Source organism: Streptomyces sp. LN549 (assembly GCF_043203805.1).
Lineage (GTDB): Bacteria > Actinomycetota > Actinomycetes > Streptomycetales > Streptomycetaceae > Streptomyces.
On sequence record NZ_JAZHRI010000002.1, the window covers coordinates 8,357,142 to 8,414,812 of the forward strand.

The following is a 57,671-nucleotide window of genomic DNA, read 5'->3' on the forward strand; positions in this document are numbered from 1 at the left end:
GACCCCCCAGCGGACCGCCGACGTCCTGAGGCCCAAGGTGGACGCCGCCTGGCACCTGCACGAACTCACTCGCGACACGGGCCTGGCGGCCTTCGTCCTCTTCTCGTCCGCCGCCGCCACTCTCGGCGGTGCCGGCCAGGGCAACTACGCCGCAGCCAACGCCTTCCTCGACGCCCTCGCCCAGCACCGCCACACGGCAGGCCTGCCCGCACTCACCCTGTCCTGGGGCCTGTGGGGACAGGCCAGCGGCATCACCGCCCACCTCAGCGACGCCGACCATCAGCGGATGGCCCGGGCCGGTATGGCCGCACTCGGCGCCGACGAAGCCCTGGCCCTGTTCGACACGGCCCTCACCCTGCGTACCCCGTGGCTCCTGCCGATGCGGCTGGACATCAAGGCGCTGCGGCGGCAGGGAGACACCTTGCCCACCCTCTTCCACGGCCTCGTCCGCCGCACACCACGGCGCGGTACGGCGGGCGCCGACCCGGCCGCCACCGCCTCGTCACTGGTCCAGCGGCTCACCACCATGACCCCGGCGCAACAGGAGGCCGAGATCCTCGACCTCGTACGCACCCACGTCAGCACGGTCCTCGGCCACTCCGCCGGGCAGAAGGTCGACGCGGAACGCGCCTTCAAGGAACTCGGATTCGACTCCCTCACCGCGGTCGAGCTCCGCAACCGGCTCAACGCGTCGGTCGGACGACGCCTGCCCGCGACCCTCGTCTTCGACTACCCGACACCGCAGGCGCTGACCACGTACCTGCGCGATGAACTCGTCGGCTCCGGGCTGTCCGCCGACGACCTGGTCTTTCAGGAGATCGACAGGCTCGGCTCCGTCCTGCGGATAGCGGCCCTCGACACCATGGCCCGCGACCAGGCCAGGGCCCGGCTGAAGAGCCTGCTGGCGCTGCCGCTGTGGAACGAGGCGGCAGCGGGCGAGGGAATGACCGACGTGGTGGATGAGATCGACGGCTCCTCGGCCGAGGAGATCTTCGACTTCATCGACAAGGAATTCGGCCTGAACGCCAACTGATCGGCCGTCAATCAACCGAGCGGACTGAGTGGGGCATCAGCGATGGAGAACGACCAGAAGCTCGTTTCGTACCTGAAGAAAGTCACGGCCGACCTCTACCAGACGCGCCACCGTCTGCAGGAACTCGAACAGAACACCCGCGAGCCCATCGCGATCGTCGGCATGGCCTGCCGCTTCCCCGGCGGCGTCCAGTCCCCGGACGACCTGTGGCGGCTCGTCTCCGACGGCACCGACGCCATCACCGACTTCCCGACCGACCGTGGCTGGAACGAGGAGCTGTACGACCCCGACCCCGACCGTCAGGGCAAGAGCTACGTTCGCGAGGGCGGCTTCCTTCACGACGCGGCCGACTTCGACGCGGCCTTCTTCGGTATGAGCCCACGGGAGGCCCTGGCCGTGGACGTTCAGCAGCGGCTGCTGCTTGAGACCTCCTGGGAAGCCTTCGAACAGGCCGGCATCCGCCCCCAGTCGGTCAAGGACGCTCCGGTCGGGGTCTACGCCGGGGTGATGTACGGCGACTACGCCCAGCGCTTCCGCCACATCCCCGACGGCTTCGAGGGCTACCTGCTGCACGGCAGTGCGGGCAGCGTCGCGTCCGGCCGCGTCGCCTACAACCTGGGTCTGGTCGGCCCCGCGGTGACCGTCGACACCGCCTGCTCGTCCTCCTTGGTCGCCCTGCACCTGGCCGCCCAGTCCCTGCGCGCGGGCGAGTGCTCGCTCGCGCTCGCCGGTGGTGTCTCCGTGATGGCGACCCCTGGCCCCTTCGTCGAGTTCAGCCGCCAGCGCGGCTTGTCGCCGGAGGGCCGCTGCAAGTCCTTCGCCGCCGACGCCGACGGCGCCGGCTGGGGCGAAGGCGTCGGCATGCTGCTGGTCGAGCGGCTGTCGGACGCCCGCCGCAACGGCCACCGGGTACTGGCCGTGCTGAGCGGTTCGGCGATGAACCAGGACGGCGCGTCGAACGGCTTCACCGCACCCAATGGTCCCTCTCAACAGCGGGTTATCCGACAGGCGTTGGCGAGTGCGGGGCTGTCCGCGGGTGACGTGGACGTGGTCGAGGGCCACGGCACCGGTACGCCACTCGGTGATCCGATCGAGGCGCAGGCGCTGCTGGCCACGTACGGGAAGGAACGACCTGCGGGCCGGCCGCTGTGGTTGGGGTCGTTGAAGTCGAACATCGGTCACGCCCAGGCTGCCGCCGGGGTGGCGGGCGTGATCAAGATGGTCATGGCGTTGCAGCATCGCACTCTGCCGCAGACCCTGCACGTGGATGAGCCGACGCCACAGGTGGACTGGACCGCGGGCGCTGTGGAGCTGTTGACCGAGGCGCGGGCCTGGGAAGAGGTCGAGGGTCGCCCGCGGCGGGCGGGTGTGTCCTCCTTCGGAATCAGTGGGACGAATGCGCACGTGATTGTGGAGGAGGCTCCGGCGTTGCCGTCGTCGTCGGGCGAGGGCCCGGTGGTGGTGCCGGTTGCGGTGCCGTGGGTGGTGTCGGGGCGTTCGGTGGAGGGTTTGCGGGCGCAGGCCGGGCGGTTGCTGGCGCGGGTCGAGGGTGACCTGGGGTTGTCGGTGGTGGATGTGGGTGCGTCGTTGGTGGGGACGCGTTCGGTGTTCGAGCACCGTGCGGTTGTGGTGGGTGGTGGGCGTGAGGAGCTGCTGGGGGGCCTGGCGGGGCTGGCGGCCGGGGAGCCTTCGGCGTCGGTGATCACGGGGGCGGCTGCTGGGCCGGCCGGTGGTGTGGGTGTGTTGTTCACAGGTCAGGGTGCGCAGCGTGTGGGGATGGGGCGGGGGTTGTATGAGGCGTTCCCGGTGTTTGCTGATGTGTTGGATGAGGTGTGTGGGGCGTTTGATGAGTTGTTGGGTGGGTCGTTGCGTGAGGTGATGTTCGAGGGTCCTGCGGGGGTGTTGGACCGTACGGAGTGGGCGCAGCCTGCGTTGTTCGCGGTGGAGGTGGCGCTGTTCGCGCTGGCGGAGTCGTGGGGTGTGCGTCCGGAGCTTGTTGCGGGGCATTCGGTGGGCGAGCTCGCTGCTGCGTATGTGGCGGGTGTGTGGTCTTTGTCGGATGCGGTGCGGGTGGTTGCTGCTCGGGGCCGGCTGATGGGTGTGTTGCCGTCGGGTGGGGCGATGGTGGCTCTGCAGGCGTCGGAGGGTGAGGTGCTTGGGCTGCTGGACGGTTCGGTGGGTGTGGGTATTGCGGCTGTGAACGGGCCTGAGGCGGTGGTGGTTTCGGGTGTGGAGGCTGCGGTTGTTGCGGTGTCCGAGTCCGTGGCCGGGTGGGGTCGCAAGACGAAGCGGCTGGTGGTCAGCCATGCGTTCCACTCGCTTCTGATGGACCCGATGCTGGACGACTTCCGGGCCGTCCTGCGGCAGGTTGACTTCAACGAACCGCGTATCCCGGTGGTGTCCGCTCTCACTGGCCGCCTCGCCACCGCAGGTGAGCTGTGTGATCCCGAGTTCTGGGTGCGGCATGTCCGTGAGCCCGTCCGGTTCGCGGACGTCGCCGAGGCCATGAACGACGAGGGAATCACCGCTTTCACCGAACTGGGGCCGGATGGGGTGCTGTCGGCTCTCGTGCCCGGTTGCGTGCCCATGCTGCGGTCCGGCCGTGACGAGCCCCGTACCGCTGTGTCCGCTCTCGCGTCCCTCTTCGTGCAGGGACAGTCCGTCGACTGGTCCGCGCTCTTCACCGACACCGGCGCCAGGACCGTCGACCTCCCCACCTACGCCTTCCAACGCGAGCGTTTCTGGCTCGATGCGGGACCCGCTACAGCGGACGCGGGCCTGGTCACGCTGGGCCACCCATTCGTGGGTGCGGTTGTGGAGCTGGCCGAACCGGGCGGTGTGGTGGTGTCCGGGCGGCTGTCCCGGCGCTCGCACGCATGGCTGGCCGATCACGCGGTACTGGACACGGTGCTGGTGCCCGGGACGGCCTTCGTCGAGCTGGCCTCGTGGATAGGGGAGCGCTGGGGCGGCGGCGGTGTCGAGGAACTGACGCTGGCTGCTCCGCTCCTGCTGCCCGAGCGTGGTGACGTCCAGATCCAGGTGATAGTCGGATCCCCCGACGACACCGGTCGACGCGACATCAGCATCAGTTCGCGGCCCGGACCGGCGGCCACCGAGACGTTCGAGGAGCCGAAGGCGTGGACGCAGAACGCGACCGGTGTCCTACGGCAGAGCGGGGACGTGCTGCCGCGACCGGACGACCTGTTCACCCAGTGGCCCCCCGCGCACGCCGTCGTGGTCGACACCGAAAGGGCGTACGAGCGGCTGGCCGAGACCGGTCACGGCTATGGGCCGGCGTTCCAGGGCCTCCGGGCGGTATGGCGCACCGAGGACGACGTCTTCGCCGAGGTGGAGCTGCCCGGCGAACAGCACTCCGCGGCATCGGCCTTCGCCCTGCACCCGGCGCTGCTCGACGCGACCCTGCACGCGGTGGGGCTGAGCGACCTCTTCGGGGACGACGGCGCCCAGGCACGGCTGCCGTTCTCCTGGCAGGGCGCCGACATCCACGCCTGGGGAGCCTCCGCGCTACGGGTCCGGCTGACCAGGACCGGCCCCGACACGCTCTCCCTGGTCGCCGCCGACCCGACGGGCCAACCCGTCGCCACCATCGAAGCCCTCGTCCTGCGGCCCGTCTCCGCCGAACAGCTCGACGCGGCCCGCGACCGGGGCCCGGACTCCCTGTTCCGAACGGACTGGGTGGCCCTTCCGCTGCGGAAGCAGCCGACAGAGGCGGCGGGCCTGTGGGTCGTACTCGGCGAGGATGCCACCGGGACGGCCGCCGGACTCCGAGCGGCGAACTGCCGGACGGAGACGTACGACGACCTCGACGCCTTGGCCGCGGCGGCTGCCGCCGGGGCGACGGTCCCTGACGTGGTCGTCCACGCCTGCCGGCCCACGATCGGCGAAGAGCCGACAGCGGCGACGCGCGAGGTGCTGGAACTGGCCCAACGATTCCTGGAGTCGGCGCAGTTCGACGGCTCCCGGCTGGTGCTGCTGACCCGCGGGGCGGTCGCCGCACGCCCTGACGAGGACGTGCCCGACCTTGCCCTGGCCGCCGCGTGGGGACTGCTGCGCTCGGCGCAGACCGAGCAGCCGGGACGGTTTATCGTCGTCGACCGCACAGGAGACGCGCCGACGGCAGCTCACCTGCTGCCCGCTCTCCTGGCCGCGAACGAGCCTCAGGCCGCCTTCCGGGACGACGGCGTACTCGTCCCGCGGCTCGTCCGCGCCAAGGGCTCGGCACCCGCCGGTGAGCCGGGGCTCGACCCGACCGGCACCGTGCTGATCACCGGAGGAACCGGGACGCTCGGTGGCTTGGTCGCGCGCCACCTGGTACGAGAACACGGCGTCCGTAAGCTGCTGCTGACCAGCCGTCAGGGTATGGCGGCTCCGAGCGCCGCCGGGCTCGTGGCGGAGCTGGCCGAACTGGGAGCCGACGCGATGGTGGTGGCCTGTGACGCCGCCGACCGCGACGCACTCGCCGCCTCCCTGGCGACGATTCCCGCCGGGGCGCCGCTCACCGCCGTGGTCCATGCCGCCGGTGTACTGGACGACGGCGTGCTGGACTCGCTGACCCCCGACCGGCTCGACACAGTGTTCCGCCCCAAAGCGGACGCCGCGCTGAATCTGCACGAGCTGACGCGCGACACGGACCTCGCGGCCTTCGTGCTGTTCTCTTCCGCGGCAGCCGTCCTCGGTGGCGCCGGCCAGGCCGGATACGCGGCGGCGAACGCGTACCTCGACGCGCTGGCGCAGCACCGGCACGCGCACGGGCTGCCCGCGGTGTCCCTCGCCTGGGGCCTGTGGAGCGAGGCCAGCGCGCTCACCGGGCAGCTCACCGACACCGACCGCCGCCGAGCGGCACGTGGCGGCGTCATCGCGCTGTCCACCGAAGAAGGACTGGCTCTGTTCGACGCGGCGTTCGTCGCCCATGACCAGCCTCAACTGGTGCCTGTTCAAATGGACTTGGCGTCCGTACGGCAGAACGGCAACATCCCCGCGCTGCTCCGGCGCCTGGTACGTCCGGCGGCCCGCACGGTCGCCAAGCGCGGAACCGAGGGCACCCAAAGCCTGCGCCGCCGGCTCGTCGCGCTGCCCGCCGAAGACCGCGAACCCGCGGTGCTCGCCCTCGTGTGCGGGCACGTCGCGGACGTCCTCGGCCACAGCTCCGTCACCGCCGTGGACCCGGGCCGGGCCTTCCAGGAAGCCGGCTTCGACTCGCTGACCGCGGTCGAGCTGCGCAACCGGCTGACCGACGAGACCGGGCTCCGGCTTCCAGCCACACTCGTCTTCGACTATCCCACCCCCCAGGTGATGGCCCGCCGCATCCTCGCGGACGTGCTCGGCGAGGAAACTGCCGCACCCGCCGCCCAGGTCACGGCCCCGGTCCCGCTCGGCAACGACCCGGTCGCGATCATCGGCATGGCCTGCCGCTTCCCCGGCGGCGTCACGACCCCCGAGGAACTGTGGCAGATGCTGTCCGCGGGCGCCGACGGCATCTCCGGCTTCCCCGCGAACCGCGGCTGGGACCTCGCCGACCTCTACGACCCCGACCCCGAGCGGACCGGGAAGACCTACACCCGCGAAGGCGGCTTCCTCCACGACCTCGACCAGTTCGACCCCGCCTTCTTCGGGATTTCGCCCCGCGAGGCACTGGGCATGGACCCTCAGCAGCGGCTGCTCCTGGAGACTTCCTGGGAAGCCCTCGAACGCGCCGGGATCGACCCCGACACACTCCGCGGCAGCCGCACAGGCGTCTTCGTCGGCGCGAACGGCCAGGACTACGCGGCCCTGCTCGCCGAGTCCCCCCAGGACTACGAGGGCTACCTGCTGACCGGCGGCTCGGCCAGCGTCATCTCCGGTCGCCTCTCGTACGCGTACGGCTTCGAGGGCTCTGCCGTGACGGTCGACACGGCGTGCTCGTCCTCCCTGGTCGCCCTGCACCTGGCCGCCCAGGCCCTCCGCGGTGGCGAGTGCTCCATGGCGCTCGTCGGCGGAGCCGCGGTGATGTCCACCCCGACGCTGTTCGTGGAGTTCAGCCGCCAGCGCGGGTTGTCGGCAGACGGCCGGTGCAAGGCGTTCTCGGCGGACGCGGACGGTACGGGCTGGTCGGAAGGTGTCGGGGTGCTGCTGGTGGAGCGGCTGTCGGACGCCCGCCGCAACGGCCACCGGGTGCTCGCGGTCGTACGCGGCTCGGCGGTCAACCAGGACGGCGCGTCCAACGGCCTCACCGCGCCGAACGGCCCTTCGCAGCAACGGGTCATCCGGCAGGCCCTCGCCAGTGCGGGCCTCTCCGCTGACCAGGTCGACGTGGTGGAGGCGCACGGCACCGGGACCCGGCTGGGCGATCCGATCGAGGCCCAGGCCGTGCTGGCGACGTACGGGCAAGGCCGGCCGGCGGACCGGCCGTTGTGGCTGGGGTCGTTGAAGTCGAACATCGGGCACACGCAGGCCGCCGCCGGAGTGGGCGGCGTGATCAAGATGGTGATGGCGCTGCAACACGGCACCTTGCCGAAGACCCTGCACGTCACGGAACCGACACCACAGGTCGACTGGACCGAGGGCGCCGTGGAGTTGCTGACCGAGGCACGCCCGTGGGACACCGACGGCCGGCCGCGCCGGGCCGGGATCTCCTCCTTCGGGGTCAGCGGAACCAACGCCCACGTGTTGATCGAGCAGGCCCCGGAACCTGTGACGCATAGGGCCCTTGCGCTCACGGGCCCCGAACACGATGCGGAACAGCCCGACCTGACGGCCGTGCCTCTCCTGCTGTCGGCGAAGTCCGAGGCCGCGGTACGAGCCCAGGCGCGTCGGCTGCAGTCCGTGGTGGAGTCCGGCGTTCCCGTGGCGGACATCGCGCTGTCACTGATCACTCAGCGGTCCCTGCTCGATCACCGGGCGGTGGTCGTGGGGTCTGGCGCGGTCGATTTGGCGGCTGGTCTGGAGGCTCTGGCGGCTGGCGTTTCGGCGGTGGGGACGGTTCAGGGTTCATCTGGTCGGGTGGTGTTTGTTTTTCCTGGTCAGGGTGGGCAGTGGGTGGGGATGGCGGCGGGTTTGTTGGGGTCGTCGCCGGTGTTTGCTGCTCGGTTGGTGGAGTGTGCTGAGGTGTTGGATGCGTTGACGGGTTGGTCGTTGTTGGATGTGGTGCGGGGTGTGGAGGGTGCTCCGTTGTTGGAGCGGGTGGATGTGGTGCAGCCGGTGTTGTTTGCGGTGATGGTGTCGTTGTCGGCGTTGTGGGCTTCGGTGGGTGTGGTGCCGGCGGCTGTGGTGGGTCATTCGCAGGGTGAGATCGCGGCGGCGTGTGTGGCGGGTGCGTTGTCGTTGGAGGATGCGGCTCGGGTGGTGGTGTTGCGGAGCCGGGCGATTTTGGTGTTGTCGGGGCTTGGGGGTATGGCGTCGGTGGCTTTGCCGGCTGTGGAGGTCGGTGAGTTGTTGGGGCGGTGGGGGTCGGCGTTGTCCGTTGCGGTGGTGAACGGCCCGTCCTCGACGGTTGTTTCCGGTGATGGGCAGGCGCTCGATGAACTGCTGGCGGATTTGGCGGCCAGGGGTGTGCGGGCCAAGCGTCTGCCGGTGGATTACGCCTCCCATTCGGTACATGTGGAAGCCATCGAGGATGAGTTGTCGCGGGTGCTGGCGTCGGTCGTGCCGGTGTCGAGTGGTGTTGCGTTCTATTCGACGGTGACCGGCGAACCGGTCGACACGAGTTCGTTGGACGCGGCGTATTGGTATCGGAATCTGCGGCAGACGGTGCGGTTCGAGGACGCGACGCGCGCTCTGTTGGCTGATGGTTACACCGTCTTCGTGGAGGCGAGTCCGCATCCGGTGCTCGCGGTGGGTGTGCAGGAGAGCGCTGAGGCCGCGGGTGTCGATGTGGTGTTCACCGGTTCCCTGCGCCGGGACGAGGGCGGACTCGACCGCTTCCTCCTCTCGGCCGCCCAACTCCACGTCCACGGAACACGGATCGACTGGTCCTCGCTCTTCGAAGCCACCGGCGCCCGGACCATCGACCTTCCCACGTACCCCTTCCAGCGACAGCGCTACTGGCTCCAGCCGCCCGCGCACCGCCTCACCGGCGACCTCGCCGGAGCCGGGCTCGCCGACGCGAACCACCCCCTGCTCGGCGCCGAAGTCGGCCTCGCGGACGGGGCAGGCGCCGTGCTCACCGGGCGCATCTCGCTGGAGTCCCAGCCCTGGCTGGCCGATCACGCGGTCCTGGACACCGTGCTGCTGCCGGGCACCGGATTCGTGGAGCTGGCCGCCCGGGCCGCTCGCCAGATCGGCGCCGACCGTATCGAGGAACTCACCCTGCACGCACCGCTGGTGCTACCCGAACGCGGCGCCATCCAGGTGCAGGTGGTCGTCGGCCGGCAGGACGCGTCGGGGTATTCGGAGATCGCGGTCCACTCGCGGCCCGACACCCCCGGCCCGGACGGGGACCGCGCCTGGACACGGCACGCCATGGGATCCCTCGGCACCGCGAACAACCAGGAGGAGCCCACCTACGACGAGTTGATGACCTGGCCACCTGCCGACGCCGACGAACTGCCCGTGGCCGGCATGTACGAGCGCTTCACCGCGCTCGGGTACGGCTACGGCCCGGCCTTCCAGGGCCTGCGCAGGGCCTGGCAGCGCGGCGACGACGTCTTCGCCGAGGTCGCTCTGCCCGAGGACGTGAGCGCCACCGCGACCGCGTACGAGATCCACCCCGCCCTGCTGGACTCCGCGCTCCACGCCTCCGTCCTCGCCCTGCACGGCGAGGACAGCACCGCCGTACTGCCCTTCTCCTGGAACGGAGTGCGACTGCACACCGCCGGCCCCGCGGCGCTGCGCGTCCACTTCCACCGGACAGGCAAGGAGGAGGTGACCGTCGCCGTGACGGACGCCACCGGGCGGCCGGTCGCGTCGGTCGCGTCCCTGGTCGCCCGCCCGGTCGCCGCAGACCAACTGGCCCAGGCCCGGCAGGCGCTGGGCGACGAGTCGGCCGGGACGGACGCGTGGCGCTACCGGATCGACTGGGCACCTGTCGGCGACACCCCCGACGGCACGCTGTCCGGCACCTGGCTGCTGGCCATTCCGGCCGTGCACGCCAAGAACGCCTGGGTACGAGCCTCCGCGACCGCGCTGAGCGGGCGCGGCGCCACCGTCCGGCAGGTCCTCGTGGACGAGACCGATCTCGACCGCGCCGAGCTCGCCGCACGCCTCAAGGAGGCGGCGGACAACGTGCCCGTCACCGGCGTGCTCTCCTGGCTCGCCCTCGACGAGCGCAGGCATCCCGAGCACGGTGCCGTCCCGCTCGGCCTCGCCCACTCGGTCACCCTGATCCAGGCCCTCGACACCGCCGGGATTCAGGCACCCGTCTGGTGCGCCACCCAGGACGCAGCCGCGGCGACCTCGACCGACCGGCTCACCAACCCCGTACAGTCCGCTGTCTGGGGGCTCGGCCGGGTCGTCGCCCTGGAACAGCCCGAACAGTGGGGCGGCCTCGTCGACCTCCCCGCCGAACCGACCGAACGCGCCCTGGCCCGGCTCACCGACATCCTCAGCGCCGACCGCGACGAGGACCAGGTCGCCATCCGCGACTCCGGCGTATTCGTCCGCCGGCTTAACCGCGCCCCGGCCGGCGGACCGGCCACCGATCGTGCCTGGACACCCCACGGCACCGTGCTGGTCACAGGCGGCACCGGTGCCCTCGGCGGCCACGTCGCCCGCTGGCTCGCCACCAACGGTGCCACGCGGATCGTCCTCACCAGCCGAAGCGGCGAAGCAGCGCCCGGAGCGAGGGAACTCAAGGCCGAACTCGAGGCCTTCGGGGTGAACGCCACCTTCGCGGCCTGTGACATCGCCGACCGCACCCAACTGGCCGACCTGCTCGCCTCGCTGCCGGCCGACGAACCTCTCACCGCTGTCTTCCACGTCGCGGGCGTCTCCCGTGACGGCGTGGTGGACGCCCTCACGTACGACGACATGGACACCGTCCTGCGGCCGAAGATCGACGCCGCGTTCAACCTGCACGAACTCACGGAACACCTCGACCTGTCGGCCTTCGTGCTGTTCTCGTCCGTCTCCGGCGTCCTCGGCTCCGCCGGCCAGGCCAGCTACGCCGCAGGCAACACCTACCTCGACTCGCTGGTCCAGCAGCGCCGCGCCCGCGGCCTCGCCGGCACCGCGCTGGGCTGGGGCATGTGGGGCGGCGACGGCATGGCAACGCTGGGGACGAACGAGGAACGGATCAAGCGCCGCGGCATCCGCCCCATGGACCCGGAGGCCGCGATCGACGTCATGGCCCAGGCCCTCCGCGAGGACGAACCGTTCCTCACCATCATCGACGTCGACTGGCGGCGCTTTGTCGCCGAGGTGCACCGCGGCCGGGCCCGGCCCCTGATCGGTGACCTGCCCGAGGTGCGGGCCCTGCGCACCGCCACGGCCACCCGGGCCGCGGACCCCGCCGAGATTCCGGACAACCTGGCCGACCGCCTGACCGGACTGTCGCAGGCAGAGCAGGACCGCCTCCTTACCACGCTGGTACGGGCACAGGCCGCCACGGTCCTCGGCCATGTCTCACCCAACGGAGTCGCGGCAGAACGGGCCTTCAAGGAGCTGGGCTTCGACTCGCTGGCCTCCGTGGAACTACGCAACCGGCTCAACACTGCGACCGGCCTGAGGCTGCCCGCCACGCTCATCTTCGACTATCCGACCTCCGCCGCCCTGGCCGGCTATCTGCGGGGGCAACTCGTCCCGGACGAGACGCCGACGGTCGCCTCCGTCCTCGCGGAGTTCGACCGCCTCGAAGCCGTCCTCGACGCATTCGCCGCCGACCAGGAAGCCCAACCCCAACTCATGCTCCGCTCCCGGGAGATCATGGCGAAGATCGGCATCCCGGCGCCCGAGAACGGCCCCACGGCATCGACGCAGAAGCTCGATGCCGCGTCCGACGACGAGATCTTCGACTTCATCAACAAGGAACTCGGCAAGTCGAACCAATCGAACTAGCGCCTGCGCCGGGGCGGCCCGCTGCACGGGCCGCCCCGGAACGAGCCGAGTTCGCGACGGAATCCCGCCTGGTGGAGAGAGTGACGCACTGATGGAAAACGAAGAGAAGCTCCGCGAATACCTGAAGTGGGTCACCGCCGACCTGGTCCAGTCCCGCGAACGCGTTGCGGAACTGGAGTCCCAGGCCGCCGAACCGATCGCGATTTCCGGCATTGCCTGCCGCTTCCCGGCCGGCGTCCGCTCCCCTGAAGACCTCTGGCGTCTCGTCTCCACCGGCACCGACGCGGCGGCCCGGATCCCGACCGACCGTGGCTGGGACGTGGAAGACCTCTACGACCCGGAACTCACCCGGCCCGGCTCCATCGGCACCCGAGAGGGCTCCTTCCTGGAGGACCTCGGCGACTTCGACGCGGGCTTCTTCGGCATCTCGCCGCGTGAGGCGCTGGGCATGGACCCGCAGCAGCGGCTGCTGCTGGAGACGTCGTGGGAGGCGCTGGAGCGGGCGGGCATCGACCCGCACTCGCTGCGCAACAGCCGCACCGGCGTCTTCGTCGGCTCCAACACCTGGGACTACGCCCCACCTCTCACCCAGGCCCCCGACGAGGTCGCCGGCTACCTGATGACCGGCAACACCCCCAGCGTGATGTCCGGCCGGATCTCCTACACCCTTGGCCTCGAAGGCCCGGCGGTCACCCTGGACACCGCCTGCTCGTCCTCCCTCGTCGCCCTCCACCTGGCCGCTCGCTCCCTCCGCTCCGGCGACTGCTCGCTCGCCCTGGTCGGCGGGGTCGCCGTCATGGCGGCACCCGGCGTGCTCATGGAGTTCAGCCGCCAGCGAGGCCTTGCCCCCGACGGGCGCTCCAAGGCGTTCGCCGCCGGCGCGGACGGCGTCGGCTGGGGCGAAGGCGTCGGCGTGCTCGTGGTGGAGCGGCTGTCGGATGCCCGGCGGCACGGTCGCCGGGTGCTGGCGGTGGTGCGGGGTTCGGCGGTGAATCAGGACGGTGCGTCGAACGGGCTGACGGCGCCGAATGGTCCCTCTCAACAGCGGGTTATCCGGCAGGCGTTGGCGAGTGCGGGCTTGTCCGCGGCGGACGTGGATGCTGTGGAGGCGCATGGTACGGGGACGCGGCTCGGTGATCCGATCGAGGCGCAGGCGCTGCTGGCGACCTACGGTCAGGGGCGGTCGGCCGAGAAGCCCTTGTGGCTGGGTTCGTTGAAGTCGAACATCGGACACACGCAGGCTGCCGCCGGGGTGGCGGGCGTGATCAAGATGGTCATGGCGTTGCAGCATCGCACTCTGCCGCAGACCCTGCACGTGGATGAGCCGACGCCACAGGTGGACTGGACCGCGGGCGCTGTGGAGCTGTTGACCGAGGCGCGGGCCTGGGAAGAGGTCGAGGGTCGCCCGCGGCGGGCGGGTGTGTCCTCCTTCGGAATCAGTGGGACGAATGCGCACGTGATTGTGGAGGAGGCTCCGGCGTTGCCGTCGTCGTCGGGCGAGGGCCCGGTGGTGGTGCCGGTTGCGGTGCCGTGGGTGGTGTCGGGGCGTTCGGTGGAGGGTTTGCGGGCGCAGGCCGGGCGGTTGCTGGCGCGGGTCGAGGGTGACCTGGGGCTGTCGGTGGTGGATGTGGGTGCGTCGTTGGTGGGGACGCGTTCGGTGTTCGAGCACCGGGCGGTTGTGGTCGGTGGTGGGCGTGAGGAGCTGCTGGGGGGCCTGGCGGGGCTGGCGGCCGGGGAGCCTTCGGCGTCGGTGATAGCCGATGAAGGTGCTTCCGGGCCGGCCGGTGGTGTGGGTGTGTTGTTCACGGGTCAGGGTGCGCAGCGTGTGGGGATGGGGCGGGGGTTGTACGAGGCGTTCCCGGTGTTTGCTGATGTGTTGGATGAGGTGTGTGGGGCGTTTGATGAGTTGTCGGGTGGGTCGTTGCGTGAGGTGATGTTCGAGGGTCCTGCGGGGGTGTTGGACCGGACGGAGTGGGCGCAGCCTGCGTTGTTCGCGGTGGAGGTGGCGCTGTTCGCGCTGGCGGAGTCCTGGGGTGTGCGTCCGGAGCTTGTTGCGGGGCATTCGATCGGTGAGCTCGCTGCTGCGTATGTGGCGGGTGTGTGGTCCTTGTCGGATGCGGTGCGGGTGGTTGCTGCTCGGGGCCGGCTGATGGGTGCGTTGCCGTCGGGTGGGGCGATGGTGGCTCTGCAGGCGTCGGAGGGTGAGGTGCTTGGGCTGCTGGACGGTTCGGTGGGTGTGGGTATTGCGGCTGTGAACGGGCCTGAGGCGGTGGTGGTTTCGGGTGTGGAGGCTGCCGTTGTTGCGGTGTCCGAGTCGGTGGCGGGGTGGGGTCGTAAGACGAAGCGGCTGGTGGTCAGTCATGCGTTCCACTCGCTGTTGATGGACCCGATGCTGGACGACTTCCGGGCCGTCCTGGATACGGTTGAGTTCAATGAGCCCACGCTTCCGGTGATCTCCGCTCTCACTGGCCGCCTCGCCACCGCAGGTGAGCTGTGTGATCCCGAGTTCTGGGTGCGGCATGTCCGTGAGCCCGTCCGGTTCGCGGACGTTGCCGATGTGATGCGTGCTGAGGGCGTGACCGCTTTCACCGAACTGGGGCCGGATGGGGTGCTGTCGGCTCTGGTTCCCGGTTGCGTGCCCATGCTGCGGTCCGGCCGTGACGAGCCCCGTACCGCTGTGTCCGCTCTCGCGTCCCTCTTCGTGCAGGGACAGTCCGTCGACTGGTCCGCGCTCTTCACCGACACCGGCGCCAGGACCGTCGAACTCCCCACCTACGCCTTCCAGCGCACCCGCTACTGGCTCGAGGCGACATCCGGCGGCGCCTCGACGGGCCATCCGTTCGTGGGTGCCGTCGTCGAACTGGTCGGTGCGGGCGGTCTCGTCGTGTCGGGCCGGCTGTCCCGGCGGTCGCACGGATGGCTGGCCGATCACGCGGTACTGGACACGGTGCTGGTGCCCGGGACGGCCTTCGTCGAGCTGGCCTCATGGATAGGGGAGCGCTGGGGCGGCGGTGTCGAAGAGCTGACACTGCAGGCACCGCTCGTGCTGCCGGACCGCGATGACGTGCAGATCCAGGTGGTCGTCGGTGCCCCGGACGACAGCGGCCGTCGCGAGATATCCGTCTATTCTCGCGCCGACGCCGGGACCGATGACGAGTCCGCCGGCTGGGTTCAGCACGCGACCGGCACCCTCGCGGCCGACCGGCAGGACCCCGCAGAGGATCTGGACTGGACGGTATGGCCGCCAGCCGGTGCGGTGCCCGTGGAGACCGAAGGGGCCTACGAACGGCTGGCGGGCGCTGGTTTCGCCTACGGGCCCGCGTTCCAGGGACTGCGGATGGTCTGGAAGAACGGGGACGACGTCTTCGCCGAGGTGGAGTTGCCGGTCGAACAGCATTCGGCGGCCGCGTCGTTCGCCCTTCACCCCGCCCTACTGGACTCGGCCCTGCATGCCATCGGCGCGGGCGAACTGCTGGGCGACGACCCCACCGGCAGGCTGCCCTTCTCCTGGCGCGGCGCCACGGTCCACGCCTGGGGAGCCACAGCGCTACGGGTCCGGCTGACCAGGACCGGCCCCGACACGCTCTCCCTGGTCGCCGCCGACCCGGCCGGTCAACCGGTCGTCTCCATCGACGCGTTGGCCTTGCGTCCGATCACCGCCGACCAGTTCCGCACCGCGGGCACAGGAGTGCACGACGCGCTCTACCGCGTGGACTGGACCGAACGTGACCTGCCGGAATCCGCCGAGGCGGCCTCGTACGCCCTTCTCGGCGCCGGTGACGCCCTCACCCGCACCGCCGCCCGCACCGGCATTCCGGCCTACGCCGATCTTGATCGCCTGCGTGAGGCCGTCGACGCCGACACTCCGGTGCCGCCCTGCGTGGTCGTACCCCTCGCATCGAGCACCACGCCCGCCGGCTTCGCCGTCGCGGAAGCGCACCACAGTGTGCACGACGCGCTGGCAGTCGTGCAGGAGTGGCTGGCGGACGAACGCTTCGCCGCGGCCAGGCTCATGGTGCTGACCCGGCGGGCGGTCGCGGTCGGCCGGGACGAGGACGTGCTGGATCTCGAACGCGCCCCTGTCCGCGGTCTGGTGCGGTCCGCACTGCGGGAGAACCCGGACCGGTTCCTGCTGGCCGACGTCGACGAGCTGACGCCCGACGCGATACGGGTCGCGGTGGCGGCCTCGTCGGCCGGCGAAGCGGAGACCGCGATACGAGGCGGCCGCGTACTGGTGCCACGGCTGGCACGCGCAGTCGCGGACGTGAACCTCCCGCTGCCCGGGGCATCGGCATGGCGGCTCGAATCCCTCGGACGAGGCACGCTGGAGGACAACCTCGTCCTCACCCCGTACCCCGCCGCCGAGGCACCGCTCAAGGAGGGCGAGGTACGGGTCGGCGTCCGGGCCGGCGGACTCAACTTCCGTGACGTGATGATCGCGTTGGGCATGTACCCGGGCGAGGCGCGGATCGGTGCAGAAGGGGCCGGTGTCGTCCTCGGCGTCGGCCCCGGAGTGACCCGGCTCGCCCCCGGGGACCGGGTAATGGGTCTGTTCTACGGGACGATCGGACCGACCGTGGTGACGGACCACCGAGTACTGGCCCGCATCCCCGACGACTGGTCGTACACCGATGCCGCCGCCGTCCCGGTGGTCTTCCTGACCGCCTACTACGGTCTGGTGGACCTCGCGGGACTACGCCCGGGCGAGCGCGTGCTGATCCACTCAGCGGCCGGAGGCGTAGGCATGGCGGCTGCCCAACTGGCCGGCCACCTCGGGGCGGAGGTGTTCGGCACCGCGAGCCCGCACAAGTGGGACACAGTCCGTTCCCTCGGCGTTGCCGAGAACCGGATCGCGTCCTCGCGCAGCCTGGAGTTCGCCGATCGGTTTGCCGCCGAGGCCGGCGAGCGCGGGATGGACGTCGTACTGAACTCCCTCGCAGGGGAGTACGTCGACGCGTCGCTGCACCTGCTCGGCGACGGCGGCCGCTTCCTGGAGATGGGGAAGACCGACAAGCGGCACCCGGAGGAGGTCGCCGCCGCGCACCCCGGCGTGCACTACCTGGCCTTCGACATGCTGGAGGCCGGACCGGACCGGATCGGGCAGATGCTGGCGGAGATCGTCACCCTGTTCGGGGCGGGCGCCCTCCGACCGCTGCCCGTCCGCAGCTGGGACGTACGGCAGGCAGTGGCCGCCTTCCGCCACATCAGCCAGGCCAAGCACATCGGCAAGGTCGTCCTCACCCTGCCGCCGGCCGTCGCCGACGGCACCGTCCTGCTGACCGGAGCCACCGGGTCGCTCGGCGGCCTGATCGCCCGGCATCTCGTACGGGAACACGGTGTACGGCGGCTCGTACTCGTCAGCCGCAGCGGTCCGCAGGCACCTGGAGCCGCCGAACTTGCCCGGGAAATGGCCGACATGGGAGCGCAGGCCGAGCTCGTGGCCTGCGATCTGGCCGACCGGGACGAGGTCCGTCGGCTCATCGACACGATCACCGCGGACGGCCCGCTGACGGGCGTGGTCCAGGCCGCCGGCGTTCTGGACGACGGCGTCGTCGACGCGCTGACCCCCGAGCGGGTCGACGCAGTCCTCCGGCCGAAGCTCGACGCCGCCTGGCACCTGCACGAACTGACCCTGCACCAACCCCTGTCCGTCTTCGCGCTGTTCAGCTCAGCCGCGGCCACCTTCGGCGCCGCCGGGCAGGGCAGCTACGCGGCGGCCAACACCTTCCTCGACGCACTCGCCCAGCACCGCAGGGCTCAGGGCCTGCCGGCCGTCTCCATGGCCTGGGGCCTGTGGGCCCAGGCCGACGGCATGACCGCCGAACTGAGCCATGCCGACCGGCAGCGGATGAGCCGCGGCGGCCTGGTGCCCCTGTCCGAGGCCGAGGGTCTCGCGCTCTTCGACGCCTCGCTCGACCACGGTGACGCCGCCCTGGTTCCGGCCCGTCTCGACCTGGCGGCCCTCCGCCGCTCGGAAGGACCAGTGCCCGAGGTGCTGCGCAGCCTCGTCCGGGCCCCCGCCCGTCGGGCCGGTGCCGCAAGGTCTGGCGCCAAGGGCGCCGAAGCTCTAAGGCGCAAGCTCCTCGCGCTGCCGGCGGACGAACGGCTGGACCAGGTGCTCGCCACGGTGCGGGCTCAGGCGTCCGCGGTGCTGGGACACGGCGCCGCCGCAGCGGTTCAACCCGACCGTGCCTTCAAGGAAATGGGCTTCGACTCGCTGACCGCCGTGGAGTTGCGCAACCGGCTCAACACCGAGACCGGCGCGAGGCTCCCCGCGACTCTCGTGTTCGACCACCCGACGCCACAGGCACTGGCCGCCCGCATCCTGGCCGACGTCCTCGGCTCCGACGCGGAGCAGGAGCCGCAGCGCGCAGCCGCCGAGCCGGTCCATGGCTCGGCAGACCTCGGCGAACCGCTCGCCGTGGTCGGCATGGCCTGTCGATTCCCCGGCGGGGCGGAATCCCCGGAGCGCCTCTGGCAACTGGTCGCCTCCGGTGCCGACGCGATCTCCGGCTTCCCGGCCGACCGCGGCTGGGACACCGAGGCGCTCTACGACCCCGACCCCGACCAGCCCGGCACGACCTATGCCCGGGAAGGCGGCTTCCTGAACGACGCGGCAGGCTTCGACGCCGGCTTCTTCGGCATCTCCCCCCGCGAGGCCATTTCCATGGACCCGCAGCAGCGCCTGCTGCTGGAGGCCGCGTGGGAAGCGCTGGAGGACGCCGGGATCGACCCGGAGGGAATGCGCGGGACCGGAGCCGGCGTCTTCGTCGGCGCCAGCGGCCAGACCTACTCCTCGGTCCTGGCCCGCGCCGCCCAGGACTACGAGGGTTACCTGCTCACCGGCAGCACCGGCAGCGTCCTGTCCGGACGCCTCGCGTACTCCTTCGGCCTGGAGGGGCCGGCCGTGACCGTGGACACCGCGTGCTCGTCGTCGCTGGTCGCACTGCATCTGGCCGGGCAGGCGCTGCGCTCGGGAGAGTGCTCCATGGCGCTGGTCGGAGGCGTCGCGGTGCTGTCCACCCCTGACCTCTTCGTCGAGTTCAGCCGCCAGCGCGGCCTGTCGCCCGACGGCCGTTGCAAGGCGTTCGGCGCGGGCGCCGACGGCACCGCGTGGGCTGAAGGCGTCGGCATGCTGGTGGTCGAGCGGCTGTCCGACGCCCAGCGCAACGGACATCAGGTGCTCGCGGTCGTACGCGGCTCGGCGGTCAACCAGGACGGTGCGTCGAACGGCCTGACGGCACCCAACGGTCCTTCCCAGCAGCGGGTCATCCGGCAGGCGTTGGCGAACGCCGGGCTGTCCGCGGCCGAGGTCGACGTGGTGGAGGCGCACGGCACCGGGACCCGGCTGGGCGACCCGATCGAGGCGCAGGCCCTGATGGCCACGTACGGGCAGGAGAGGTCCGACGACCAGCCGTTGTGGCTGGGGTCGTTGAAGTCGAACATCGGGCACACGCAGGCCGCCGCCGGGGTCGCCGGCGTCATCAAGACCGTGCTGGCGCTGCGGCACGGCGTCCTGCCGAAGACCCTGCACGCCGACGAGGTGACTGCCGAGGTCGACTGGTCCTCGGGGGCGGTCCAGGTGCTCACACAGACGCGCGCCTGGCCGGAGACCGGTGCGCCGCGCCGCGCCGCGGTCTCGGCCTTCGGCGTCAGCGGCACCAACGCGCACGTCATCATCGAGCAGGCGCCCGACCCGGAGCCCGTCGCCCCGGCGGAACCGGTGACCGCACCTTCCGCAGTCGTGCCGTGGACACTGTCCGCCCGGTCCGAGCCCGCGCTGCGCGCCCAGGCGGCGCGGTTGCTCAACCGGGTGCAGGAGGGCGACGCGACCCCCGCCGACCTCGGACTGTCGCTGTTGTCCTCCCGGGCGGTCCTTGATCACCGGGCGGTGGTGGTGGGCGCCGGCACCGAGGCACTGATGGCTGGTCTGGAGGCTCTGGCGGCTGGCGTTTCGGCGGTGGGGACGGTTCAGGGTTCGCTTCAGGGTTCATCTGGTCGGGTGGTGTTTGTTTTTCCGGGTCAGGGTGGGCAGTGGGTGGGGATGGCGGCGGGTTTGTTGGGGTCGTCGCCGGTGTTTGCTGCTCGGTTGGTGGAGTGTGCTGAGGTGTTGGATGCGTTGACGGGTTGGTCGTTGTTGGATGTGGTGCGGGGTGTGGAGGGTGCTCCGTTGTTGGAGCGGGTGGATGTGGTGCAGCCGGTGTTGTTTGCGGTGATGGTGTCGTTGTCGGCGTTGTGGGCTTCGGTGGGTGTGGTGCCGGCGGCTGTGGTGGGTCATTCGCAGGGTGAGATCGCGGCGGCGTGTGTGGCGGGTGCGTTGTCGTTGGAGGATGCGGCTCGGGTGGTGGTGTTGCGGAGCCGGGCGATTTTGGTGTTGTCGGGGCTTGGGGGTATGGCGTCGGTGGCTTTGCCGGCTGTGGAGGTCGGTGAGTTGTTGGGGCGGTGGGGGTCGGCGTTGTCCGTTGCGGTGGTGAACGGCCCGTCCTCGACGGTTGTTTCCGGTGATGGGCAGGCGCTCGATGAACTGCTGGCGGATTTGGCGGACAGGGGTGTGCGGGCCAAGCGTCTCCCGGTGGATTACGCCTCCCATTCGGTACATGTGGAAGCCATCGAGGATGAGCTCCTGGATCTGTTGGCCCCTATCACGCCTCTGAGCAGTGATGTCGCCTTCTACTCCGCGGTGACGGGTGGGGTGGTCGACACGACCACACTCGACGCGGCGTACTGGTATCGGAATCTGCGGCAGACGGTGCGGTTCGAGGACGCGACGCGAGCTCTGCTCGCCGACGGCCATACCGTCTTCGTGGAGGCGAGTCCGCATCCGGTGCTGACCCTGGGCATCCAGGAGACCTGCGAGGACACCGGCACGCACGCGGTCAGCACCGGCACCCTGCGCCGGGACGAGGGCGGACTCGACCGCTTCCTCCTCTCGGCCGCCCAACTCCACGTCCACGGCGTCCCCGTCGACTGGAAACCCCTGTTCACCGGAACCGGCGCCCGAACCGTTGCGCTCCCCACCTACCCCTTCCAGCACCAGCACTACTGGCCCGAGGCCGCGCCCGCGGAGATCGCACAGGGCGGTGTCGACCCGGCGGAGTCGGAGTTCTGGCAGGCCGTCGAGGACGGTGACCTCGGCGCGCTCGCCGACACGCTCAAGGTGCCCGGCGACGGCGCGCTGAGCACCGTACTACCGGCTCTTTCGTCCTGGCGGCAGCAACGTCGGACCCACTCCGCCGTGGACGGTTGGCGCTACCGCGAGACCTGGCGGGCGCTGCCCGGTAACCGCGCCTCCAAGGCAACCGGCCGCTGGCTCGTGGTGGTCCCCGCTGACGCCGGAGGGGACGCGTGGGCTGCCGCAGTCCCGGAAGCGCTGAGCGTGGCCGGAGCGCAGATCCGTACGCTCGCTCTTCCCGAACACGGCGCAGACCGGACCGACCTCGCTCGGCGGGTGCGGGACGCGGCAGCCGGCGAACCCCTCGACGGGATCCTTTCGTTGGCCGCCCTGGACACCCGTGACCACCCGGACCTCCGGGCGACGCCGGTCGGCGCCGCGATCACCATGGCGCTGGTGCAGGCGCTCGGAGACATCGGCGAGACAGCCCCGCTGTGGTGCCTCACCCGCGGCGCGGTATCGGTCGGCTCCGGCGACCGGTCCACCGGCGCCGCCCAGGCCCTCACCTGGGGGCTCGGCCGGGTGGCGGCACTGGAACACGCCGGGCGCTGGGGCGGCCTCGTCGATCTGCCGCCGGCCCCGACACCTCGGGCCGTAGGGCTGCTGCTCGGGCTGCTGACCCGGACCTCTGTGCCACAGGACGGAGCCGAGGACCAGCTCGCGGTACGCGACTCCGGCGTCTTCGCCCGGCGCCTGGTCCGCAGCCCGCGCGGTGGACGGCCGCCCGCCTCCTGGACGCCCAAGGGCACGGTGCTCATCACCGGCGGTACGGGCGCGCTGGGCGCCCGGATGGCCCGGTGGGCGGCGGCCGGCGGCGCCGATCACGTGGTCCTGGCCAGTCGTAGCGGCGAAGAGGCGCCCGGGGCAACGGAGTTGGCGGCGGATATCGCCGCCACCGGCTGCCGGGTGACCGTCACCGCCTGCGACCTGACCGACCGTGAATCGGTCGCCGCCCTGGTCGACGGCCTGGCAGCCCAGGGTGACCCGGTGCGCACGGTCCTGCACACTGCGGGCGTCTCCGCGTACGGAGCGTTCGCGGAGTTGCCCCCGGCCGACTTCGCCGACGTGCTCGCCGCGAAGGTGCTCGGCGCCCGGCACCTCGACGAACTGCTGGGCGACTCGCTCGACGGCTTCGTCCTCTTCTCCTCCATCGCCGGCGTCTGGGGGAGTGGGGGCCAGGCACACTACTCGGCGGCCAACGCCTATCTCGACGCACTGGCCCGACGACGCCATGCCGCCGGTCGCCGTGCCACCTCCGTGGCCTGGGGCTCGTGGGGCGACGGCATGCTCAGCGACGAGCGGGCACGGCAGTTGCGACGCGGCGGCGTCCTCGCCATGGATCCGGACCTCGCTGTCACCGCGCTCGAACAGGCCCTCGCGGACGAGGAGACGGCGATCGTCGTCGCCGACGTCGCCTGGGACCGGTTCTTCCCCGCGTTCACCCTGCACCGGCCAAGTCCCCTCCTGAGCGATCTGCCGGAGGTCGTGGCGCTGCGGGCCGGCGACGGGACGGCCCCGGCCACCGCCGACGACGGCTCATGGCGGCAAACTCTCACCGGTCTGTCGCCCGACGCCCGGCCCAAGGCCGTACTCGAACTGGTACGCACCCAGGTCGCGGCCGTCCTCGGGTACGCATCCCCGGAAGCGGTCGACGCCGAACGCGCCTTCCGGGAGATCGGGTTCGATTCGCTGACCGCGGTCGAGCTCCGCAACCGGCTCAAGGCCGTCACGGGCCTCGCGCTGCCCGCCACCGTCGTCTTCGACCACCCGAGCCCCAGCACTTTGTCCGCCCACCTGCTTGGCGAGGTGGGTGGTGCGCCGACGGACGCCGGCGGACTCCAGGACGCGCTGGCAGGCATCGACCGGCTGGAATCCCTGGTCGCGACCGCCGTCGAGGACGGGGACCGTGCCCGGATCGCCGCCCGTCTGCAGTTCCTCCTGGCCCGTGTCGGCGCCACGGAAGCCGACGGTGTCGGCGGAGCCGAAGGAGGTGGCCTCGGCGGTGCGGAACCGGTCGTCACCGACGGCGAGGACTCGGCCGAACAGCTCCGGTCCGCCTCGGACGACGAGATCTTCGCATTCATCAACCGGGAACTCGGGAAAGACCAGTGACGATTCCGGACCGGAAGGGAGGGGTTCCGATGGAAGACACCGAGAACGAGCAGAAGTTGCGCGACTACCTGAAGTGGGTTACCGCCGATCTAGTCCAAACCCGCAAGCGAGTGACCGAGTTGGAGGCCCGACAGGCGGAACCCATAGCAGTCGTGGGCATGGCATGCCGCTATCCCGGGCACGCCGACACCCCCGAGGCGCTGTGGGACCTGCTGGTCGAAGGGGCCGACGTCATCGAGGCGTTCCCCGACGACCGCGGCTGGGACACCGAGGCGCTCTACGACCCGGACCCTGACCGCTGGGGCACCTGTTATGCCCGTGAGGGCGGCTTCCTCTCGGCTGTGGCCGACTTCGATCCGCGGTTCTTCCGCATCTCCCCGCGCGAGGCGCTGGCCATGGACCCGCAGCAGCGGCTCCTGCTGGAAACCTCCTGGGAGGCATTCGAACGCGCCGGCATCGTCCCGGCCACGCTCCGCTCCGCCCCCACCGGCGTCTTCCTGGGCTCCAGCATGCAGGACTACGGCGAACTGCTGACCCGCAACCCCCATGGCCTGGAGGGGTACTTCCTCACCGCCAACGTAGGCAGCGTCATCTCCGGCCGCCTCTCGTACACCTTCGGCCTCGAAGGCCCGGCGGTGACCGCGGACACGGCCTGCTCCTCCTCGCTCGTCGCCCTGCACATGGCCGCTCAGGCGTTGCGTGCGGGGGAGTGCTCGCTCGCCCTGGCAGGCGGCGCCACCGTGATGGCCACCCCAGGCATGCTCCAGGTCTTCAGCCGCCAGCGCGGCCTGTCACCGGACGGCCGCTGCCGCTCCTTCTCCGAGGACGCCGACGGCACCGGATTCTCCGAAGGTATCGGGGTGCTGGTACTTGAGCGGCTGTCGGATGCCCGGCGGCACGGTCGCCGGGTGCTGGCGGTGGTGCGGGGTTCGGCGGTGAATCAGGACGGTGCGTCGAACGGGCTGACGGCGCCGAATGGTCCCTCTCAACAGCGGGTTATCCGGCAGGCGTTGGCGAGTGCGGGCTTGTCCGCGGCGGACGTGGACGCCGTGGAGGCGCATGGTACGGGGACGCGGCTCGGTGATCCGATCGAGGCACAGGCGCTGCTGGCCACGTACGGGCAGGACCGCCCGGCCGAACACCCGTTGCTGGTCGGGTCGTTGAAGTCGAACATCGGACACACGCAGGCAGCCGCCGGGGTGGCGGGCGTGATCAAGATGGTGCTGGCGCTCCAGCACGGGATACTCCCCGCCACCCTGCACGTGGGGGAGCCGACGCCGGAGGTGGACTGGTCCGCGGGTGGCGTGGAGCTGTTGACCGAGGCGCGGCCCTGGGAGGCCCGGCCGGGCGGGGACGGCCTGCGGAGGGCCGGAGTCTCGGCGTTCGGGGCGAGTGGGACGAATGCGCACGTGATTGTGGAGGAGGCTCCGGCGTTGCCGTCGTCGTCGGGCGAGGGCCCGGTGGTGGTGCCGGTTGCGGTGCCGTGGGTGGTGTCGGGGCGTTCGGTGGAGGGTTTGCGGGCGCAGGCCGGGCGGTTGCTGGCGCGGGTCGAGGGTGACCTGGGGTTGTCGGTGGTGGATGTGGGTGCGTCGTTGGTGGGGACGCGTTCGGTGTTCGAGCATCGTGCGGTTGTGGTGGGTGACGGGCGGGATGGGCTGGTTGAGGGTCTGGCGGCGCTGGCTCGTGGTGAGGTGTCGTCTTCCGTCACCACGGGTGTGGCGGGTGTCGGTGGTGTGGCTGTGTTGTTCACGGGTCAGGGTGCGCAGCGTGTGGGGATGGGGCGGGGGTTGTACGAGGCGTTCCCGGTGTTTGCTGATGTGTTGGATGAGGTGTGTGGGGCGTTTGATGAGTTGTCGGGTGGGTCGTTGCGTGAGGTGATGTTCGAGGGTCCTGTGGGGGTGTTGGATCGTACGGAGTGGGCGCAGCCTGCGTTGTTCGCGGTGGAGGTGGCGCTGTTCGCGCTGGCGAAGTCGTGGGGTGTGGTGCCTGGCGCGGTGGCGGGGCACTCGGTGGGTGAGCTCGCTGCTGCGTATGTGGCGGGTGTGTGGTCTTTGTCGGATGCGGTGCGGGTGGTTGCTGCTCGGGGTCGGTTGATGGGTGTGTTGCCGTCGGGTGGGGCGATGGTGGCTCTGCAGGCGTCGGAGGGTGAGGTGCTTGGGCTGCTGGACGGTTCGGTGGGTGTGGGTATTGCGGCTGTGAACGGGCCTGAGGCGGTGGTGGTTTCGGGTGTGGAGGCTGCGGTTGTTGCGGTGTCCGAGTCGGTGGCGGGGTGGGGTCGTAAGACGAAGCGGCTGGGGGTCAGTCATGCGTTCCACTCGCTTCTGATGGACCCGATGCTGGACGACTTCCGGGCCGTCCTGCGGCAGGTTGACTTCAACGAACCGCGTATCCCGGTGGTCTCCGCTCTCACTGGCCGCCTCGCCACCGCAGGTGAGCTGTGTGATCCCGAGTTCTGGGTGCGGCATGTCCGTGAGCCCGTCCGGTTCGCGGACGTCGCCGAGGCCATGAACGACGAGGGAATCACCGCCTTCACCGAACTGGGGCCGGATGGGGTGCTGTCGGCTCTGGTTCCCGGTTGCGTGCCCATGCTGCGGTCCGGCCGTGACGAGCCCCGTACCGCTGTGTCCGCTCTCGCGTCCCTCTTCGTGCAGGGACAGTCCGTCGACTGGTCCGCACTCTTCACCGACACCGGCGCCAGGACCGTCGACCTCCCCACCTACGCCTTCCAACGCACCCGCTACTGGCTCGACGGCACCGCCTCACTTGCCGAATGGCAGCAGCCGGAGCCCGAGCGAGCGTCGAAGACCGAACGCTGTCCTCTGCGGCAGGAATTGATCGCGGCGGATCCTGCGGAGTGGGAGCACATTCTGCTGAACGGGGTACGGACACAGATCGCCCTGGTGCTGGACTACGCCGACGACGAGAACACGGACGCCGACCAGCCGTTGTCCGAGTTGGGCTTCGACTCACTGACGGCGGTGGAGCTTTGGCGGAAGCTCTGCGCGGTGACGGGCCTCGTACTGCCGCCGACCCTGGTGTTCGACCACGCGGCAGCCCGACCGCTCGCCAAGTACCTGCTGGCAGAGTTCTCGGCGCTGGACGACCTCAGCACCACCGACGCGCCCGACACCGGGGACGCCGTACCTGAGCAGCCGCAGCCTTCGGTGCCCGAGGAGACGCACGCTCTGCTGCCCCTGTTCCGAACCGCCTGCGCCACCGGCCGGATCGCCGCAGGATTCGATCTGCTCGCCGCTGCAGCCGAGTTGCGGCCGACGCGCGGCGGGACGACCCGACTCGAGCCGGTGGTCTTCGCCCGCGGCGGAACGGCTCCCGCGCTGGTGTGCCTTCCGTCCCTGGTCGCGCCCTCCAACGTCTTCCAGTTCGCCCGGATCGCGGCCGGTTTCAGGAAGGTTCGCGACGTGTCGGTGCTGCCGCACCCGGGGTTCGCCCCCGGTGAGCCCCTGCCCGCCACGACAGCCGAACTCGTCGCGGACCGGGCCGCGGCGGTCCTGCGTTGCGTGTCCGGCGGCAGCGGCTTCGTACTGGTCGGCTACTCCTCCGGAGGCTGGCTCGCGCACGCCGTGGCCGAACATCTGGAACGTACTGGAGACGGCCCGGCGGGTGTGGTCCTGCTCGACTCGCACCTGCCGGGAAGCACCGGCCTCGCGGGCATCCAGTCGGCCCTCCTGACGGCGATGTACGCGCCAGGGGAGGGCGAGCTACGGGTCGGGGACACCGAACTCACGGCCATGGCTCGCCACCTGCGACTGTTCGACGACTGGCGGCCCGGAGCCGTACAGGCACCGACTCTGTTCGTCGCAGCCGGGCACGGGCTCGCGGGCGACCCCGTGGGGGCCGGCCGCGCTCAGTGGCCGCTCGCGCACGACGCCGTGGAGGTCGCGGCGGACCACCTCTCCATGATTCAGGAAGCAGCACGTCCAACCGCCCAGTGTGTCGAGCACTGGCTGACCGGGAGGTGACGGTGATGACCGGCACACGGAGCAACGCGGACCTGCTCAGCGCGGAGTTCACCCAGGACCCGTACACGGTGTACGAAGAGATGAGGACCGACGGCGCAGCACACAAGGTGGTCGTGAAGACCCTCACCGTGGAACTGAACGCGTGGGTGGTGACCCGGTACGAGGAGGCACGACGGCTGCTGGCCGATCCGCGGCTCTCCAAGGACGCGGGCGGGCTGCCGGCCGTCGTGGAGCGCAACAAGGCCGGCACCGAACCGGTCGCGCTGGCGAACTTCCAGAGCATGCTGTTCAGTGATCCGCCGGACCATACGAGACTGCGCCGGATCATGGGCCGGGCGTTCACGATGCGCCGGGTGCAGCGGATGCGCCCGTGGATCGAGCGGGCCACCGACGAACTGCTGGACCGTATCGTCCCCGGCCGCGAGGTCGACCTGGTGGCGGCGCTGGCGCTGCCGCTGCCGATCTCCGTCATCGGGATGCTGCTCGGCATCCCGGGCGAGCACCACGAGGACTTTCGCGGCTGGAACGCGACGCTCACCAGTGTCACGGCCGACATGGGGGAGAAACAGGGCGCGGCCCTGGCCGCCACCGCCTATCTGCGGAAGTTCATCGAGGACAAGCGGACGGCGCCCGGCGACGACCTGGTGAGCGCGCTGCTGGAGCCGACCGAGGGCGATGCCGCCCTCAGCGACGACGAGTTGCTGTCCACCATCTTCCTGGTGATGAGCGCCGGCTACGAGACCACCGCGGGCATGCTCACCAACTCGGTGCACGCGCTGCTGACCGACACCGCCCAGCAGGAGCGCCTGCGCGCGGAGCCGGGGCTGATCCCGGCAGCCGTCGAGGAGTTCCTCCGCTTCGAGAGCCCACTGAACCTGGCGACCGTCCGGTACACGCTCGACGAGGTCCGGCTCGGCCCCGTCACCATCCCCGCCGGTGACATTGTCTTCGTCTCGCTGGCGGCGGCCAACCGGGACACCGCGCGCTTCGACCGGCCGGACGAACTCGACGTGGAGCGGCGCAACAACAGCCACCTCGCCTTCGGGCACGGCATCCACCACTGCCTCGGGGCGCCGCTGGCCAGGCTGGAAGGGGAGATCGCACTGAGCAAGCTGCTCGACCGCTTCCCACACTGGCGGCACGCCGGCCCACCGGAGGCCCTGCGCTGGCGCAACAGCCTTCAGTTCCGGACCTTGGAGCGCCTCCCAGTCATCCTCCGGTGATCCCGGCCGCGAGCCTGTACCGACCCACACCCACAACCAGGAGGTTTCCCGCATGAGTGACAACGTAGTGAGCCGCTTCTTCGAACTCGGCGCGAAGGAGGACATCGACGGATCGTGGGAGTGTTTCGCCGAGGACGGGGTGTGGATCACCTCGGACGGCCCGGAGCCGGGCAAGACGCTCCGCGGACAGGAAATCCGCGACCTCATCGTGCAGATGAACGAGCTGGAGCACCAGATCCGTGCTCAGGGCATGGAGGGAGTCTTCGAAAAGCCCGTCTTCCTGTCCAACGGCAACCAGGCCGTCGTGGAATGGTCCCTGCGCGCGGCGGACGGCACCATCGTCCAGCGCGGCATCGACCTCTTCACCCTGCGTGACGACAAGATCGTGGTCAAGGACGTCTTCCGCAAGGCCTGACTCCGCCGCACACGGGACAGGCGTGAAACCGGCCGGCCCTCACCGGGGCCGGCCGGCCCCCTGTAGTGCCCGGTAGCCGATGAGCTGGCCCATGACCTGTGTCAGTCCGGACCGGACCGAGCCTGCGAGGAGGACGACGACCGAACGTAGACGCGCTGGCGGCCGTAAAGTTCGCCGAACTTGTCCCAGATCGCCGTGGCCAGCAGATAGGCGGTCCACCCAGAAGATCGCAGCCGACAGCGCCTCCTCCCGGCAGAGCCCGGGACGGGTGCGGAACGTGTAGTCGTACAGCAGGAAGAGCGGACCATGATCACCGGCCCTGTCGCCCCCGCCAGACCGGATAGGGGGCGTCGGATGTGGTGATTCCCAGACCTCGGCACAGCTCCACCAGATGCCTGTCGTGCTCTGTGCCGCGCAATTGCAGCGGGTCGTCGCGCGGCGTCCACGCTCGTGGTTCTGTGTCGACCAGGTCGCTCGGGGTATCGAAGACGCCAACGATCCGTTCCAGGTGGCTCGGATGTGCGGAGCTCCACCGGGATTCGGGCAGCTCAGCGGTCTCTGTGCGTAATCGGATTCTCCGGGTCCTTCCTGGTCCACATCCAACGGGTCTGGCGACGAGTGCGTGACTGGCAGGTCGTGGCTGCTGCCCGAACGTGGCTGTGGGCATCCCATGATCTTCAGGATCTCGTTGACTGGACCCGTGGCTATACGACGTGGAGTGCACCGCATGCCGGGTAGACCGCCCGGAACTGCGACTTCACCCAGTGCAGGGGTGGCGAGCATGTTGCGGCGTACTCGCCGGGTGTGGTGCGGGACAGGCTCGACGGTCACCTGACGCTCGCTCCGATGGTGCGTCAGGTGCGGGGAACCCGCACTCCGGTGCGGATCGTGACGTCATGGCGAAGCCTTGGCGGCGATCGTTGGGCAGCAGGAGATTTTACGGGCCGCCCCGGCTCATCCGGCCGGAGCCGCCAGCAATCACGATGTACTGCGTCCGCGTAGGAAATTTGGACCGGGGAAGGCGAAGGCTTTTGGGGCTGCAAGCGCTGACCAGGGGCGTGCGGTGACTTCGTCGCCGCCCACTTCGGGTGTCACGGGGTGAGGAGGACCTTGGGGGCTTCGCGCTGGTCCATAGCGCGGTATCCGTCCGGGCTCCCTTCCAGGGTGAGGGTGCGGTCGAAGACCCGGCCAGGGTTGACGGTGCCGTCCAGGACGGCGGGCAACAGCTTCTCGATATAGGCGCGGACGGGGGTGGGCCGCCGGTGAGCGTGGCGTTCGGGCCTAGGACGTGTTTGAGATGTTGATCAAGATCGTTTCACGACCTTGATCAACATCTCAAACACGTCCTAGTAGGGCCTGCACCGCAGTGAGGGTAATGCCGTTGACACGCTCAAGCCCACATGGAGTACGGCTGATTGGCCCGCGAGTGGCCCCTCCCTCTACCGGGTCTACGTCAGTCCGGGGACGACACGTCGTCGGTGCAGGCGCATGGTCGTGCGGTGCGGCCACTGGACGACGCCGCGTTGGGGGCGGGCTCGGCTGAGCGACTCGAGATGCCAGCGCTGGGCTATGGAGGCCAGCGCGATGGTTGCCTCGGTCATCGCAAAGACGTCCCCGATGCATTTGCGGGGCCCGCCACCGAATGGAACGTAGGCAGAGCGGGAGCTGTCGGACCGCTCAGGGAGCCAGCGGTCCGGGTCGAAGCGTTCGGGATCGGGATAGTAGCTGGCTTGGTGGTGGTGCAGGTAGGGGCTGAAAAGAACCGTGTCACCAGGACGGAGGTCGTGGCCGGCCAGTGTGGTCGCGGTGGTGACCTCCCGGGTGGTGAACCAGCCTGGAGGGTGCAGCCGCAGGGTTTCGGTGAGGACCCGTCCGGTGAAACCAAGCGCGGGCAGGTCGTCATAGCTCGGAGGTCGACCGTCCAGGACTGTGTCGACCTCGGCAGCGACTCGCCGCTGGACTTCCGGATATGTGCCGAGCAGATAGAGCGCCCACGTCAAGGTGGCCGCGGTGGTTTCGATGCCGCCCATGAGGAAAGTGCTGATCTGATCGCACAGTTCGGATTCGTCCAGCCCGCTGCCGTCGGTATCGCGTGCCGCGATCAACGTCGAGAGCAGGTCTCCGTGGTCGATCCCCGCGCGCTGGTAACTGGCGACGACGTCTTGTACGGCCTGGTCGATGCGTTGGTGTGCCCGATGAAAGCGGCGGTTGAACAGGGGCAACTTGCGTATCGCCGCAGGCAGGAGCATCTCCAGCAGAAGGCCCCGCAACAGCGGTTCCATTTCGTCGCGGATGACCTCGGCGGGGTCGGTGACCACCACTGAGGTGAACAAGGTCGCGGCAACGGTCCTGCACGTGACGTCCAACATCGCCGCGCGTGTGTCGATGACGGCGCCGTCGCACCACTCATCGATCGCGGCAGCGGTTTGGTCGCCCATGATGGCGGCGTAGCCCGCCATGCGCTGGCGGTGGAAGGCAGGTTGGGTCATCCGCCGCTGTCTGGCGTGGGCGTGATAAGGACAGGTGCCAAGGCCGTCGGCTATCACCTCCCGCCCGCGCTCATAGAACGGGCCGCCCTTGTCGAACACATCTGCCCGGCGCAGTGCCTCACGAGTCAGTTCCGGGTGGCAGAGCACCAGAGCTGGCCTGGTCCCGAGTTTGATCTCAACCAGGTCGCCATAAGCGGGCAGCTCGGTAAGGAATTTCAGTGGCCGGACAAGCAGTTGGCCAATGTGCCCAAGCACCGGCAGTCCGCCGGGCGCGGTACCGAAGCGAAACGTCTGCTGGTCTATATCCATGGCTGGCCTATCCCCACCCAATCCGCGAGCGGTATCTCAGCGGTCGACGCCGGTGTCATGGCTCTGTGAATGTGATGTGCGGTCACCCCAAACGGGGGACAGGGACCCATCGTAGTTAGGACGGAACATCCCGATTGCGGAGTGCCGTAGTCAACTGTTGTGGAGATAGACCCAACTGTCAACCGCCGGCAACGAGTTCCAGCTTCGTGGTGGCGGTTGACCTCTTCCCGTCGCGTGCGGCCGCCTCTACGCTGGCCGGCGACGGAGAAAAGCCGAGATCGGGGATGCGATGGATGTCGACACCACACTTCCGCTCAGTCGTCACGTGCCAGACTTGAGCGAATTCTTTCCTACGCCGGACGACCTGACCTGGCTACGAAGCTCCGCTGCCATATCGGTGACTGCGGAGCAGTTTATGGACCGGTACCAGCTGGCACCCAACTCCACGTATCGGGCGAAGATAGTCAGCGCCCTGCCGCACGGCGGATTCCTGTCCTACGTGTATCCGGATGTCGATCAGGATGCCGCACAACTGGCGGTCGACCTGATCGGCTGGTTCATGGTGTTTGACGACCTTCATGTCGAAGCGGCCATGGGCAATCCTGGCACGGATGTGGTGCTCCGCATCTTCGGGCTACTTGGCGTACTCGATGAACAGGCCGTCGAGCCAGGCCCCGGTTTCGAGGCTGCCTTGTGTGACCTCCTGGAGCGCTGCACTCGGTTCACCGTGCAACAACAAAGGGCCATCCGCGCGGCGCTCTATGGAATCCTGATGGCATGGCTCTGGGAGTCGCAACTCGATACCCGCCAGGTCTGGCCCTCGCTTCAGACGTACGCCACCGTGCGCAGGCACACAGCCTTCGCCGCTATCTATCCTGCCTTGATCGAGCCGCTTGGTGACATCGCCATACCCGGCCTCGCGCGCCAGGATGCCAATCTCCGTCAACTTAAAGAGGCAATGATAAATCTGAACTCTTGGTTCAACGATGTCATGTCGTTTCGCAAAGAACAAAGGGAGCAAGGAGGTATTCCAATTAGTTTACCCGGCGTGCTCATGCGGGAGCGAGGCTGCAGCCTGGACGAATCCCTAACTCTTGCGAAACAGATGATCCACGACGAAGCGGAGAACGCGGTCGCCACTATCGCCGAGCTGACTCAATCTCCTGTCGACTCCCTTCGCTCTTATGCCGCATGTGCGGAGCGCACTTTCCGGGCGACCACCTTCTGGTATGCGAGTTTGGCAAAGGCCCGGTACAGCTAAGGGCTCGCAAGGAATCGACGTGTTGCTTCCCGTATCCGGGCTCGTTCGCCTGGTATGGGCATCCCTGACGCGACGCGTGATCAACTGGCTGTGAAGTGCGGGGTGTTGTTCCCGCATCTGGACGAGCGGCAGCGTCGGCTGCTGATGGGGGTCGACGCCCGGATCCTGGGGCACGGTGGTGTCCGGGTGATCGCGCAGGCGGCTCAGGTCAGCGGGACCACGGTTCGTAGGGGCGTGGACGAGTTGGAGGCGGGCGAGGGACCGCTGGGTCGGGTTCGCCGCCCCGGCGGCGGGCGCAAGAAGGCCGCCGAGGTGGACCCGGGGCTGCGGCCGGCCTTGCTCGCACTGGTCGAGCCGGACATGCCTGGGGTCCATGGCCTGCTCGCCCGGCTCTTCGGTGTGATCGGAAGCACTCTCACACGAGCCGGCCAGGAAGCACGCCCGCTCCTGGCCAAGCGCGATCACGCCATCCACCCTTCAACCGCCAGATTCCGCACCCCGACCGACGTGGCCGCCCACCTCGACCAGTGCGGAACCCACTCGCCGATGAAGATCAAACCCGCATGTTGATTCTCTGCGAGCCCTCAGCTTGACGTTTATGCAGCTCTGCTGCTTGCGGCGGCTCCCGTGAGGTTTGGTTGGTCCTGTTTCCCGACGGGGTGCTCGCGCGCGCGGTGCTTGTTCTTCGTCCCGATTGGCCTGCCGGGGCCCGCAGTGGTGGGTTTCGGTGCGCTGGCCGGCTGAGGCGCTTTCCTGTGGAGGCGGCGAAATCCTCGACGGACGCGCGCAGGTGTGAGGCGCCCTTGGCGGGCGGGCCGTTCCCAGGGATTGCGGAGGTCTTCTGCGAGGGGCCGGGCAAGGCGGAGTTGGGTGTGGGCTGCGATGACGAGCCATGTCCAGCGATCGGCGGCGGCTGGCTCGCGGAGTTTAGGAGCGGTCCACCCCAACGTCTGCTTGAGCATCCTGAAGGTGTGCTCAAGGTCGAATCTGCGCAGGAATGCCTGCCAGAGCCGGTCTACATCCCCAGCAGTGGCGGCGGTGGCCGACCACCACAGCCAGACCGGCCTGGGGCTGCGGTCTCCGCGGAGGTGGTCGACCTGAAGACGGATCACGGTGCCTTCGATGACCGGCAAATCTCCTTCGGGGTGGTCGGCCCAGGCCGAACGCCGGACCAGTAGCGGGTGCAGGCGGTCCCAGGCACTGGCAACGGCCTTCCCGTAGTGAGTGGTGTCGGACACCGTGGTGACCGTCGGGACCGGCTGAGTAGCCGCAACCTCGAACGCGAACTCCGCCCCGCGCTTGGGCTTGCGCCCACGTTTGCCCGCCGGCTGCGGTGTGGGCGGGAAGTACAGGACGCGGTCCGAACGCATCCGGCCCAGCAGTTCCACGGGCAGGTCCGCGAGCAGGTAAGCCAGACGGGTCACGTCATAGCCGGCATCGACGACGACCAGGACGGGCGGGTCACTGATCTGCCACTGGCCTGTCACGTACAGCCGCTGAAACACGTCCCGGACCTGGGCGGCGGTGACGGCGATCGCGTCGTCCCACGGACACAACCGGACCACGTCCAGCAGGGCAGTCCACGAGGTTCGCCCCGGTTCCAGAGCGGCCACGAAGGAATAGGGCCACCCGGGGATCATCTGGGCCGAGCCTCTGCCACGACCGTACGTGTGGCAGAACAGCCGATCCGGGCTGGTATTCGCGTCCGGCCTCAGCCAGTTGCTCACGTCGACCGCCAAGACCAGCTGGCCCGAAGCCGTGCGGGGAAGCGGCAGCCCTACCAGCGTTCTGCGCAGCCGTGCCACATCCAGATCCCCGCTGTTCAGCCCGCCGTACAAAGCGCCATGCCCGCGCCGATGCTCGGGCACCAACGACAGCTCGACCAGCGTCCTCACCGGACCATCCGCGCACAGCAGGGCATCACTCAGCTCGAACAGCGCATCGCGTCGGCCGGTCAGACAGGCATAGAGCTCCGTCCGGAAGCATGACAGTTCGGCAAACGCATCCCGCGGGACGCCGTGTTGCAGCAGACTCATAGTTACGGCCTTCGTGTTGATCCCATGTCTCTGTGACGGAGCACAGGATCAGGCGAAGGCCGCTATTACGTCCGGAACTTAGGCAAACCCATCAGCAAGTTCGAGGCCGTGTTCGACGGCAGACCATAAACGCCAAGCTCAGAGCTCGAAACATGATCTTGTTGAAACGGCCTGGTAGGCCGTGACCGGTGTGATGATTCGGCCGTTCGTGAGGTGTGGGTACTCGACCGTGGATCGTGGACGATGAGTTGTGGGCTCTGGTCAAACCGTTGCTGCCGCCGTGGCCGGAGCGGTCGCACGGGCCGCGGCCGGTGTCGGACCGGCTCTGCCTGCAGGGCATTCTGTTCGTGCTCTGCAACGACATAGCCTGGCAACTCCTGCCGATGGAGCTGAGGTTCGGCTCGGGACAGACGTGCTGGCGGCGTCTGGACCGGTGGCAGAAGGCAGGGGTCTTTGACCGGCTGCACCGAGTCCTGCTCGCGGAGCTGAACGCGGCCGGCGGATTCGACTGGTCACGTGCGTGCGTGGACGGCTCCCACATCCGCGCGAAGAAAGCAGTGTGCTCGCCTCGTCAAAGCACAGGGTGAAGTGCGGATCGAGCTGCATCAGGAAGTCGAAGCTCTCCCTGGCTTCCGCGGCCAGGGGGGTTCGAGGGTCGCCTCGGACGTCCAGTTGTCCCCGGCGGCACGGACCGCGACCTGAACACGGAGCCTGCCCAGACACGTCGATCGGTTGGCCCCCCGCTCAAGCGTCGCGGTGCCCTCGTAGCCGTCCATAGTTCAAGTATCGCGAGCGAGCAGGCAGCCGTGTGTCAGCGATTCAGAATCTGAGGTCACGAGATCGTGTTACGCACTCTTAGTGCGAGAGGATCGGTCAGTCCAGCCGACGCGACGTCACCGTATAAGCGGCGAGAATAGTCGCCTGAACGCAGGATTTCGGTAGATATAGGCACCTGCCCAGCCACATTTGAGCAAAATCGCTGTCGTCAAGAACCGAACCCAGGAACTGGTGCGCGCGGCGCAGCGCGTCGTTCGGAGGCGATCCGAAATGGGTAGCCAAGGCGTCCACGGCCAGCGTCGCGTGTGCCGTTTCCTCCGGTTTACTCGCCTGGTCACCCCATGAGCCGTCGGTATTCTGTGTCTCCAGCAGCCATTTCCAGGTGTCAGTGAGCGCATGGGGAGCCGTGTCAGCGAGGGCGAATACCGCCTGAGCCGTGGGATAATAACGGGAAAGATGCCATTTGTCGGTCCACCAGCCTCCCTCGTGGCGGGCGTCGATGAGGAATTTGGTGCAATTTTCTACCTGCCAGGAAAATCCGGTTTCATGCTGGGACAGAGCTTGGACGGCATGCGCGGTTACACTCACCGATGGGCGACGTTCATAAACGTAAGTGCAGAAGTGATCTTCTTTCTCGAATTCCATCAATGCGTTACACAGGATGTGGTCATGACGGCCTGAGGCCAGCAGAACGTGCGCGGTGACCGCGGTGTCGTCGCCATCGGGATGGTCGTATGCCTCCGTGGCGCCCAGACCATGGGGAGCCTTTGCGGCCAGCCGGGCGAGCCAGTCGAGCCGGGCCCGCATTGCCGGGGAGGAGATGCCGGCGCGCGTGAGAATGTAGAGCACCCAGGCCGACTCGAAGACTTCATAGGCGTGGCACTCGGGCAGGCCGCCGTCCGTGGTCGAGTTCGCCGCCTGCCTGAGGTAGGCCAAGGCGGCGGGATCCCTGGTGACGTCCCAGTACTTGGCGGTTGCCGCGGGACTGGCCGCGATCGAACCATCGGACAAGGCGAAACGCGCCGCAGTGGTGACTGGTATGAGATCTGTGAGCACGTCGAAGGCGTGCAACAAGGGTGTCGAGTAGGTGGCCAGCACGCCGGGCGGCACCTTGGCCAGCTTCTCGGCGCGCAACCGAATCAGGCCGGACCGGACCTCGTCGGGGACCGCGACACCGAGCTGGCGGGCACGGTCGACCAGCGGAGCCGCCGTCAATTCGAACGCCATGAGCTCGTCATGGGACTCGTACCGCCAGTCGGCGAGGTTGTTCAGGTACGAGACTCCGGCGGCCATCGCGGTACGCGCCCAGGTGGGCGTCTCCTCGGCCAGCACGTCAATGGCCGCACAGGTGGAAATGAGTCGATCTTGCGCAGAGCTGATCACGCTCCCCCACGAACCGTCCTCGTGCTGGTTCGTCCGCAACCACTCCAGCGCGCCGGGGAACACCGGCTGGCCGTGTTCGTCGCGCAGTCGAGCCGCGCACGCGGTCGGATAGGTTGTCGACGTGATCGCGCCCGATCCCAGGCCGCTGACTATCTCTTCGGCACGTGTGACCACATCATGCATGCGACTTCCCTCCTGAGCTCGCCGTTGCGGCAGGTTACTGTCTCGACCAAACGGAATTGGGATTCAGCCCAAACGCGAGCCCCTTCTCCGTCGCGCTCTTGCAATCTGCCACAGGTCACCTGACTGAGGCAATCCGCCAGCCGTTCAGTTCAACTACCCGGCCAGTATTGATCCAGATCGATCGCCTGGTATATTCTCGTCAAAGCTCGCAAATTCACGAAACATTGCCATCCCCCTAATCTCTTCTTCCTCACCGCTGTTCATAATTCAGGGAGGCTGTGCTGTGGCGGTTGCGAATCACGTGATTAGTCACCCGAGAATCAACCAGGCTCAGGCCGACATCGAGGCTGCGCTACGCAACTCGGTAGCACGACTCGATCCGATCGTGGCCAATATAGTTGCCTACCATTTCGGCTGGGCCGATGAGAGTGGCACTCTGACCGAAGCAGGCAATGGGCGCCGCCGGGTCGGGGTCCTGACCTTGCTGTGTGCCACTGTCGGCGGTGCCAAGTGGGACCGGGCGATACCCGCGGCGGTGGCCTGTGAACTGGCGTCCAACGCGGCCACGATCCAGGACGACATCATCGACGATGATGACGCCCGGCGCGGACGCAAATCGGCTTGGACCGTGTTCGGCACCTCGCGGACCTTGCTCGCGTGCATGACGATGACGGGCTTGGCCACCGAGGCGTTGACTGAACGCTCCGACATCGACCCGGAGCGGGTCAGCGCGGCGACGCACCGGCTGTCCAGAGCCATCATCGGGCTCAACCTCGGCCAGCTCTATGACATCGAGTTCGAGCGGACGCAGCAGGTGAGCCTGACCGACTACCTCCAGATGGTCGAAGGCAAGGCTGGCGCGTTCGGCAGTTGCGCCTGCATGCTGGGCGCGATGTTCACCGGCGTGCCCGACACCGAAGGCCTGGGAACCCTCGGCAGCCGCCTGGGCCTGGTCTGGCAGTTGCGCAACGACCTGCTCGGCATCTGGGGCGACCCGGATCAGACCGGCAAACCCGCATTGTCGGACCTGCGAACGCGCAAGAAGACCTTCCCTGTGATCGCCGCCCTTGAATCCAACCGCAGCGATCGCGACGAACTGGCCGACCTGCTACGTTATCGCGACGGCGATCTGTCCCCAGAAGATGCTTTCCGGGCTGCGAAGCTCATCGAACGCTGCGGTGGCCGCGAGCGCACCGAACAAGAACTCCGCCGCCGGCTCGACACCGCCCTCGCAACCCTGGAGGAGGTCGTGCCTGACCATGAAACTCGTGCCGATCTCCGCTTTTTAGCTGAATTCTTCGCTTTCAGTACTCGATGACCACACCCAGTGCCGACCCGCCCGGTACTCAAATTACCCCTTGTGGATGGATAGCGGACGGGTCGGTTCGGTGACCACGGCGACGACATTTCAGCAGTAATGCGTGTCACCTGAGCCTGTCGGAGAACCGCTGCCACGCCCGTGCGCACTCGTTCGCGGCTTCCAGCACAGTCGCCTTGCAGTGTGCTGGCACGCTGTCGACCAGGGAGTCCCACTCATCACTCGAGAGTGTCAGCGCCGCGAGCAGCCGTAGCAGGCTCCGACCCGACTCGTTGAACCGGAGAGCGGGATCGACACGCAAGCTGTCCATGGTCACCGGCCGTTGCGCAGTGGGCCGCAAGGTCATCCTTGACTCTGTCGGGCGCACCGGATTGACGTCGGCCGTCAACCCAATGGCGCCACCAGTGCATGGCTGAGTACTCAGGAGAGGACCACTGTCCCTGGCTATTCTGGCGCGCACATCTCGGACGGTTTCCGGGGATATCCCGGCGACTTTGGCCACGTCTCGTAGGCTTGCACTCGGGTTACGCGATATTAGCTCGGCGGCTCGTCGGCGCCGTTCCTCGACATCAGTGGGACGAGCGTGGCCGTCGCGGCCGATTCTGCTGTCTGACTGGGTAATCTCCCCAGTTAGACGGTCACGAATCACACCGACAGTCTTGTGCGATAGCCCGCAAGTGGCCGCAATGCCCCGGTTGGACCATCGGGGATAGCTCCTGAGTAACCGGGCCGCTGAGGCCTTGCGATCCGCCAGGGACAGCGGCAAGCCGTGCGTCACGTTCAGCTTGATCGAAATGAGGAACGCTTCCTCTTCAGTTCCCTCGAAGAACTCGGCTGCGATCTCTGGTTCGCCCCGTATTGCGGCGGCTCGAACCCGGTGCATGCCATCGATAACCCGCATGGTCGACCGGTGCACCACGATCGGCGGTAAGCGCGTTTGCGAGTCTGCGAGCATCTGTGCATGTGCGGCGTCCTGCCCCGCTAGTCGAGGCGAGTCCGCCGGTATCAGCATGTCGATCCGCACGTAAGTGACCGGAAGCGCGGTAGCGGACGTTTCCGAGCCCGGGCCGCCGACCGAGGTCGAGGTCGAGGTGTAAGTCTCACGATGATATTTCATTGACGGTCCCGTGCCCGACGAGAAGCTTGGTTCCCCGAAATCCTGCAATTTCCTTCCCCCCTCGAAAGAGTGGCCGAAACTACGGCAAGCTGACTCCATGAACGTTGCCAGTTCGCTCTCCACGCCGATGTAGCTGTCCCCTCAGACCTGTGCGACCCCGGCGGACGGCGTGTCGACGACCAGTTCCTGTTTCGGCGTGGGGATGTGACACCGGTGACGAGCAGGAGGTTGACCAGGGTGAAGACGGAGCCGCCGACGCAGGCCGCGGCGGTGCCGTCCGCGAGGCTCTCTTCGGCCCCTGACCGGGACTAGGGTCGTTCGTGGTGCTGCTGAACACGGTCACGAGCACGGCGGTGCCGATGGAACCGCCGACCATGCCCATGGTCTGCAGGACACCTGAGGCGGCGCCCGACTGCTCCTCCGGCGCGACACTGAACAGGATCGTCCCGTTGAGCGGCGGGTTGAGCATGCCGACGCCGATTCCAGCCAGTGCCATCGGGCCGAAGATGCCCGACCAATACTCAGTGGACGCCGAGAGCTGGGTCAGCCACAGCATGCTGAGGACGGCCAGGACGAGGCCACTGACCATCGCGGTCTTGGCGTCGAAGCGCTCGATCACCTTCGGCGCGATGTAGCGTGGAGCGACCATCATGGCGGCAGCCATCGGCAGATAGGTCAGCCCCGCCGCCAGCGGACGCAGCTTGAGCACTTCCTGCACGAACTGCGTCAGGAAGAAGAACATCCCGAATATTGCGGCGCCGGAGCAGACGAAGGTGAGATAACCGCCACTGCGATTACGGCTGGTGAGCAGTTTCAGATTCAGCGCCGGCTCTGAGTGCCGTGAGGAGATCATCACGAGAATGCCGAGCAGGACCACGCCGAGAGTGAACGCGACGAGGGTTTCCGGTTCGCTCCAACCCTGTTCCGAGGCGTGTATGAACCCGTAGACGATCGCGCCGACACTGATAGTCGCGCTGAGCGCGCCGCCGAGGTCGAACTTCTCGGGCCTGCCAGGGGACTGGGGGATGAACCGCGGGGTGGCGAGGAGCACGGCGATGCCGATCGGGACGTTGGTGAACTGCACCGAACGCCACGAGATCAGGTCGGTCAGCAGACCGCCGATGATCAGGCCGCCCGCGAAGCCGAGCCCCTGCGCCATCACAGAGATGCCGAACGCCTTGGTGCGCTCCACCTCGGTGTGGAAGGAGGTGACGATCAGGGCGAGCGCGCACGGTGCGGTCATCGCGGCCCCGGCGCCCTGCGCGAACAGGGAGATGGGCAACAGCCACGCGTCCTCGGCGAGCGCGCCCGTCAGGGAGGCCACGGTGAAGATCGTGATGCCGGTCATCAGGCCCTTGCGGTAGCCGATGATGTCGCCAACGCGGCCGCCGAGGAGCAGCAGCCCGCCGTAGGCCACCGTGTAGCCGTTAAGCACCCAGGACAGGGTGGTCACGGACTTGCCGAAGGCCTGCTGAATGGGCTGCAGGGCCATGTTCATGACCGTAATGTCGATCGCGTCCAGCAACTGGACGCGAGGATGATAGTGAGAATGGCCGTGCGGTACGGCATGGTGAAGACCGGGCTTGTGGCCGGACCCGTGGCTCGGCTGTCAGGCATGACGCCTGGCCCCCTTCGGTGAGTCGAGTTCGTTCGTGGGTACGACGGTGACGTCGGCGCGAACGCCATGCACACAATCGGAGATTGCTCCCGGTCCTTGCTCGGGCCCACGATACGGGGACGACTCTCCGGATCGCAATATGTTGCCTGGTTCGCCCTGGAAGGGCCCGCGACGCCCCGCGTGGACCTGCCCGAGGTGCTGCTGGAGGTGTTCTCCTGGACCGGCGCCGACCAGGCGTTCACCTCGGTCACCGGCGCCGGGCCCCGCCTCAAGGACCTGCACGTCACAATCGCCGCGCTCCTGGTCGCCCACGGCTGCAACGTCGGCTACACCCCGGTCATCGGCGGGATCGACGCGCTGAAGTACGGGCGGCTGTCCCACGTCGACCAGACCTACCTGCGGCTCGCGACCTACCGAGCCGCGAACGCCACCTTGATCGAGCACCAGGCGTCCATCGGCCTCGCGACCGCGTGGGGCGGCGGCCTGGTGGCCTCGGTCGACGGCATGCGGTTCGTTGTGCCCGTGCCGTCGGTGTACGCGCGGCCGAACCCGAAGTCCTTCGGCCGCCGGGGCGGCGCCACCTGGCTCAACATGATCAATGACCAGGCCGCCGGGCTCGGCGGGAGGGTCGTGGCCGGCACCCCGCGCGACTCCCTGTACGTGCTGGACGTCCTCTACGACCGCGACGGCGGCCGCCGTCCGGAGATGATCGTCACCGACACCGCCTCGTACAGCGACATCGTCTTCGGCCTGCTCACGCTCGCCGGATTCGCGTACGCGCCGCAGCTCGCCGACCTGCCCGATCAGAAGATGTGGCGCATCGACCGCACAGCCGACTACGGCGCCTTCCAGGACGCGGCCCGCGGCCGGGTCGACCTCGCACGGATCGAGCGGCACTGGGAGGACATCCTGCGGATCATCGGCTCCATCCACACCGGAGCCGTCCGCGCCTACGACGTGATCCGGATGCTCTCCCGCGACGGACGGGCCACCCCACTCGGGGACGCGATCGCGCACCACGGGCGGATCGCGAAGACCTTGCACATCCTGCGTCTGGCCGACGAGCCCGGCTACCGCCGCCAGATCAAGGTGCAGGCCAACCTCCAGGAAGGCCGGCATGCGCTTGCCCGGAAGATCTTCCACGGCCGGGCGGGGCAGCTGTACCAGCGCTACCAGGATGGGATGGAGGACCAGATTGGCGCCCTCGGCCTCGTCCTCAACGCCCTGGTCCTCTTCAACACCCGTTACATGGATGCCGCCGTCACCCAACTCCGCGCCGACGGCTTCGAGGTCCGGGAGGAGGATGTCGCGCGCCTCTCCCCGTTCGTGCGGCACCACGTGAACTTGCTCGGCCGGTACTCCTTCCAGCTTCCCGACCTGCCCGGTGGCCTACGGCCCCTGCGCGACAAGAACGCGGCCGACAGCGAGTAGGCACCGGCAAAGGCGTGCCGGGCCGCGGTCGCCCGAGGTGCTTCGGCGGTACGAGGGCTTCAGGCCCCTTCCTCCGGTGCGCGAGTGGTGCTGCCGGCCGGGGTGAGGCAGCGGCGCACGAGGGCGAGGGTGCGCTGTGTGACTGTGTCAAGGGTGGCGCCGTTCTCGATGGCAGCCAAGGCGGTGTGCAGCATTCCGGCGATGAGGTCGGCCGTGAGTGCGGGCTCAGGAGCGCCGAGCTCCCGGACGGCGGCGCGGAACGGTTCGACCTGTTCCAAGTGGAGTTCCATCAGCCGTTGTTGGCAGGCGGGATGGAGGCCGGCGTCCATGAGGGCAGCGGCGGGTCGGTGGGCGCCTTCGGCACCGAGGCGGAGGCTTTCCCTGAAGAACGCCTCGATGCGTTCCAGCGGGCCTTTCGCGGTGGCCAGGGCGCGGGTGAGTGCCTCGTTGGAGCGCAGGAAGGCTTCCTCCGTGATGGTGGCCAGGAGGGCCGCCGAGGAGTCGAAGTACTGGTAGACGCTGGAGCGGGCCAGGCCCGCGCGGGCGCCGACCGCCGCCGGTGTGACGGCGGTGGCGCCCTCGTTGACCAGGATGTCGACCGCTGCCTCGATCAGCGCCTTGCGTTGCTGGGCGCGGTGCTCGGCGACGGTGGAGGCGTTGATCTTCGGCATGTGGGGCGGGCTCCTGGCGGGGTGGACGGGGCCGGGAGCGAGGTGCCGGTCTGCGGCCGCCGGTCAGGACAGGCGGCCGTCGACCATCTCGTGGACCCGGTCGGCTGCGTCCATTATCGCCGTGTCGTGGGTGACCATGACCGTGGCCGTACCGCGCTCATGGGTCTGCTCGGCGATCAGCCGCACCGCCTCGGCCGAACGTACCCGGTCCAGTGCCGAGGTGGGTTCGTCCACCAGCAGGACGGCGGGGGAGGTCATCAGCGCGCGGGCCAGGCCCGCGCGCTGGCGTTCGCCTCCGGAGAGCTGGTGCGGGCGGGAACCCGCACGGTGCGTGAGCCCGACCGCCTCGATGAGTTCGTCGGCCCGGGCCCGGGCCGCGGTACCGAGTCGGCCGTCGATGTGCAGGGGCAGCAGGAGCTGTTCCCTCACGGTGAGGGAGGCCAGCAGGTTCGACTGCTGGAAGACGAAGCCGATGTGGCGAAGACGGGCCGCGGTCCGTTCCTTGTCCGAAAGGGCGGTCAGCTCCGTGCCGGCGATGTGCACGGCGCCCGACGTGGGCCGTTGCAGGCCGCCGGCCACGGCAAGGAGGCTGGACTTGCCGGATCCCGAGGGGCCGACGACGGCGACGAACTCACCGGGGGCGACGCTCAGGCGGACGTGGTCGAGGGCGGTGACGGCGGTATCGCCGTCCCCCAGGGTGAGGGTGACGTCGTCCAGGCGCAGTCCGCCGGAGCTCGCAGTGGGGGCGGCGGTCTGGTGGTCGGTGGCGGGTGTGGTCATCGGGTGGCTCCCAGAGCGGTCAGGGGGTCGACGGCGGTGATGCGGCGGATAGCGACCACGGCGCCGAGGGTTCCGAGGACGATGAGGAGGCCTGAGGAGGTGGCGATGGCCGGGGCGGAGAGGGCGAAGGGGGCCTTGCCGATCATCATGCTTCCCAGGGCCATGCCGACAGCGGTGCCGATGGCCGTAGCGCCGACGAGGACGGCGACGACCTGGGTGAGCGCGTCGCGCAGGACATATCCGGTGGGGGCGCCGAGCGCCTTCAGCAGGGCGATCTCGGCCTTGCGCTGCACGGTCCAGACGGTGAAGAAGGCGCCGACGACCAGGGCGGAGATGGCGTAGAGGAAGCCCTTGATCAGGGCCATGGTGCTCGACTCGGCCGTATAGCCGGGGGACGCGCCGAAAGTAGTCTCCTTGGTATCGGCTCGGGTGCCGGTCGCCTTCTCCACGGTGGAGACGTCCGCCCCCGGCTCCAGCGTCAGGGCGATGGCCGTGGCCTGCTGGCGCGCGGCCTCGGGCAGGTCACCCGGCAAGCCGTAGTGAAGCCGTCGCCAGGTGTCGAGGTCGGCGTAGGCGATGCCGATGTGACCGTAGGAGACGGCCTCGTCGACCAGGCCCACGACCTTCAGCCGCACCTCGCTCTTGTCCACGGTCAGGACATCGCCGACCTCCACGCCCAGGTCAGCGATCTCCTGGGTGATCACGATGCCGGCACTGCCCTCTTCCAGGCCCTCACCTTTGCTGGGGCTGGGAGCCAGGGAGGAGTCCGGTGCCATGCCGAAGACCGCGAGGTTGACCTGCTCGCCCTTCTTCCCGCCCTGGGCCACCCGGGCATTGGTCAGGGTGGTTCCGAACGGCTCCGCCCGCTCCACCCCTGGGGCCTTTGACCATGCCTGCCAGTCCTCCTGCTCGACGGTCGAGCGGGAGTACTGCTCGCTGGTCGCCTTCTCGTCGAAGGCCATATGGGTCACGGGCAGCGCGCGCAGACCGGATATACCGGCATCCGCCAGACCGGAGGCAAGTCCGGACAGGAGGACGCCGAGGACCGCGATGAGCGCGACCACCGCGCCCATCAGGGCGAAGCGACCGCGGGCGAAGCGCAGATCGCGTAGGGCAAGGAACACGGAGCTCTCCGAGCGATGAAGGGAATGAGGACACGACAGACTGGCCACGTCGCCTCTTTACCTAAACTTGACGACGCGAATGTCGGCATCTTATCGGATGTTGCCGACACACCTGTCGGCATGTTGCGTCGCGTACGTCGACCGGGTCCTCCCCGCCAGACCGCCCCTGTGCGGGTGTGGCCTGGGCTTCGCCTGGGGTTTGCACCGGGTCCGCCGACCGGCCGGATCGCTCACACCCGGTCGCCGAGCTGTTGATCACGACGCCGGAGCGGGCTGAGGAATCCGCCGTCACGGCCCGGGAACCGGCGGACCGCCGTCGTGGAGAGTTCCTTCTCGCTGGACCGCGGCGTCAAGAGAACAGCACCGACGCCTCGTTCAGTCGGCGCCTAACCAGGCCGCGGGCACGCTGCGGGTGAGGGCCTGCTCCGCGGTCAGCGACGGCTGCCGCCGGGAGCGAGCAGGCTGGTGAGCTCGGCGATCGCCTCTGGGGACGGCTTGAAGTAGCGCCGGACGTTCTCCGGCTTCTTGTGTCTCGACTTCGCCATCAGCAACGACGCGCCCTGCTCGCCGAGGTGGGTCAGGGAGGCGTGGCGGTACTCGTGCAGATCCCAGCCCGTTCCAGGTCCACGTACGGCGGTGTGCTCGTCCAGCAGGGCGCGGGCCTGCCCGTACGACAGCCGGGCGAACCCGGTGTCCGGGCAGACGTCGCGCGGGCTGACAACCTTGCCGGGCCCCGGGCGGCGGTGGGTGACGAACACCGGCCCACGGGTGCGTCCCTGCAGCAGGCGGGGCAGGAGCCGGGCAGTGCCGGCGTCCCAGTACACCGTCTCCAGCACGTAGTCCTCGCGGGCCTGGCCCCGGCGGCGGACCCTGGTCCGGGCGCCCTTCGCCTTGACCGGGCAGCGGCGCCCGGCGAAGTCCAGGTCCTCTATGTTCACGCCAAGGATCTCCTCCGCCCTGGCCGAGGTCTCGTAGAGCATTCGCCACAGGGTCTTCTCTCGAAGGTGAACCTCGCGCCGGGCGATCAGCCGGTCGACGGCCATCTTCGAGCGGGTCGGGGTCTCGGAGCCCGGCGCAGCCATTCGCTTCGCCCAAGCCGGGACGGTCGGGCCCTCGTAACCGCGCTCGGAGCACCAGCCCGTCCAGGACAGCACGGCGCCGCGGCGGGCGTTCCAGGTATTCACCGCCGAGCGGCCCCACAGCAGTTCCAGCGCCTCGCCAATCTCGGCGTCCTCCACCGACGCGAGCGGCCGGCCCTCCCCAAGGCACTCGGCGGTCTTCCCGACGGCGATGCCGTAGTTCCGGACGGTGTTCGGGTTGCCGAGAGAGTCGAGGAACAGGTCGGCCGCCGTCCGGACGGTCAACGCCTTCCCGGTCGACAGCTGGACGAGTGTGGGCACCGTTTTCCCTTTGCCGCAGATAATAGGGCCGCTTCACGCAGCGGCCGGAGAACGTCACCGCAGATATTGGGGTGATATCTGCGGGATGACTTCAGACCGCTCCCGCGGCCAACGACCTGCCAGCCGCCCACCAGGGCCGACGGAGGCTTAGCGCACGATCTGACGCGGATGTTCCTCAGACCCCGAGTCATGCGTTAATGGATCTTCTGCTGGTCCAGCCAATTGAAGATCTCGGCCTACTTGTACAGCACTTTGGCGTTCCTGCCTCGGCCGAGCTTGTAGCCCTTCAGGCCCAGTTTCGATGCCTCCTTGTAGACCCAGCTCGTGGACATGTTGAGCGCATCGTGGCGACCTCGGAAGTGTCCATAAGGACGGGCTCGACGCTGCGGCGCCTGCCCGAAGAGTTGATATCGGTGGGGGTCTCGTCGGAGTGCGACTGCGGTTCCACGGGCAAGATGGCTCCTTGAGGCTGGCCTGAGCCCGACCGCGGCATTGACTCGCGCTCTGCTCTGGCCGAATTCCTAACGTCCTTGACGCCCGCCCTGTGCCACCGCCAGGCACCGGACGAGCTATAGCCATGGTCATGAGAATTGCCGGTTTGGCTAACCGGCGATCCGCGGCTATGTTGCCGCGCGGCTTCGGCCCCTCGGATTCCTGTTGAACCATTGGTGCCTCCTCCTTGAGGGGGGAGGGGCATGGGTCGGCTGACCCAAGGTGGTGCGCAGCCCGGATCCCCGGTGACCGCCCTCGCTCCTGACCTCGGCCCGGACCGCCAGAGTGACGGTGATCACGGACACTCTTCGGAGGCTGCTGCGTAGGCTTGTGCAGTCGTCGCGGTGAAGTCCAGGAGGGACGGCGAAGCTCGCCCGCAACGCCTGACGGTGCGTCAGAAAAGTCAGCAATTGGTCAGCATCAGTCCTCAAAAACCCTGCGAAAGCTGACCGAACATGCGACTCGTTGTAAGGTAGGGAAACTGCACTTGACCTGCAAGAACGCAGGCAGGGAGCCTACCTTCGGGGGTACCTCGATGTTGCGTACAATATTCAAGTCCAAGATCCACCGGGCCACCGTGACCCAGGCGGACCTTCATTACGTCGGGTCCGTCACGATCGACGCCGCGCTGATGGAAGCCGCCGACCTGCTGCCCGGTGAGCTCGTCCACATCGTCGACATCGACAACGGTGCCCGCCTGGAGACGTACGTCATCGAGGGCGAACGCGGCTCCGGTGTCATCGGCATCAACGGCGCAGCCGCCCACCTCGTGCACCCCGGCGACCTGGTCATTCTGATCAGTTACGCACAGGTCGACGACGCCGAGGCGCGTGCGCTGATTCCGCGTATCGTCCATGTCGACGCGGAGAACCGGATCGTCGAACTCGGTGCCGACGCCTCCGCGCCCGTGCCCGGTACCGACACCGAGCGCAGTCCGCACGCCGTGCCCGCGGCGCGCTGAAGCGCCTCACTCAGCGAGGGAGCATCCGCCATGGCAGAGCAGGCCGGACAGACCGGGCCCGACATCCGTGACGACAGGGCGGCGGGCAAGTTGCTCGCGTATGTGGACGGCGAAGCCGCCGGGGTCATCGTGTACTTCGTGCTGGACGGGACGCCCGCGGCGCTCGTCGCCGTGCACACCGTCGTCGAGCAGGGGCACGAGGGCAAGGGCATCGGCGGTTCCCTGGTCAAGGAGTTCTACGCCATGGCGGCCCGCGAGGGTGTCCCCGTCGTCCCGCTCTGCCCGTACGCCGCGAAGTGGGCGTCACGCCATCCCGCCGAGGCCCCCGAGGCCCCGGTGGAGTTGGTGGAGCGGGCCAAGAAGGAGCTCGCCACGCACCCCGAGCTCTACTGAGGCTCCGGCCGGTGTCGGTGTCGTGTCAGCGGGTGCCGGCTGACACGGCCGGTGTCGTCCTCGGCTGAGGCGACGCAGTTCCGGACGCGGGCCGGGGTGCCGGTAGCGTGTCGCGGATGAGCCTCGCACTCCTGCACACCTCCCCGGTCCATGTCCCGGTCTTCGACGCCCTGCGCGACACCCACCACCCCGGTCTCGGCCTGCGGCACCTCGTGCACAAGGACCTGCTCGACCGGGCGGGGGTGCAGGGGCCGGAGGCGGTGACCGGCGACGTCGAGGCACTGGTCGCCGGCGCCGTCGCCGACGGGGCCACCGCAGTGCTCTGCACCTGTTCGACGATCGGCGGGGTTGCCGAGTCTGTCGGAACGCGACTCGGCGTCCCGGTCCTGCGCGTCGACCGGCCGATGGCGGCCGCCGCCGTCCGTGCGGGACGGGTCACCGTCCTGGCGGCGCTCCACGCCACCCTGGAGCCGACCCGCGCGTTGCTCGCGCAGGAGGCGGAGCGGGCGGGGGAGCCGGCCCTTGAGGTGCGCACCGTGCTGGTCGACGGCGCCTGGGAGCGTTTCGAGGCCGGTGATCATGACGGGTACCTGAATCTCGTGGCGGCCGCGGTCGACGCCGTGACGGAAGCCGACGTGATCGTGCTGGCCCAGGCCTCCATGGCGGGCGCGGTCACCCGCACGGCCACCCGGATCCCGGTCCTGTCCAGCCCTCGGCCGGGTCTGGACGCCGCGGCGGCCGCGGCCGCGCACTGACGCCCACCCGCGACAGCGAGCTGGTTTCGGGTGGCCGGACGGGTGAGGCCGTGAGCCGGCCGGAGCATCCGCAGCCCGTACGTGTGGACTCGCCGGGCGCGGGCAGCCGCTCCGGGAGACGGTGGAGGAGATCCACCCCGACCGTTCGGAGGCCCGAGATGACCCACCCGTACCCCGACCCGGTACCGCCGGCGCCCACCCCCGGGCCGATGCCGGGGCCGCCCCGGCCGCTGCCGGAGCCCACTCCGGTCCCGCCCGGCCCGGGGCCGACGCCGCCCGTGCCCACGCCCCCCGGCCCGGCGCCCGACCCGATCCCGCAGCCGCCCGCGCCGAACCCCGAGCCGGTGCCGCCGCCCGAGCCGGAACCCTCACCGGTCGGCTGACCGCACCGACGCCGGCGGCCGAGGGGCTCAGCCCTCGGCCAGTACGGCGTTGGCGCGGGCCGTGAGTTCGGTCAGTACCCGGCCCGCCGCCGCCATGTCCTCGGCCGGCAGGTCCGCGTACAGCCGTGCAGTGATCGTGGCGATGCCGGCCCGCTGCGCACGGTGCGCCTCCTTGCCCGCGGCCGTCAGGGCCAGCAGTGCCACGTCCGTCGGCTGCTGCTCTTCCAGCAGCCCCTGCGCGAGCAGGCCGGACAGGGCCGCTTCGGCGGTCGCGGTGTCGACCTTCAGTGTGGAGGTCAGCCGCTCGACCAGTCGGCCGCGCTCGATGCTCCCGTCGCTGTCCGCCGTCGCGTTCAGTGCGACGGACTCGTGGAAGGTGGCGCCCGTCTCCGCCAGCAGCCGTTCCAGAACGGCGCGCGTGGCGTAGTGGGCCCGGCCGATGACCTGGCCGTTGACGCTGGGTGCGGTGGTCATGATGACTCCTCGGTGGATGGATCGGTGACTGCGGGAACCGGCACGTCGAGCAGTGCCGTCAGCGCCCCGGTGAACGCCTCGGTGTCAGGTCCGTCCAGACCGCCCAGGGGTGCGAGAAGCCCGTCGACGAGCCGGCGCACGATCTCGACCGCGCGGTCGGCGACCGCGAGGCCTTCGTCGGTCAGGGACAGCTGGACCGCCCGGGTGTCGGCGGGGTCGGTGGCCCGTTCGACGAGCCCGGCGGCTTCCAGGCTGCGTGCCAGTTTCGAGACGTAGAGCGCTTCGAGTCCGGTGTGGTCCGCGAGTGCGCGCTGACTCGGCCGCTGCCCCGCCCGCTGCATCCCCAGTAGGGATCCCAGCAGTGAGTACTGCGCGTGCGTCAGCCCGAGCGGCCCCAGCGCCCGGTCGATGGCCACCCGCCATTTCATCGACAGGCGCCAGACCAGGAAGCCGGGGGTCGGACCCTCAGGTGCTTTGCTCATGACAGATACAGTACATGGCTACTATGTCCATGGCTACTAAATAGTGGGGGCCAGCTCGACGGCCGTCAGCGAGGGTCAGGAGTGCAGGCGCAGCAGGGCGTCGGCATGCGCCAGCCCGCTCTCCGCGGCGATCGAGTCCAGTGACTGGGCGTCGCGTACCGGAGCGAAGCGGACCGCGGGCACGTCCTGCCCCGCGCCCGCCCCGGTGCCGAACCCGTAGACCGCGGGCCGCGGCAGGCTGTTGTAGGCCCACGGCGTGGAGAAGTAGTACGCGCCGGTGTCGTACAGCACGACGTAGTCGCCTGCCCGCAGTTCGGGCAGTTCCCGGGCGTGCGCGACGACATCTCCCGCGAAGCAGCACGGGCCCGCGATGTCCTGGACGAGCGCCGGTCCGGTCTTCGGGACTCCATCGGCGTCGAACGCGCCGACCCGCAGGGGCCAGGCGTCCGGCATGAAGACGGTGCGGGTGGCGGTCTGCGCGCCCGCGTGGGTGAGCGCGATCCGGCGGCCCCCGGCGTCCTTCGTGTACTCCACCAGCGCGCCGATGAAGCCGTTCTTGGCCAGCAGCGAGCGGCCGAACTCGGTGACGAGCTCGTACCGCCCGTCGAACAGCCCCGGCACCGCCCCGCGCAGCGCGGCCACGTAGGCGGCGAAGGTGGGGCGGACCGTGTCGTCGGCGAAGTTGACCGGCAGTCCGCCGCCGATGTCGAGGCCGGTGATCTGGTGGCGGCCGAGCAGGGTGTTGATCTCCTCGGCCAGCCGGTACGTCTCGCCGATGCCCGCTGCGATCAGCTCCAGGGAGCAGCCCTGCGAACCGACATGGGCGTGCAGACGGGTAAGCCACGGGTGCGCCGCGAACGCCTCCACGACCCGCTCCCGCGCGCCGGGATCGCGCAGCGCCACGCCGAACTTGGAGGTCGCCGTGGCCGTGCTCATCGCGCCGATGGACCCGCCGCCGACCTGGGGATTGACCCGGAGCCCGATGGCGGACACCGCGTCCGAGGGCCGCAGTGAAGCGATCCGGTCCACCTCGTCGAGGTTGTCGGCGTTGAGCGCCACCCCGAGCGCCAGCGCCCACCGGATCTCGTCACGCGTCTTCGCGGGGGAGTCGAGGACGATCTTCGACGGCGCGAACCCGGCGTCGAGCGCGATCCGGAGCTCGCCCGGGCTCGCGACCTCGCAGCCCATGCCGCACTCCGCGAGGAGCCGCAGTACGGGCACGAGCGACGCGGCCTTCGCGGCGAAGGTGTGGAGCACTCCCGGAACCCCCGCGAACGCCTCGTGGAGGGCGGCGACCGAGTCGCGCACCCCGTCGGTGTCGACGAATCCGGCGACCGGGCAGGACTCGCCGAGCAGACCGTCGGCGACGGCGTGGCGGACCGCGGCCGCGACACGCGCGGAGGAGGACGGGGTGCTGGGGGACGGGGAAAGGCTCATGGGATCAGAGTCGGTGATGGTCGCCCCACAGTCTCTGTCCGGCAGGACAACATCGGTGCGGGTTCTTGTCCGGGTGGCCAACGAACCCTATGGGCCGGGGCCAACCTATCCGGTGAGACGGACCGCGAGCGTGATCAGCAGCCGGGTGTCGGGGTCGTCCAGGTCCACATCGAACCGCTCCCGGACGCGCCGCAGCCGGTACCGCAGCGTGTTGGGATGCACCATCAGCCGGGCGGCCGCCCTGGCCACATCGCCCGACGCGTCGAGATAGGCGGCCAGCGTACGGACCAGCTCACCGCCCGACGCCAGATCGTCCCGCACCAGCTCGTGCACCGGCCCGCCGCCCGCCTCCCACACCGGCCGGACCGCGTCCAGTACCCGCGCGACGTCCAGCGAAGGGCCCACGGCCGCCGCGTCCGCGTACCGGCCCGGACCCGCCCCGTCGTCGCGGGCCGCCGCGCGCTCGCGCAGCACCCGTACGATCAGCGCCGCCTCCTCGCACGAGGCATGGGCCCGCAGTGCGGTGGTGGCCACCGGGCCCGCACCGGCCAGGACCGGGACGCCGCCGGGCAGCGACGGGGCCAGCATCGCGAGCTCCCGGGCCAGGCGCAGCGCGTCGCCCTCCTGACCTGTGCCGACGGGCAGCAGCGCGAGCAGCCGGTCACCGTCGCGCAGCACCTGCACCGAAGGGCGGTAGGAGACGGCATGCAGCGCGAGGACCTCGAGCGTGCGGTCGCCCACGGCAGACGCCGCACCGTGCCGCTCGACGACGACCACCGCGCAGGCCGCATCGGGCGACAGGCCCAGGGACCAGGCATGCGTGCGGGCATCCCCGTCCCCGTGCAGCAGACCGCGCAGCGCGAGCTCCCGGCGGCGGGCCGCTCCGCTCTCGCGCAGCCGGTGCCGCACCAGGAGGGGGGCGGCGACCTCCGCCGCCCGGCGCAGCGCGTCGGCGGCGTGCGGAGACAGCGTGTGCCCGTCCGCGGCGGCCCAGATGGAGCCGAGCACCTCGGGACCGCTGCGGACTGCGATGATCAGGCGCTCCGGGCCGTCGGCGTCCTCGGCCCGGTGGATCACGTCCCGGGACGTCCACAGGACCCGCAGCATTCCGCTCCTGCGCAGCTCGGCGACCCGCCACTGGGGGACCCGGCCGCCCAGGATCGTCGACCGGCGCAGCCCGTCGGCCTCCGGGCCGGTGGCGGAGTGGGCCAGCACCCGGAACCGGGTGTCCTCGATGGTGATCGATCCCCCTGTGTACTCGGCGACCGCCGCGGCGAGCGCGGTCAGGCTCTCCGCGCCACCGGCGGTGCTGCCCGGCGCCCCTTCGTCGAGGCCCGCCCGTACGCAGGCCAGTGCGGAGCGCAACAGCGCCGCGGTGTCCGCCCAGTCGGCCCACTCGGCGCGGGTCAGCAAAGCGATGCCCGATTCTTCGGCGGCGGCCAGCACCTCCGGGGCGACGGCCGCCCCCTGCGTGTCACGCAGGACCACTCCCGACGCGCCGCGCCCGGCGGCCTCACGCACCGGTCCTGCGGCTTCGGCGGCAGCCGCCGGCACACCCACCACCAGCACCAGACAGCCGTCGAACGGCTGCGAGGCACCCTCGTCGCCGACCGCCACACCCCGCACCCCGACGTCGAGGCCCGCCGGCGCCAGCACCGCGCGCAGGGTTCCGCTGTCGTCGAAGGCCAGGACCTCGCGCAGCGGGACAGTGGACTCCGATGAGGTGGATGTACGGCTCGTCATGGCAGCCGAGCATACGAGCGGTGGGTCCGGGTGGTGCCCGCGAAGCCCCGTCCGGCCCGCCCGCAGCACTCCGAGGACCCGCCGCAGGTCAGGCGATGATCGGGACCACGGCCTCCGGGGTCAGCATCCGGAACGTGAACGACTGGTGGAAGTACAGCCGGATGTCGGTCGCGTCGTGGTCGTGGTAGCCGATGGACAGATCCTCGCCCAGGCACAGTTCGAAGTCACCACCCCGGGTGGACAGGAGCACCCCGCCCGCGACGGCCGGGGCCCACAGGATCTGGTCGTCCAGCAGCCGGGCCAGGTGCGTGGAGACGGGATATCCGTGGTCGGACGTCTCCGTCGCCTCCGTGAACGCGTCCGCGCCCAGGAGCAGCCGGTACGGCCCGTCGACACCCGCCAGCCGTAGCTGGGTCAGCGCATGGCTCACCGTGGCCGGATAGTCGCGGGCATCGGCAGGCAACGGCAGCGCGGTGTGCGAGGAGCCGTCCCGCAGACCGGCGATCCCGGCCGCGGCGTAGCCGTCGATGATCGCCATGTCCTCTGCGAACGCACAGGTCCGGGCCGCGTCCTTGACGGGCTGCCAGTCGCTGTCGTCCGAGCCGCGCTCGACATCGTCGACAGCCGCCCGCGTCACGGTGAACGGCACCCGCCACTCGATGACCGGCACCGACGTACGGGCGCGGGCGATGACGTCCGGAGTGGGCGGATCGATGTCGCGCAGATGGCCGTCGCCGACCGCCGCCAGCTGCGGCCCCTGCGGACCGCTGACGTCGATGACGCGGCGGCCGGCCAGATGGCGGCTGAAGGTGCGCCGGGCCTCCTCTTCGATCTGGTCCCAGGCGGCCTGGGTGACAGGGGCGAGTTCGCGATGGAGGTTGTTCATCTCTGGGCGCTTTCTTGCAGGCTGCCGATGCGCAGCGAACCGTCCCGGACCACCGGCGCGACCACGGCCCTGGCCACCGGCGCGGACGCCGGCTCCGGCTGGGGCGTGGCCTCGGCGGAGGCGGGCGACGGCGGCGGGGCGCCGAGGAAGTCGGCGCCGGGGGCGTGGAAGAGCGTGCCGGTGACCGCGGTCGAGAAGTCGAGGATGCGGTCGTGGGTGCCGGGCGGGTCACCGAGGAACATGTTGCGCAGCATCCGCTCGGTGACGTCCGGGTCGGCGGCGTACCCGATGAAGTACGTGCCGAACTCGCCCTGCCCGAAGCTGCCGAACGGCATGTTGGCGCGCAGGATGTCGCGTTCCGTGCCGTCCGGGTCGGTGATGGTGTTCAGCGCGACATGCGAGTCGGCGGGCTTGACGTCGTCGGCCAGCTCGACGTCGGTGAACTTGGTCCGCCCGATCACCCGTTCCTGCTCCTCGGTCGTCAGCGCGTTCCACGAAGTCAGGTCATGCAGGTACTTCTGTACGACGACGTAGCTGCCGCCCGCGAATTCGGGGTCCTCGTCCCCCACGAGGGCTGCCGACCGGGCATCGTCGCCCACCGGGTTCTCCGTGCCGTCGACGAACCCGAGCAGATCCCGGTGGTCGAGGTAGCGGAACCCGTGCGTCTCGTCGACGATCTTCACCGCCCCGCCCAGCCGGTCCAGCAGCTGCGACGCCCACTCCCAGCACACGTCCATCCGCTCGGCCCGGATGTGGAACAGCAGGTCGCCCGGGGTGGCGGGGGCGTGATGGCGAGCGCCGCGCAACTCCTGGAAGGGGTGCAGCAGGGCCGGCCGCGGGCCGGAGAACAGCCGGTCCCAGGCGTCGGAGCCGAACCCGGTCACACAGACGAGCCCGGCATCCGGGTAGCGGAACCCGATGGAGCGGGCGAAGGCCGCCAGATCCGGCAGGGCCTCACGGACGACGGCCTCACCGCCGGGCTCGATCGTGGCGACCAGGACCAGGGCCGCACCGGTCAGCGGGGCGACGACGGGCTGCACCGCGGCCCGTTCCTCGTTGGCGTCGGGCATGCGGCGGCTCCATGAGCTGGTTCGGCGGTACGGCACGGTGGCACCCCGTCGCCGATGAGGACAGCGGGACCCGCTGCCACTTACCCACACCCGGGGTCCCGCCGCACCCCGGGTCACCCGACCGGGCGACGGCCGACCGGCCCGCGCCTCCGGAAACCGATGAGCGTGTCCGTTCGCCGGCGAAGTTCCCGTCGGTGCGCGGTCCGTCGTCCGGGTGGACGAACATGTTGGCCCAGCCGTACTGCCGGGTGATCCCGGTCCCGGAACCGGGCTCCTGCGGGGAGGCGCTGGTGGTGGTGTCCGGCATGCCCACGGTCATGAACGGTCCCGGCCCGGGAAGCCGGCGCCGTTCGGCGTGACGGGGGGCGGGGACGGCGGGTCCCGTGAGACGCACCCACCGGACGGGACCGGACGGGACCGGACCCGACCGGGTCGGACCGGACGGACGGGGCGGCCGCTTGAGTCTCCCCCCGGGGGAGACGGGAGAGTGGGGCGCATGAACGGCGACACACATCTCTCGATCGGTGAGCTGGCCCGGCGGACCGGACTCACGGTCAAGACCGTCCGCTCCTACTCGGACCGCGGGATCGTGCCGCCGGCAGGCCGCAACGCGGCCGGATACCGCCGCTACGGCCCCGAGGCCGTGGCCCGCCTGAATCTGGTGCGGACGCTGCGCTCGCTCGGAATCGATCTGTCCACGATCCGCAGGGCGGTGGACCGGGACACACCGCTGGCCGAGCTCGCGGCAGCGCATGCGGAGGCGCTTGCGGTGCAGATCCGGGTGCTGAGTGTGAGGCGCGCGGTGCTCACGGCCGCCGCCAGACGTGAATCGACCCCTGAGGAGATGGATCGCATGCACCGACTGGCCAGGCTGTCCGAGGACGAACGGCAGGCGTTGACCCGTGAGTTCCTCGACGAGGTGTTCAACGGCGCGGGGACGCAGACACACCTGGCGGGCGTCAGGAGATCGATGACGCCGCATCTGCCCGAGGCCCCCTCGGAGGAGGAGACGGAGGCGTGGATCGAACTGGCCGAACTGTCCCAGGACCCAGGTTTCCGGGCCGTCATGCAGCGTACGGCCGAGCACCATACGGCGGACCGGGCGGACCGCACCGCCGGCGTCCCTGTCCGTGATGCCGAAGCGGTGATCCGCAGCCACGCCGCCCCGGCGCGCGCGGCGGGCGCCGACCCGGGCTCCGCACGGGCGGGCCTCGTCGTCGACGCGGTGACGGCCGAGTACGCGAGGCTCTGCGGACGGCCGGACGACGCCGCTCTCCGGGAGCGGCTGGTCGCCCGGCTCGACACGGTGAACGATCCGCGCAGGGAGCGGTACCTCCATCTGCTCGCCGTGATCAACCGATGGCCGGCCCCGGAGCCGCTGTCACCCGAACTGGACTGGTTCCGCATGGCGTTGCGTGCCCGGATCGCAGCCTGATCCGGGTGGGGGACGGACGGCCGTCTGCCCCATTCCCGTCATCCCATGGGATTCCCTCGGGCCCATGCGCGCGATCCCGGGGGAGCCCTGCGGGGGTGCGGCCCTACCGTCGAACCTGTCGGCGGTGCGGCGGGCCCCGGTCAGGGCCCGCCGCACCGCACAACCCTCCCGGGCGCGGAGCGTCCCGGCCCTGCGAAAGATGTGACATGGCAAAGATCCTTTTCGTCGTGACCGGATCCGACCACTGGACCCTGGCCGACGGAACCGCGCACCCGTCCGGCTTCTGGGCGGAGGAGGTCGTCGCCCCGTACGAGAGGTTCAGGGCCGCCGGGCACGAGA

The 57,671-nt window shown here is 69.5% G+C and carries 28 protein-coding genes and 4 pseudogenes (2 of these 32 cut by a window edge); 16 read left to right on the plus strand and 16 right to left on the minus strand.

The annotated features are described in order from the left end of the window. The 6 genes from SH922_RS37025 to SH922_RS37050 all read left to right on the plus strand — a co-directional run. Positions 1-1,033, plus strand: partial view of an SDR family NAD(P)-dependent oxidoreductase gene (locus SH922_RS37025; RefSeq protein WP_393063799.1) — the 3' portion only. It extends 9,026 nt beyond the left edge of the window; 1,033 of the gene's 10,059 nt are visible here — the last part of the coding sequence; its start codon lies off the left edge, out of view; it ends in the stop codon at positions 1,031-1,033. Between the two features lie 72 nt (positions 1,034-1,105). Beyond that, positions 1,106-12,022: a type I polyketide synthase gene (locus tag SH922_RS37030; protein ID WP_393063800.1), complete on the plus strand. Its 10,917-nt coding sequence runs from the start codon at positions 1,106-1,108 to the stop codon at positions 12,020-12,022. 88 nt (positions 12,023-12,110) lie between these two features. Beyond that, complete coding sequence (locus SH922_RS37035) at positions 12,111-23,306, plus strand: type I polyketide synthase (RefSeq protein WP_393063801.1); 11,196 nt, start codon at positions 12,111-12,113, stop codon at positions 23,304-23,306. Continuing rightward, positions 23,303-27,286 carry a type I polyketide synthase gene (locus SH922_RS37040; RefSeq protein WP_393062914.1) on the plus strand — a complete coding sequence of 1,328 codons (3,984 nt, stop codon included), beginning with the start codon at positions 23,303-23,305 and terminating at the stop codon, positions 27,284-27,286. The genes SH922_RS37035 and SH922_RS37040 overlap by 4 nt, the downstream gene beginning before the upstream one ends. Before the next feature lie 5 nt (positions 27,287-27,291). Then, positions 27,292-28,509 carry a cytochrome P450 gene (locus SH922_RS37045; RefSeq protein WP_393062915.1) on the plus strand — a complete coding sequence of 406 codons (1,218 nt, stop codon included), beginning with the start codon at positions 27,292-27,294 and terminating at the stop codon, positions 28,507-28,509. 52 nt (positions 28,510-28,561) lie between these two features. Continuing rightward, on the plus strand, positions 28,562-28,924 hold the full coding sequence (locus SH922_RS37050) for a nuclear transport factor 2 family protein (protein WP_393062916.1): 363 nt from the start codon (positions 28,562-28,564) through the stop codon (positions 28,922-28,924). A 1,091-nt stretch (positions 28,925-30,015) separates the two neighbouring features. On the opposite strand, the pseudogene SH922_RS37055 reads toward SH922_RS37050, so the two are convergent. Both SH922_RS37055 and SH922_RS37060 read right to left on the minus strand, forming a co-directional pair. Next, positions 30,016-30,200, minus strand: a pseudogene (locus SH922_RS37055) (IMP dehydrogenase); the annotation flags it as partial. Between the two features lie 172 nt (positions 30,201-30,372). Continuing rightward, on the minus strand, positions 30,373-31,722 hold the full coding sequence (locus tag SH922_RS37060) for a cytochrome P450 (protein WP_393062917.1): 1,350 nt from the start codon (positions 31,720-31,722) through the stop codon (positions 30,373-30,375). Between the two features lie 289 nt (positions 31,723-32,011). Between SH922_RS37060 and SH922_RS37065 the strand changes: the two genes are divergently transcribed. Both SH922_RS37065 and SH922_RS37070 read left to right on the plus strand, forming a co-directional pair. After that, positions 32,012-32,983 carry a terpene synthase family protein gene (locus SH922_RS37065; RefSeq protein ID WP_393062918.1) on the plus strand — a complete coding sequence of 324 codons (972 nt, stop codon included), beginning with the start codon at positions 32,012-32,014 and terminating at the stop codon, positions 32,981-32,983. A gap of 54 nt (positions 32,984-33,037) precedes the next feature. After that, positions 33,038-33,352: pseudogene (locus tag SH922_RS37070) on the plus strand (ISAzo13 family transposase); the annotation flags it as partial. Between the two features lie 227 nt (positions 33,353-33,579). Here the strand turns inward: SH922_RS37070 and SH922_RS37075 are convergent. Further along, positions 33,580-35,019 carry an NF041680 family putative transposase gene (locus SH922_RS37075; protein WP_393055271.1) on the minus strand — a complete coding sequence of 480 codons (1,440 nt, stop codon included), beginning with the start codon at positions 35,017-35,019 and terminating at the stop codon, positions 33,580-33,582. 233 nt (positions 35,020-35,252) lie between these two features. On the opposite strand from SH922_RS37075, the pseudogene SH922_RS37080 reads away from it, so the two are divergent. Further along, a pseudogene (locus SH922_RS37080) lies at positions 35,253-35,567 on the plus strand (transposase); the annotation flags it as partial. A gap of 325 nt (positions 35,568-35,892) precedes the next feature. On the opposite strand, the gene SH922_RS37085 reads toward SH922_RS37080, so the two are convergent. Then, positions 35,893-37,362: a prenyltransferase/squalene oxidase repeat-containing protein gene (locus tag SH922_RS37085; RefSeq protein ID WP_393062919.1), complete on the minus strand. Its 1,470-nt coding sequence runs from the start codon at positions 37,360-37,362 to the stop codon at positions 35,893-35,895. 283 nt (positions 37,363-37,645) lie between these two features. Between SH922_RS37085 and SH922_RS37090 the strand changes: the two genes are divergently transcribed. After that, entirely contained in the window at positions 37,646-38,680 is a 1,035-nt protein-coding gene (locus tag SH922_RS37090; protein ID WP_393062920.1) for a polyprenyl synthetase family protein, read from the plus strand. 106 nt (positions 38,681-38,786) lie between these two features. Here the strand turns inward: SH922_RS37090 and SH922_RS37095 are convergent, their stop codons facing one another. Both SH922_RS37095 and SH922_RS37100 read right to left on the minus strand, forming a co-directional pair. Next, positions 38,787-39,896 carry a ParB/RepB/Spo0J family partition protein gene (locus SH922_RS37095; protein ID WP_393063802.1) on the minus strand — a complete coding sequence of 370 codons (1,110 nt, stop codon included), beginning with the start codon at positions 39,894-39,896 and terminating at the stop codon, positions 38,787-38,789. Further along, a complete protein-coding gene (locus tag SH922_RS37100) occupies positions 39,877-41,322 on the minus strand; it encodes an MFS transporter (protein ID WP_393062921.1) in 1,446 nt (481 codons plus the stop codon). Before SH922_RS37100 ends, SH922_RS37095 begins: the two co-directional genes overlap by 20 nt. Before the next feature lie 267 nt (positions 41,323-41,589). Between SH922_RS37100 and SH922_RS37105 the strand changes: the two are divergent. Next, positions 41,590-42,846, plus strand: a pseudogene (locus SH922_RS37105) (transposase); the annotation flags it as partial. Between the two features lie 59 nt (positions 42,847-42,905). Here the strand turns inward: SH922_RS37105 and SH922_RS37110 are convergent. The 4 genes from SH922_RS37110 to SH922_RS37125 all read right to left on the minus strand — a co-directional run bounded on the left by SH922_RS37110 (position 42,906) and on the right by SH922_RS37125 (position 46,821). Beyond that, positions 42,906-43,517 (minus strand): TetR/AcrR family transcriptional regulator, encoded by a 612-nt coding sequence (locus tag SH922_RS37110; protein ID WP_393062922.1) that lies wholly within the window; start codon positions 43,515-43,517, stop codon positions 42,906-42,908. Positions 43,518-43,580: 63 nt separating this feature from the next. Then, positions 43,581-44,297: an ABC transporter ATP-binding protein gene (locus SH922_RS37115; protein ID WP_393062923.1), complete on the minus strand. Its 717-nt coding sequence runs from the start codon at positions 44,295-44,297 to the stop codon at positions 43,581-43,583. Next, positions 44,294-45,421: an ABC transporter permease gene (locus SH922_RS37120; protein ID WP_393062924.1), complete on the minus strand. Its 1,128-nt coding sequence runs from the start codon at positions 45,419-45,421 to the stop codon at positions 44,294-44,296. The genes SH922_RS37115 and SH922_RS37120 overlap by 4 nt, the downstream gene beginning before the upstream one ends. 431 nt (positions 45,422-45,852) lie before the next feature. Further along, positions 45,853-46,821, minus strand: coding sequence for a tyrosine-type recombinase/integrase (locus SH922_RS37125; RefSeq protein ID WP_393062925.1), 969 nt, complete (start codon positions 46,819-46,821; stop codon positions 45,853-45,855). A gap of 1,027 nt (positions 46,822-47,848) precedes the next feature. Between SH922_RS37125 and panD the strand changes: the two genes are divergently transcribed. The 3 genes from panD (at position 47,849) to SH922_RS37140 (ending at position 49,422) form a co-directional block, all read left to right on the plus strand. Next, a complete protein-coding gene (gene panD, locus SH922_RS37130) occupies positions 47,849-48,274 on the plus strand; it encodes an aspartate 1-decarboxylase (protein WP_393062926.1) in 426 nt (141 codons plus the stop codon). Between the two features lie 30 nt (positions 48,275-48,304). Further along, a complete protein-coding gene (locus tag SH922_RS37135; protein WP_393062927.1) occupies positions 48,305-48,667 on the plus strand; it encodes a GNAT family N-acetyltransferase in 363 nt (120 codons plus the stop codon). A 116-nt stretch (positions 48,668-48,783) separates the two neighbouring features. Beyond that, complete coding sequence (locus SH922_RS37140; RefSeq protein WP_393062928.1) at positions 48,784-49,422, plus strand: aspartate/glutamate racemase family protein; 639 nt, start codon at positions 48,784-48,786, stop codon at positions 49,420-49,422. A gap of 410 nt (positions 49,423-49,832) precedes the next feature. Here SH922_RS37140 and SH922_RS37145 read toward each other — a convergent pair whose 3' ends face one another. The 6 genes from SH922_RS37145 to SH922_RS37170 form a co-directional block, all read right to left on the minus strand. Continuing rightward, positions 49,833-50,279, minus strand: coding sequence for a hypothetical protein (locus tag SH922_RS37145; RefSeq protein ID WP_393062929.1), 447 nt, complete (start codon positions 50,277-50,279; stop codon positions 49,833-49,835). Next, on the minus strand, positions 50,276-50,761 hold the full coding sequence (locus tag SH922_RS37150) for a MarR family winged helix-turn-helix transcriptional regulator (protein WP_393062930.1): 486 nt from the start codon (positions 50,759-50,761) through the stop codon (positions 50,276-50,278). The genes SH922_RS37145 and SH922_RS37150 overlap by 4 nt, the downstream gene beginning before the upstream one ends. A 75-nt stretch (positions 50,762-50,836) precedes the next feature. Next, the gene (locus tag SH922_RS37155; RefSeq protein WP_393062931.1) at positions 50,837-52,198 is read right to left on the minus strand and encodes a diaminopimelate decarboxylase; all 1,362 of its coding nucleotides are present in this window, start codon (positions 52,196-52,198) and stop codon (positions 50,837-50,839) included. 105 nt (positions 52,199-52,303) lie between these two features. Continuing rightward, positions 52,304-53,941, minus strand: a complete 1,638-nt coding sequence (locus SH922_RS37160; RefSeq protein WP_393062932.1) for a PucR family transcriptional regulator — start codon at positions 53,939-53,941, stop codon at positions 52,304-52,306. Between the two features lie 88 nt (positions 53,942-54,029). Then, positions 54,030-54,827, minus strand: coding sequence for a family 1 encapsulin nanocompartment shell protein (locus SH922_RS37165; protein WP_393062933.1), 798 nt, complete (start codon positions 54,825-54,827; stop codon positions 54,030-54,032). Next, a complete protein-coding gene (locus tag SH922_RS37170) occupies positions 54,824-55,897 on the minus strand; it encodes a Dyp-type peroxidase (RefSeq protein WP_393062934.1) in 1,074 nt (357 codons plus the stop codon). The genes SH922_RS37165 and SH922_RS37170 overlap by 4 nt, the downstream gene beginning before the upstream one ends. A gap of 496 nt (positions 55,898-56,393) precedes the next feature. Between SH922_RS37170 and SH922_RS37175 the strand changes: the two genes are divergently transcribed. Together SH922_RS37175 and SH922_RS37180 are read left to right on the plus strand one after the other, a co-directional pair. Beyond that, a complete protein-coding gene (locus tag SH922_RS37175; protein ID WP_393062935.1) occupies positions 56,394-57,332 on the plus strand; it encodes a MerR family transcriptional regulator in 939 nt (312 codons plus the stop codon). A 206-nt stretch (positions 57,333-57,538) separates the two neighbouring features. After that, on the plus strand, positions 57,539-57,671 hold the 5' portion of the coding sequence (locus tag SH922_RS37180) for a type 1 glutamine amidotransferase domain-containing protein (RefSeq protein WP_393062936.1). The gene runs 563 nt beyond the window's last position; the window shows 133 of its 696 coding nt (coding positions 1-133); it begins with the start codon at positions 57,539-57,541; its stop codon lies off the right edge, out of view.

Coding starts and splice junctions, on each gene's coding strand:
- SH922_RS37045 (WP_393062915.1), top strand. CDS start 27,292: ATGACCGGCACACGGAGCAACGCGGACCTGCTCAGCGCGGAGTTCACC.
- SH922_RS37050 (WP_393062916.1), top strand. CDS start 28,562: ATGAGTGACAACGTAGTGAGCCGCTTCTTCGAACTCGGCGCGAAGGAG.
- SH922_RS37060 (WP_393062917.1), bottom strand. CDS start 31,722: ATGGATATAGACCAGCAGACGTTTCGCTTCGGTACCGCGCCCGGCGGA.
- SH922_RS37065 (WP_393062918.1), top strand. CDS start 32,012: ATGGATGTCGACACCACACTTCCGCTCAGTCGTCACGTGCCAGACTTG.
- SH922_RS37075 (WP_393055271.1), bottom strand. CDS start 35,019: ATGAGTCTGCTGCAACACGGCGTCCCGCGGGATGCGTTTGCCGAACTG.
- SH922_RS37085 (WP_393062919.1), bottom strand. CDS start 37,362: ATGCATGATGTGGTCACACGTGCCGAAGAGATAGTCAGCGGCCTGGGA.
- SH922_RS37095 (WP_393063802.1), bottom strand. CDS start 39,896: ATGGAGTCAGCTTGCCGTAGTTTCGGCCACTCTTTCGAGGGGGGAAGG.
- SH922_RS37110 (WP_393062922.1), bottom strand. CDS start 43,517: ATGCCGAAGATCAACGCCTCCACCGTCGCCGAGCACCGCGCCCAGCAA.
- SH922_RS37115 (WP_393062923.1), bottom strand. CDS start 44,297: ATGACCACACCCGCCACCGACCACCAGACCGCCGCCCCCACTGCGAGC.
- panD (WP_393062926.1), top strand. CDS start 47,849: ATGTTGCGTACAATATTCAAGTCCAAGATCCACCGGGCCACCGTGACC.
- SH922_RS37135 (WP_393062927.1), top strand. CDS start 48,305: ATGGCAGAGCAGGCCGGACAGACCGGGCCCGACATCCGTGACGACAGG.
- SH922_RS37140 (WP_393062928.1), top strand. CDS start 48,784: ATGAGCCTCGCACTCCTGCACACCTCCCCGGTCCATGTCCCGGTCTTC.
- SH922_RS37145 (WP_393062929.1), bottom strand. CDS start 50,279: ATGACCACCGCACCCAGCGTCAACGGCCAGGTCATCGGCCGGGCCCAC.
- SH922_RS37150 (WP_393062930.1), bottom strand. CDS start 50,761: ATGAGCAAAGCACCTGAGGGTCCGACCCCCGGCTTCCTGGTCTGGCGC.
- SH922_RS37155 (WP_393062931.1), bottom strand. CDS start 52,198: ATGAGCCTTTCCCCGTCCCCCAGCACCCCGTCCTCCTCCGCGCGTGTC.
- SH922_RS37160 (WP_393062932.1), bottom strand. CDS start 53,941: ATGACGAGCCGTACATCCACCTCATCGGAGTCCACTGTCCCGCTGCGC.
- SH922_RS37165 (WP_393062933.1), bottom strand. CDS start 54,827: ATGAACAACCTCCATCGCGAACTCGCCCCTGTCACCCAGGCCGCCTGG.
- SH922_RS37170 (WP_393062934.1), bottom strand. CDS start 55,897: ATGCCCGACGCCAACGAGGAACGGGCCGCGGTGCAGCCCGTCGTCGCC.
- SH922_RS37175 (WP_393062935.1), top strand. CDS start 56,394: ATGAACGGCGACACACATCTCTCGATCGGTGAGCTGGCCCGGCGGACC.